The organism is Nocardia sp. NPDC058658 (assembly GCF_042716665.1).
GTDB lineage: Bacteria > Actinomycetota > Actinomycetes > Mycobacteriales > Mycobacteriaceae > Nocardia.
In genome coordinates this window covers 201,246-255,999 of the sequence record NZ_JBHXRR010000006.1, presented here as the reverse complement: position 1 = coordinate 255,999, position 54,754 = coordinate 201,246, and the positions used below count along the sequence as shown (strand labels likewise).

Sequence of the window (54,754 nt, the reverse complement as noted above, 5' to 3'; positions counted from 1 at the left end):
CAAGCAGAGGCATAGCGAACTGCACACGGAGAAGCCCTGAAGACGCGGCGGAGGACCCGGGTTCGATTCCCGGCAGCTCCACTCGAGGCCCCTCACCTGACACGCAGGTGAGGGGCTTTTTCATGCTCTGACGGCGGCGTGTACACCCAAGTGTGTACGCGGGCTACATGGACGAGATCAGCACCCGGGAACTGCGCGCCAACCTGGCGAAGTATCTCGACGCCGCCGAAGCCGGCGAGCAGGTGATCATCCTCCGCGACGGCACCCCGGCTGCCGCACTCGTCCCGCTTTCCGTCGTGGAAGCCGTCGACGAGGCAGAGGACGCAATGCTGGCACGGGAAGCCGCCGCTCGACTGTCCGACGGCAGCGCCACCGTCAGCATGGCCGAGGTGCTCGCCGACATCTTCGAGTCCCGTCGGTGAAATACGAGTTCCGCTTCCACGAATCGGCCCGACGTGAACTGCGAGACCTGGAACAGCGCGACGCCATGCGCATTCTCACCGCACTCATCACCCTCGGCGACGATCCGTACGCCGAGGGTCTGGCAGTCAGGAAACTGGTCGGCGTCGACGCCTACCGCCTGCGAGTCGGCCGGTCCCGGGTTGTCTACCAGGTATGCGACGACGTACTGGTAATCCTGGTCGTGAAAGTCGGATGGCGGCGGGACGTGTATCGCGATCGCTAGGCCGAAGTGCATTGTGGCGCTTCGGCTATCGTTCGGCAGATAGGTCTGCAAGCGGTCGAGGTTCTGGGGGAAACGTGCGGAAGTTGATCGCGGTCGGTGTGGTCGCCGTCTGCCTGGCGTTGACGGCGTGTAGTGCTGGATCGAGCGAGCCTGCCGGTCAGGCGACAACCACGCAGGCCACCTCGGCTCCTGTCGCTACCACCGAGGCGGCGAAAAGCGCTGCCGCATGGTCGGTTCCGGACTACAAGGGCGACTCGTCGAAGGTGGCGGTGGTCGGTGATGTCGTGCTGACGCCGCGATCGACGGCGATGGTGGCGCTGAATCGCAAGTCCGGCAAGGAATTGTGGCATCGCGAGCGCAGTGGCGGCGACTACAACATCTATTGGATCAGTGGTCCCCTTGTCGTGCTCGTCGACAAACCGGAGAACCATTCCGGGCCGTATTTGTTCGAGGTCATCGACGTCGCAACCGGATCGACCCTGTGGCAGGCCAGCGCCGACGAGGTATCGGTCTTCGACAATTCCGTCTACACCGCCGACTGCCAGAAGGAGAGCGGCCGCAGCGAGCACTGCGCGACCATGCGACGCGACCTTCGCGACGGAAAGTCGACCTGGGTGGCGCCGGCGACCGGGAAGGTCAGCGAGGCCGAGATCGGACTGGGCAGCCAGCAGGCCAACATCGAGCGACCCTATGTCGCATTCTCGGTGCCGTCCCCGCCGTCGGATATTCAGTGGACGTTGCTGGAGACGGCGACCGGCACAGTGCTCCCGGTTCGCGCCGAGAATCGCGCATGGTACGAAATCGCCGTCGACAATTCGCTCATCGTCACCGATAACAGCGATGTCCGTGGCGAGGGGTCGTGTCCGGTCCTGATCGAGGCCTTCGACGGTCTGAGTGGAACCGGGAAGTACTCGACGACGGTCAACAGTGGTCGCCGCAAGGATGGGGAGTGCGAGCACTCCCTCGGGCCGACGCCCACCGATGGTTTCACCGGCAGCGGGTCACGCGTCGCGGCGGTCAGCGACGACGGGTCGGTTCAGCTCCTCGACCTGGTCACCGGAAACGTGGTGTGGACTTCCGAGGTCAAGGGCACCGCGCTCGACGCTGACGACCGCTCACTGCTGATCTCCGAGCACGCCGACCAGGGTTCGCTCACCCTCGTCGACTTCGCCACCGGTCAGCGAAAATGGACGGTAGCCGATCCGGGCTTCACCGGATATCCGTCCGAGCGAACAACTTTCGTCGTCGGCGACCGCGTAGTCGTCGGCGGGCGAGTCCCTGTCGGCGAGTACAGCGCGCCACCGGTCACGCTCGTCTACGACCGCGAAACCGGCAGGGAACTGTCCAGATACGACGGAGTACTGGCAGGCGCAGGTGCCGACTGGATTGCCGTCGGTCGCCGCGACGGAGAAAAGTACGCTCTCGAGTTCCACGGCTAGCCCGGACTCCGACCCGACCGGCGAGACCCTGGTGCAGGCCCACGCGACAGGGCCACGTACAACTGAGCAAATGACGCGGTATGCATACGACTCGGGGGCGGGAACGCTGGTCGCCACCTGGGGGACCGGTCGGGGTGACGTCGCCGAGACGGTCGCCGAGGTGCCGGGGGCCGAGCACGGGGTGGAGTTGGCGGCGGCGTTGGCGAGTTTGGCGCGGTTTCAGTGGCGGACCTATACGCATCCGGCGACGGCGGCCGGGGATCCCGATGTGGAGAACGGGGAGGCGTGGCGGCGGGCGGAGGAGCGTAATCGGTTCGCGAAGGTCGAGGCCGCGCTGCGTACGCCCAATCTGCCCGATGACGAGGGGTGCATGCTGGTTTTCTACAGCCCCATCGAGGAGTCCGCGCATCACGTGGGCCGCGTGCTGCACGCGATCGGTGACGCGAATCTGGTGGACCGGGTGGTGAACGAGGTCCTCACCGAGCAGGCGGCGATCACGGCCGCCGAATTGGGTGATCTGGCGGGTCGCGCGAGGCAGGCGGTCGAACTCACCCGCCCGGAGATCTCCCCGGTGCAGGTGCACGCGGCAGACACGTTGCTGCGAGCCAATCCCTTGGGCACGATCGACCTGTTCACCGAACTGGACCCGGCCGCCGCCTCGGTCGCCGCGGCGCACTGGTTGCGGGCCGCGGCGACGGTGGCAGGCGAGATCACCGGCCTCGAACCGGTGGACGTGGTCGCCGAGGCGGACGACATCGAAGCGCTCCAGGTCGAGACGCCGACCGTGGTCCTGGAACGGCTCAGCGAGGGGGAGACGCCGACCCAGGTGGTGGTGGACCTGATCGCCGACGCCATCGCCGTCTCCGAAGGCAAGGTCCGCGACCTCGACGGAATCATCGAGGCCGCACAGGAAATCGAGGAACGCGACGACGATCCCGACGCCTGGACCGACGGCTACCGCATCTGCCGCCTCGACCCGACCCGCCCCGCGATCGACCTTCTCGAAGACTTGCTCGGCGCGATCAGAGGTTGCTGGCTGGTCTTCAGCGAAGCCGACAGCGACACCACGTTCGAGGCCGCCGTCCGCACCGAAGCCGACGCCGACACCTCCCGCTTGCAGTAGCGCGAACTATCCGCCCGCGCGACGACGGAACGTCCGCTTCCCACCCGCCTGCGCATGCGTCCCACGCACTTTGGCGGCATTCTGGGCGGCCCCACCCGCGGTGGAGTGGCCGTTCTTCCGCTCGAGGGCCTCACGGAACCTCCGCTTGGTCGCCTCTTCCGGGGTTTCGTTCACGGCACCGGACTGTTCGGCGGAGAGTTCCTGTTCATCGGGCATGCGTACAGCCTGCCACCCCAGCGCACCTTCGCACACCATCGGGAGCACCATTGTCCCGCTCGTGAGTGCCCTCGGTAGGATCCACCGATGCGGGGCAGGCCAGGAGGGACGTGGCTGTGATCGAAGTATGGGGTGCTCGAGTCGCGGTTCGTTATGCGAACGGTCGGCTGGTGACGACGCCGCTGCGCGCGGACAACGAGATCGCGCTGGATGTCGGCGTGGCCGAGCTGGCCAGGATCGCGCTCGCGACCACCGAGGACGGGCAGATGGCGCTGCTGCTGTTCTTCCGGTCGGCGCAGTTCGTGGTGAACGGTGCGCCGACGGAACGTCATCCGGTGCCGGTGTACCTCGAAACCGACTTACGCGAGCAGGCGCAGACGCTGATCAGGGCCGTTGAACGCGACCTGATCAGCTTACGCAGGGTGTTCCCACCTCGCCCGAATCTCACACCGCCGCAACCGGTTCAAGCACCGAACGGTCGACAACGCCCCGATGTCAACGCGGCCGCCTATCGAATGCGCCACGCGGGCAACTCCTTACGTGAGATCGACATCCTGCACGCGGGTGCTCGTCCCGACGAATACGTCCTCGAAATCGCACAGGCCGGCCACGAGGGCGCCCCCGGACTGGTCGCGATCACCACCCTGCGCCTGCTGTTCGTCTCCGCCTGGGCGGTCTACGAATTCCCGGTATCGGTCCTCACCGGAGCCGAAGTGCTCACCGGAAGGGTCGCGACACTGAGGATTTCGGGCGCGGGCACCGACCTCGACTTCGTCGACTGGGAGCCCGCCGACTTCACCCGCATCGCCGAGGCCGTCCGCCTCGCCTGCGAGATCGAACACGTCGACGGCTCCATCGCCCAGTCCATGCCCAGCTCGGCCGACCTCTTCGGTGAATGGCAACTGCTGGTGGAGCGCCGCAAACTCGGCATGGTCTCCGACGACCCGTTCCGCCGTCAGGCCGTCGGCATCATGCTGACGATGCCGGGCTGAACACCGGCGCACCCGCGTGCAGGGCCACCCGCCGCCACGGACTGGTAGGCCGCAGGTGTAACCCCGCGATCATCCGGCGACGTTCGGCCACTTGGCTTTTCGCGGCCGACAGGTCCTGCGTGGCCGCCCAGAAGATCGCGCCAGTGAGGAACCCGTCGCCGAACTGCCGCCAGTTGCGATAGTGCTGGCGCGCCCGATCCAGCCCGGTCAGCATGTGCTCCCACGCCTCGTCCTCGGTCAGATAACCGGCCGTGCACGCGGCGCGGGCGATGAACACCAGTCGCGCCAGATCCCATGCGGTGGCGTCGATTTGCAGTGGCGTCGGCAGGCTGTCGGTGATGCCGAGCTTGATGGCTTGCAGCCACGCGTCGTAGTCGCGATCGATCCCGGCGGGACCGCGATAGCCGCGGAAACCCGAAAGGGTGTGCAGGAATTCGCGATGTTCGTCGGCCAACCCGGACCGGTCGACCCGGCCGGTTTCGCTCGCCGCCATCACAGCCAGCGGATGGACGAGTTCGAACAGCGGCGCGTGCATCCCGACCAGCAGTCGGCGCACGGTGTCGTGCGCGTCCTCGGCGTTGTCGACACCCCACGACTCGTGCAGCCCCTCGATCGCGGTCTCCCGCCGCGTCGACGCGCTGTCGGGCTCCTCCGGCACGAACGCGACCCCATCGCACTGCGCACCCCAACTGCGCCCGTAATACGCACCGACAGCCAACGCCCGGATCCGGTCGTCATCAACTGTCGCCCCGGACCAGACGTCCGGCTCGATGTCGATGTCCGCCCCGGGGAACCCGGCCACCCGCGGCCGCCCACCCTGCATTGAAGCTGTCGGTTGCATGGCCACCCCTCTGCCGAGCCGAACGTAGTGCCGTCAGATCTTACGAGGGATGGACAACGTGTCGGTGGGTAGGGCTACCGTCGAAAGGGTGGCGGAATACCGGGAACGCGCATCGCGGCTGGACCGAGCAGTGGTCTGGTCGCGGACGGTGCCTGCCCACACGGGCCCGGTCACCGTGTTCCCCGATGGGTGCATGGATCTGATCTGGACCGAGGGCACCCTGATGGTGGCGGGCCCGGACAGTCGCGCCTTCCTCTCGCCGACCGCGCGGGCGAGCGAATTCGTCGGCATCAGATTCGCGCCGGGCACCGCACCTGCGTTGCTCGGCATTCCGGCGGTGGAACTGCTGAACCAGCGCGTCGACCTCGCCGAGTTTGCCCCGTCGCGCACCACCCGCGAACTCGTCGACCGCGTCGACAACGCGCCCGACCGCGTGGGGGCGTTGGAGGCGATCGCATTACGATTCGCCGCCGAAAAGGGCCCGACGGACCCGGCGCTCACCGCCATCGTCGACTCCCTGTCGGCGGGCGCGACGGTGGCCGAAACCGCCGCCGGGACGGGTCTGTCGGCCAGGATGCTGCACCGACGTTCGCTGCTCGCCTTCGGCTACGGACCCAAGATGTTGGCCCGTATTCTGCGCTTTCAACGTGCGCTGGCGGCGGTTCGCACCGGAATTCCGGCCGCGCGAATCGCCGCGACGACCGGCTTCGCCGACCAGGCCCACCTGTCGCGGGAGTTCCGTGACCTGGCCGGATGTTCAGTTCGTGCCTTACAACCGCGCTGATCGACACCTCGATGCCCGGAAAGTCTCATTCGGAATCATCGTGACGGAGGGTTACGCTCACAGGGCGCGACCTCCTCGCAAGTGCTTAGGCAAGCCCGAACACCGACGAGAGGATGTGACCTGATGATCGACGAAACCGTGTACTCCACGCTCCGTATCGAGGCTGAACGAGATGAAATCCGTCGGCTTGTCGTCGGAGCGGTCATCGTCCGTCATTCTCGAGTGCTCATCCTGCGCCGCCGACGATCGGGTTTCCTGAGCGGCCGATGGGAATTGCCCAGCGGGGTCGTCGAGCCGGGTGAGGCACTCGACGAAGCGCTGGCCCGCGAAGTGCTGGAGGAAACCGGGCTGGAGGTCACCGGAATCAGCGATTACCTCGGCGATTTCGACTATCTGACCGGTGAAGGTGCCCGCACCAGACAGTTCACGTTCGTCGCCGACGTGGCCGCCACCGGACCGGTGACGCTCACCGACCACGACGCGCACCTGTGGACAAGGCTCACCGGAGAACCCCCGGTCAGCGACGAGGTCCGCGAGATGCTCGCCCGCTATCAGCAGCGTCAGCGCGACCCGCACGGCTGGTCGGCCTATTCGGCGGGCAACGGCGCGTAGAGGTCGATCCCGTGCCCGTCGGGGTCGGCGAGCGAGGCGTACCGCTGACCCCAGAAGGCGTCCCATGGCGGCATTTCCCCGTGATGGCCCGCGTCGACGAGCTCGCTGTAGAGCTTGTCGACCTCGGCCGGATCGGCGCACCGGAACGCGAGGCTGCTGCGGCCTGGTCCGGTCGGCGGCTGCCAGTTGGGCACGAACGAGGCGATCGTGGCCTCGGTGTCCAGGGCCAGCCGCAGGCCGTTGCCGATTTCCGCCTCGGCATGGGGCTCGGTTTCGGCGCCGTCGGGGAACACCAGACCCAACCGACGGTAAAAGGCCACCGAGGCGGCCATGTCGGAGACGACTACGGAAACGACATCGAGTTGAGGAGTCATATCCGCAGCGTAGGCGCCCGCACCCGGCCCGGTCTTGAAGAAATCGGACGCCTAGCGGGCGGGTACCGGCACCAGTTCCGCGATCAGGTTGCCGACCAGAATCCGCAGGTGGTCGCGAATTCCGCGCACCACCTCGATCGGCTGCCCGGCCGGATCCGAGAGCACCCAGTCGCGATAGCTGATCCCGGGAAAGTACGGGCACACCTCGCCGCACCCCATCGTGACCACTACATCCGAGAGCCCGACGACGTCGTCGGTGAGCGGCTTCGGTCGTGCGCCGGAGATGTCGATCCCGACCTCGGCCATGGCCACCACCGCGGCGGGATTCAACGCGGGCGCCGGATCACTGCCCGCGGTGCGCACCTCGATCCGGTCACCGGCCATGGCGCGCAGGAACCCCGCCGCCATCTGTGATCGGCCCGCATTGTGGACGCAGACGAACAACACTGTGGGTGTGTGGGCCATGGTCGCCCTTTCGGCGCAGGGGCGAAGTGCTTGTGGCGCTTCGGATATCACCTGCCATCATTCCACCCGGTCGCGGTGTCGGGGGTGGGTGTAGGCGAACCGGCGACGCTGTTGTCCGTGCGGTGTCCGCTTCAGTCGAGGGTGCCGAGTACCCGGTTCACGTAGTCGTTGGCGAAGACTCCGGTGGGGTCGAAGCGACGCCGTACCTCGGTGAAGCGGTTCCATTCGGGGTAGCGCGAACGCAGGGTTTCGGCGGTCTGGAAGTGGCGCTTGCCCCAGTGCGGCCTGCCGTCGTAGGCGTCGAACACCGCCTCGCACGCGCGGAAGTACGGTTCCCACACCATGCCCTGATACTGATGCACCGCGATATAGCACGTCTCGCGCCCGCTCGCGGGGGACAGGAAGGCGTCGTCGGGTGCGACCCAGCGCACCTCGATCGGCATCGGCGTGCCGAATTGCCTTCCCAATTCCAGGATTTCGCGAATCGCGGCGGCCGCGTGCGCGCGCGGGATCGCGTATTCCATCTCGTTGAACTTCACCAGTCGCGGGGTGGAGAACACGCGGTAGGACCGGTCGACCTGGCGGTTGTTGCTGCCCGCGAGAGTGGCCGCGCGGTGAATCATGGGGATGGTGGCGGGAATCCGCCGTCCCAGCCTGCACATGCCGTCGTATACGTGGTTCGCGACGAGGATGTCGTTGATCCACTCGCTCACCTTGCCGCGCGGCTTCTCGGGCGCCGAGGTGCGGTTGATGGTCTTGGTCATCGCGGTCTGACTGTGCGGGAACGCAAAGAACTCGAAATGGGCGCTGCCGTCGGCGAATTCGTCGATGCTGTCGAGCAGTTCGGCCAGTGGCACCGGCTTCTCTACGCACTCCAGCACGAACGACGGCTCCAGCTGCACGGTCGCCGCGGTGACAACGCCGAGCGCGCCGACGCTGACCCGCGCCGCCTTCCAGCCGTCCGGATCGGTCTGCTCGTTGAGCTCGGTCCGGGTGCCGTCGGCGCCGAGCACCTCCACCGAGTGCAGCGCCGCGGAGATATTGCGCAGCCGCGAGCCGGTCCCGTGGGTGGCGGTGGCGGTGGCGCCCGCGAGGCTCTGGGTGTCGATGTCGCCGAGGTTGGGGAAGGCGAGGCCGTGCGCGTGCAGCAGTGGGCTCGCCGCGTGCAGCGAGATGCCGACTTCCATGCGCACCCGCCCGTTGGCGACGTCGACGTCGAGCACCTTGTTCAGGCCGCTGAGGTCGATCAGCGTGCCGTCGGTGAGCACCGCGTCGGTGAACGAATGCCCGGATCCGGCCACCCGCACGGTCCGCCCCGCGGCGGCCGCGTCGGTGACGATGGCGGCCAGTTCCTCGACATCACGCGGTGCGGCGACGACGGCGGGTGTGCAGCGCTGCTGGCCTGCCCAGTTCACCCAGGTGTTCTTGGTCATGTGTCCAAGATAGAGGATGCGGTGTGACGCGCGCTACTCGTCGGGTGTGCTCGACTCAGCGACGGCGGCCGAGGCAGCCCGCGGCCTTGGCCTGCTCGACCTGTTCGTCGGTCATCGCCGGGACCGCCAGTGGCCTACGTGGCACCGAATCGGTGCGGACGCCGTTGAGCGCGATGGCCATATACCGTTGCCACACTTCGGAATTCACCGGCGCCGCGAACTCGGCCAGTGAGTTGACCATGTGGATCAACGCGAAGAAGTCGGTGGTGACGATGTCGGCGTCGACCGCACCCGCATCGCGCGCCCGGTCGACGATCGCCGCGACCGACGGGTGGATCCGGTCGCGCAACTCGGCGAATCGAGCCGGATCCTCCTCGAGCTCGAGCATCACCTCGCCGAAACCACGATTGGTCGCCAGGTGTTTGCACGCGCTCTCGAAGAATTCGACGAGTCCGAGCCAGGCGTCCGGGTTGCGCAGGGCTTCCTCGGCGGCGTCGGCGAAGTCCTTGACGTGCTGGTCGAAGACCTCGGCGATGAGTTCCTTCTTGTTCGCGAAGCGCCGGTACACCGTGCCGACGCCGACGCCCGCGCGCTCGGCGACATCGTCGAGGGTGATTTCGAGGCCGTGATCGGCGAACAGTTCCCGGGCGGCCTCGACGATGCGTTGCTGATTGCGGGCGGCGTCGGCGCGCAGTCTGCGGGGTGGATTGGCAGTCGTCGTGGCGTGATTCACAAGTGCATCCTATCAATCCGAGGATTAAGTGGAGGTCGTTTCTCCGTTACTCTGGTAGCTTCGAATGAAGCGGAGGCGTTATCTCCGATTATGCCACCCAGCAGCCACCCACAGTCTTCCAAGGGGAGTTATGACCACCACACTCGACACGGGGCCCAAGAGCTCCGCGGACACCGGGCGTCGCGGCTCGCACGCCCTGCGTTGGTGGGTGCTCGCCGTCCTCGGCATCGCCCAGCTGATGGTCGTGCTCGACGCGACGATCGTGAACATCGCCCTGCCCGCCGCCCAGGTCGACCTCGGCTTCGGCGACGGCGACCGCCAGTGGGTCATCACCGGCTACGCGCTGGCCTTCGGCAGCCTGCTGCTGCTGGGCGGGCGGCTCAGCGACCTGTTCGGTCGCCGCAACACCTTCATCGTCGGCCTGATCGGCTTCGCGGTGGCCTCGGCCATCGGCGGCGCGGCCACCAGCTTCGAGATGCTCGTCGCGGCCCGCGTCGGCCAGGGCGTGTTCGGCGCGCTGCTCGCCCCCGCCGCGCTGTCGCTGCTCACGGTCACCTTCACCGAACCCGGTGAGCGGTCCAAGGCCTTCGGCATCTTCGGTGCCGTGGCCGGTGCCGGTGGCGCGATCGGCCTGCTGCTCGGTGGCGTGCTCACCGAATGGGCGTCGTGGCGCTGGGCGATGTATGTGAACCTGATCTTCGCCGCCGTCGCCCTGGTCGGCGCCGTGCTGCTGCTGGCCAAGCACACCTCCACCGCGCGGCCCAAGCTCGACTGGTACGGCACCGTCACCGTCACCGCCGCGCTGTTCGGCATCGTCTACGGCTTCTCCCACGCCGAGTCCAACGGCTGGAGCGACCCGACCACGCTGGCCTTCCTGATCGGTGGCACCGTGCTGCTCGCGGCCTTCGTGTGGATCGAGACCAAAGTCGCGAACCCGTTGCTGCCGCTGCGCATCGTCGCCGACCGCACCCGTGGCGCGTCGTATCTGACCGTGTTCATCATGGGCATCGGCATGTTCGCGATCTTCCTGTTCCTCACCTTCTACATGCAGCTCACCCTGGCGTACACGCCGATCGTGACCGGCCTGGCGTTCCTGCCGATGGTGGCGGGCATGGTGGTCTCCTCGACTACCGCGCCGTCGTTGCTGCTGCCGAGGGTCGGACCCAAGATCGTCATCAGTGGCGGATTCCTGGTCGCCGCCGCGGGCATGCTGTGGCTCACCCAGATCGGTCTGGACTCGGGTTATGTCACCCACATCCTGCCCGCGCTGGTGCTGCTCGGCCTCGGTCTCGGTGGCGCGATGTCGGTCGCGTTCCAGGGTTCGACCGCGGGTGTGCAGCACGAAGACGCCGGCGTCGCCTCGGCGATGGTCAACACCAGCCAGCAGGTCGGTGGTTCCATCGGCACCGCGCTGCTCAGTACCATCGCGGCCTCGGCGATGACCGACTACGTGTCCTCGCATCAGCCGGGCCCGCTCACCATGGCGCAGGGCGCGATCGAGAGCTACACCACCAGCTTCTGGTGGGCGACGGCCACTTTCGTGCTCGGTGCGATCGTGATCGGCGTGCTCATGCCGAACACCGTGCCCGCCCCGGCCGAGGGCGAGCCGGTGTTGGCGCACTGATCCGAGACTGCCGAGGATGGCCCGAACCGACAATCGGTTCGGGCCATCGTCGTTCGCGTGTCCGGTCTGCTGAAAGTTTGCCGCGATCGTGCCGCACGGCTTAGTGTCGGTGGGTCTCGATACCATCAGCAACGACCATCATCGGATCGACCAGCGGGGAGGCAGCGCATGACATCGCGGCCCCCGGCGCTGGATGCGGCCGTCCTCGCGGCGATCTCGGTGGGGGGCGGGCTCGGTGCCGTCGCCCGTTTCGGAATGGCCCGTTGGTGGCCCCCGGCGGGCGGATTCCCGTGGTCGACATTGACCGTGAATGTGCTGGGCTGCTTCGCGATCGGGGTGCTGATGGTCGCGGTCACCGAGCTGTGGGCGGCACCGAAACTGGTGCGCCCGTTCCTGGGAATCGGTGTGCTGGGCGGCTTCACCACCTTCTCCACCTATAGCCTCGAGATACGCGGACTCGTCGACAGCGGGGCGGCGGGCACGGCGATGGCCTACCTCGGTCTGTCGGTGGTCGCGGCGCTCGGCGCGGTGGCGATCGCGATGATCGCGACCCGGTGGGTCGCGCGGAGGGGGATATGAATTCGATGACGGGCGAGCCGATGGTCGAAATATGGGCTCTCACACCGGGAGGCACGCGATGACGGTGGCACTGGTGATGGCAGGCGGCATGCTCGGGGCACCCGTCCGGTACCTCGTCGACCGGCAGATGACGGCCCGGTTTCCGACTGGGCTGCCGTGGGGGACACTAACCGTTAACATTGTCGGTTCGGCGTTGCTCGGGGGTTTGATCGGCGCGAGTTCCGGCAGTGCGCTGCTGGCGTTCGCGGCAAGCGGCTTCTGTGGTGCGCTGACCACGTTCAGCACTTTCGGGTACGAGACGATCCGTCTGGTAACCGAGGGCGCCTACGTGTACGCCGTGGGCAACGTCGTGATCAGCGTCGCGGCGAGCCTGGCCGCGGTGTACGCCGCCGCGTCCCTGACCCAGTGGTTGTGCGCATGATTCTCATGACCAGCCGCGCGCAGCCGACACGGAAGGGAACACCCACCATGGCCCACGATCGCGCCGGACGGCCCGCCCGCCCGACCGACCTGGTGGACATCGCCCACCTGGTCACCGCGTATTACAGCCTCGTCCCCGACCCGGACGAGCCGAGCCAGCAGGTGGTGTTCGGCACCTCCGGGCACCGCGGGTCCAGCGAGGACAGCGCGTTCAACGAGGCCCACATCATGGCGATGACGCAGGCCATCGTCGAATACCGCGCCACCCGCGACATCACCGGCCCGGTCTACCTCGCGCGCGACACCCATGCCCTGTCCGAACCCGCCTGGACCACCGCCCTCGAGGTCCTGGCGGGCAACGACGTGACCGCGGTGATCGACGCCCGCGGCCGCTACACCCCCACGCCCGCGCTGAGTCATGCCGTCCTGAACCACAATCGGGGCGGCACCAAGCATCAGGCCGACGGCATCGTCGTCACCCCCTCGCACAACCCCCCGCGTGACGGCGGCTTCAAATACAACCCACCGCACGGTGGCCCCGCCGACACCAAGGCCACCGACGCCATCGCCGCCCGCGCCAACGAACTGCTGCGCGGCGGCCTCGCCGAGGTCAAGCGGGTCTCGCTCGATCAGGCGATGAACTCCCACGTCGAGCGCTACGACTACCTCGACAAGTACGTCTCCGATCTGCCGAACGCGTTGAACCTGGACGCGATTCGCGGCGCGGGCATCCGGATGGGCGCCGACCCGATGGGCGGCGCGAGCGTGGACTACTGGGAGGAGATCGGGCAGCGTTTCGATCTCGAGCTAGAGGTCGTCAACCCGTTCGTCGACCCCACCTGGCGTTTCATGACCCTCGACAGCGACGGTCAGATCCGCATGGACCCGTCCTCGCGCCACGCCATGGCCGCGCTGGTCGGCATCAAAGACGACTACGACATCTCCACCGGCAACGACGCCGACGCCGACCGCCACGGCATCGTCACCCCCGACGGTGGTCTGATGAATCCGAATCACTTCCTGGCCGTCGCGATCGAATACCTGGTCGCGAACCGGATGTGGTGGGACGCGCTGACCAAGATCGGCAAGACCGTGGTCACCTCGTCCATGGTCGATCGCGTGGTGGGCGTGCTCGGACGCGACGTGCACGAAGTGCCGGTCGGGTTCAAGTGGTTCGTGCCCGGATTGTTCAGTGGCAGTTTGGCTTTCGGCGGTGAAGAAAGCGCGGGCGCATCCTTCCTCCGCATGGACGGCACCGTGTGGACCACCGACAAGGACGGCATCCTCCTTGCGCTGCTCGCCGCCGAGATCGCCGCCGTCACCGGCCAAACCCCCTCGGCCCGCTACGGCGAACTCGAACGCCAATACGGCAGCCCCGCCTACGCCCGCATCGATGCCGCCGCCACCAGCGAGCAGAAGGCCAAGCTCGCGCGCCTGACTCCCGACGCCGTCACCGGCACCGAGATCGCAGGCGAGGAGATCACCGGCATCCTCACCACCGCGCGCGGCAACGGCGCCCCGCTGGGCGGGCTGAAGGTGACCACCGAGAACGCCTGGTTCGCCGCCCGCCCGTCGGGCACCGAGGACAAATACAAGATCTACGCCGAGTCGTTCCTCGGCCCCGACCATCTCACCCAGGTGCAGGCCGCGGCCGAGGAGATGGTCAACCAGGCGCTGGGCGAGTGAGCTCTTCGACCAAAGTTCGGCTACCGCCCGAGATCTGGGTACTGATCGCGGCGGCGTTCGTGATCGCGCTCGGCTTCGGCCTCGTCGCACCGGTTCTACCGCAGTACGCGCGCGAATTCGGGGTCGGCATCGCGGCCGCGTCGGCGATCGTGAGCGCGTTCGCGTTGATGCGCTTGTTGTTCGCGCCCGCCAGCGGTCGGCTCGTGCAGAAGCTGGGCGAGCGGCGGGTGTACCTGGCCGGCATCGTGATCGTCGCGGTGTCGACCGGTGCGTGCGCGTTGGCGCAGACGTATTGGCAACTGCTGGTGCTGCGTTCGCTGGGCGGCATCGGGTCCACGATGTTCACGGTGTCGTCGATGGCGCTGATCATCCGGGTGTCACCGCCCGCCGCGCGCGGTCGGGTATCCGGGGTGTATTCGACGAGTTTTCTGATCGGGTCGCTGTTCGGCCCGCTGGTCGGCAGTAGTTTGGCCGGGTTCGGGCTGCGCGCGCCGTTCGTCATCTACATGGTCGCGCTGCTCGTGGTGTGTGTGATCGTGTTCGCCGGCCTGCGGGAATCGCCCGTGCTGGCCCCCGAAAACGGTGTCGCGCCGGTCGAATTCACCTTCCGGCAAGGCTGGTCCGAACCCGCCTATCGCGCGGTGCTGCTGTCGAGTTTCGCCGGTGGCATCGCGGTGTTCGGCGTGCGGATGGCGTTCGTGCCGTTGCTGGTGGTGGAGACACTGCATCAGGAAGTCGGCATGGCCGGTGTCGCGCTGACGGTGTTCGCGGCGGGTAATGCGGCGGTGCTGTTCCTGTCGGGACGTCTCTCGGACCGGTTCGGTCGAAAACCGTTCCTGATCGCGGGGTCCGTCATCTGCGCGGTGGGCACCGGTGCGCTCGGCTTCGCGCCGAATCTGCTGTGGTTCCTGATCGCGTCGTTCATCGCCGGCCTCGGTTCGGGGATGTTCAGTCCAGTGCAGCAGGCGGCGTTGGCCGATGTGATCGGGTCGCGGGCGCGCGGCGGTCCGGTGCTGGCCGCGTTCCAGATGGCGGCCGACCTCGGCACGGTGCTCGGTCCGATCGTCATCGGCTGGCTGGCCGAACGCACGTCGTTCGGGGTCGGCATGGCGGTGACCGGTGCGGTGCTCGCGGTGTCGGCGGCGGTCTGGGTGGTGACGCCGGAGCCCTCGACAATCGTGCATCCCGAAGATCCTGAGCATCCCGATCACGCGGGCGACGGCATCGACCCGCAGTGCAGTTGTGACGGCAGTCCCGACGGCGTTCCGGTGGTGCGCGATGGCATGGTTCCCGTCGGCCTGCGCAAGGAATACGGCGAATCGCAGTAGCTGATCCGCTGGTCAGAGGAATTTCGGCATGCCCGGGCGGCGAGCAGGCACGGCCTCGAGGCAGAGTGGACGGGTGAGCACAGCCGGTTCTTCGCACAATCCACGCCCCGTTTCCAGCAACACCACCTACGCGCTGGCCGCGGTGGCGGTCGTCGTGATCGGCCTACTGATCTTCGCGGCGCTGAAGTGGAACAAGCAGGCACCCACCGAGGTCCGCAACGACGGCTACGGCGCCGTCCGCGACGTCGCCGTCCAGGTCACGACCACGCCCGAGGGCGTCATCCGCCTCGGTCGCCTCGACGCCACCAAGACCGTCGAGATCTTCGAAGACCCGATCTGCCCCGCGTGCGGCGTCATGGAAACGACCTTCGGTCAGGAACTGGCCCAGAAAATCGACGAGGGCAAGCTCGCGGTGAACTACCACCTCGTGGCGTTCCTCGACCCGCAGTCCAAGAGCAAGGACTACTCCACCCGCGCCGTTGCCGCGAATCTCTGTGTCGCCCAAGCAGGTTCGGCCACGACCTACAGCAAGTTCCACGAGGCACTGTTCACGAAGAAGCAGCCCGACGAAGGCGGCTCCGACCTGAGCAACCCGGCACTGGCCACCCTCGCCACCGAATCCGGCGCCCCCGAGTCGGTAGCCGCGTGCATCAACAACGGCACACAGAACGAAGCCGCGAAGACCGTCGCCGCGAAGAACCTCGCCGACCTCGACGCCCGCACCGGCGACAAGGCCGCCACCCCCGCCATCTACGAAGGAACCACCGAGATCGACTGGCTCGACGAGAACTGGGTAGTCACCGTAGCCCCCTGACCCCCACGTGAGGTTCGGCACATTCTACCCCTGACCAGCCGATCCGTCCCGCCCCCAACTCCCTGAATCCAGCACCGCACCCCCGAATTTTCCCCGTCTACCAGCCGATTTGTCGTCTCTCAGACGCATGGTGTAACTTCATTCAGGCAGCAGCGAGAGCCGCTGAAACAACTGAACACGGGGCTATGGCGCAGCTGGTAGCGCACCACACTGGCAGTGTGGGGGTCAGGGGTTCGAGTCCCCTTAGCTCCACCCAACAACAAAAGGTCCGGCTTTCGAGCCGGACCTTTTGTCATTTCCGGCCGAATTCGCATCGGCCACCGGACAGTTCGCGACACACCCGCCTGCAATGATGGGCGACATGAGCACGTCCAATCAGCACGGTGAGCTACGTCTGACCAGCGAATGCAGTTTGCTCCCGGTCAAAGACGAGATTCAGCGTCCGGTCGCCGACGTGTGGCGGCCCGTTTTTCGCTCGATCGTTCGAGCACTCGCGCGCGACGAATTACAGCTCATCGGCGAGATCGATTCCGTCGAGCCGATTTCGGACGACCTGGCGGCTCACATTCGAGGAAGCATCGACGCCTACGGAGCAACCCTGATCGAGCTGCCCGATCAAACATGGGAAAGCTCATGCACCATGTGGAGGGGCGGCGGCAGCTGGGAGGTCCTTGTCGATCTGTGGACCGCCGAGGAAGGCCGCAGTGACCTGTGCCTGCACGTTGACGTGCACGAGACGGACCCAGGCTTCAGATTCAAGGTACATCTGGTTTACACGCCTTAGCGGCACAGGTGTGCTCGCTGGTGATGTCGTCGGTACCGGACCGGACGCGTTCTCTTCTCGAGTCCGGTCCGGTCCGAAGCGTTACTCAGGGGCAGCGGACCGTGTAGTCCCACTTGGTGCCGCTCGGGCCGGTGACCCGGACCGTGACCGAAGTCGCCCCACCGGCGGGGACGGTGACGACCGCTGAACCGGTGCCCTGGTTGATCTGGTCGCCCACGTAGCCGGTGTCATGAATCTGGGCACCTTGATAGAACACCTGGATTCGATCAGGAACGTCGTAGGTCTCGTAAACCAGATTGAATGCGGTCGGTCCCGCGGTGCCGAGCTGATGAATCGTCGTAGTGACGCCCTCGCCGCCGGACTTGGTCGAGTTGTTGCACTGTTGCGTGGCCGCCGACCCGCTGCCGAACAGATCTCCCAAGATGCCGCTGCCGGTGTCGAGCACCCCACTGCCGGTGTCGATCACCGCGCTGCCGGTATCACCACTGCCGGTATCACCACTGCCGGTATCGGCTAGCGACACACCGGGTGCCGCGCCGATCGACAACACCAATGCCGCAAGGCCGGCGGTCGCCAAGATGGTCTTCGATTTCATGGTCGTGCGCACAGTCTGTTCCTCCGCTGGTTACGCATGCTCTTCATCAGGCAAGGTCGTGCAAACTCACGCGAAAAACCTACGACGTGCGGGTAATTGGAGGTATCGGTCGAATAGAGGACACCCATTGCGACCGCCAGGTCTGCTGGTCGTCGGCGCGGTTGAGCTGCCGCCTATCGGCGTTACCTACGGCGCAGCTGTTCGCCGATCCGCAGGTATGGCGCGCGCCGCCAACGGAACGAGCGATCCGACAACGGTGCCCGCCGACGGCGTGTCGGACGACGGCGAGGCGCCCAGCTCGGACAGTGTCGTTCCGCGCACCAGAATCGCCCAGTAGCCCACCAGGATTGCGCAGTACAACGACCGTGCCACGGCGGCGGTGACGCTGCTGTGAGGCGGCAACTCCACGGTGAACGCCACCGGGAAGATCGGCACCGCGAGCGCGATGGCGGTGAGCTCGCCGCGGCCCAGCGTGATCAGCGCGATCACGCCCGGCCACAGCAGTATCAGGTAGTTGTGCCACGCGATGGGCGAGAACAGCAGGGCCGCGGCGAGTACCGCCCACAGCGCGGTGCCGCCCGGGTCGACGCGGTCGCGGTGGCGTCCACACCACCACAGCGTGCCTGCCAGCACCACAAGCCCCAGTACCGTCCCGATCGCGGAGGGCAGTCCGAAGCGGACCGCGAGCCCCGGCAGCGATGCGTTGTCCACCCAGCCAGGCACCGACGCGGAGAAGGCGATGCGCAGCCATCCCATCGCGCTCGACGGCCCGGCGACGAACACCCCGATCAGCGAGGCGAGGGCCGCGCCCGCGATTCCTGCCTTGAACGGCACCCACTGTCGCTGCACGGCCGCGAGCAGCAATATCGGCGCCAGCGACGGCTTGAGCGCCACCACGATCCCGAACAGAACGGACGCGAGCACCGGCCGCCCCCGCCGCTGCGCGATCCATCCGGCAACGAGCCCGACCAACAGCAGCGGATAGATCTGGCCGAGCATCAGCGTCCCGAACAGTGGCCAGGACGCGAGCACACCCAGCGTGGCCAGCGCGGTGACAGCCGGTCGCAGCCGCAGTTCCGAGCACACCGCCAACACCGAGCCCACCACCATGAGCAGTGTCAGCACCACGAAGACGCGGTAGGCCGTGAACACATCCAGCGCGGCGAACGGCGTGAGCAGCACAGAGACCAGCGGCGGGTTGAGATTGACCAGCTTCGCCGGAGTCGCGTAGATATCGGTGCCGTGGGTGATGGCCACGGCCGATTTCCAGAAGGTGTCGAAGTCGACGTGCACGTTGTACATGTCGTTGGACAACAGCGGCGCCAACAGCAGGGGAGGGTTCAACCAGCGCCGCACCACCTCGGCGATCGAGGCGAGCACGAGCAGACCCGCCACTACCCGGATGGCGGTGGTGAGGCGGCTGGCCGACGCTACATTTTCTGGTGACACGGCTCGCGACGCTATCCGCAATTGTCCGGTTTTGCCGAATTGCCTATTCCGTCGCCGCGACTCGACCCGGGGTTACCGCCGACCTCGACCCCTGACCGGCGAGATTGCCCACGGACTGTCAGGAGTGATCCCAGGGGTTGATGACAGGTATGCCCATCGGCTCGAAGTCTTTGACATTGCGAGTCACCACCGTCATGCCGTGCTCGCTCGCCGTCGCCGCGATCATCGCATCGCGCTCGGGACGGGGGTCCGGCACGTGCAACCGTGCGGCGCGGCGGCCGACGGCTAGGTCGAGCGGCAGGATTCGGTTCGCGAATACGTCGAGCACATCGGCTTCGAGCCACGTGCGCAGTCGACTTCCTTGGGCGGAGTCTCGCCGTTCGATCCGGCCGATACCGACTTCGACCTCCATGATCGTGATGACGCTCAGGAACAGGTCCGACGGTCGCCGCTGTGTCACCCATGAGCGCACCGCCGGGTTCGCTGAGTGTGACGGCTTGCGCAGTTCGCTGATGACGTTGGTGTCGAGTAGGAAAGTCACAGGTCTGCGACCCTCAGTTCCACCTGAAGTGGCGCCGGCTCGAATTCGATATCGTCGTCCATGCTCAGCCGGGACACGAGATCCTGACTGTCCGCCTTCAGGCGTCGGTATTCATCGATGGACAAGAGGACAAATGCGTCCTCGCCTCGATCGGTGATCATCAGCGGCTCCTCAGCCGCGGCCCGTTTAGCAGCGCTGACATCCTGGTTGAACTCCCGAGCGCTCATCGAAGACATCGCAACTCCTCATCTTGTAGGTACGTACCTACGATACGTCGAATTGTTATCGCCGCCAAGTGTCCGAGAGCGACACGCTCGGCATCGTCGGAGTGTTCCCGCTCCGACGCCAGGGGTGGGGGTGAAACAGAGAAAGGTTGTTCCTGCGCCACAAGCGTCGGTGTGGGGCACGGTCAAATCCGTAGCGGTGCAAGGTGTTACGGGTAGCTGTGAGGTATTTGTGTCTCCGCCCCCTGTCACGTCAGTGGCAGACAGTATGAGATTCAAATAGACGCTCATGTGCCTGAGGCTGCGAATATCGCCTGAGCTGGTCGGAAAGGCTCTACTGGGCCCGCGACCGCAAATGTTGGCAGGCGTGTCACAGTGGTGGTTGTGCCGTATTTCCGCCCGTGGCTCACAGAGCGCCTGAATGACCGCCTGGTGTGGACCTTTCGCGTGCTCGCCAACGGACCCGAGTTCTGTGAGATCCCCGGCCCGGGAATCGACGCACCACGCGCGTGGGTGGATGCGGTGGTCGCGGTGGCCCATGACCTGCGCTACCTGCGTCACGGCCGCGAGATCGATCCCGACAGTCTGACGTGGGAGATCTCCATCGGCGCCGACTACGACGTCGGAATCGGTTTCAGTTGGAGGTCCACTTCGGGTATCGGTGGCTTCTCGGGCAACGGCATGTCGATGGATGCCGCCTTCTGCGACGCGGCAGTGTGGGTCGCGGACCTCACGCAGACCGAACTGGCGGGATACGAATTCGTCCAGTGGCCATCACACGGCCACAACCTCCTGAGGCCCCGCCGCGTCGACGGCCAACCCGTATGGGCGGACCCCCGCACCAACCACGCCGTCTGCGCGATCGGCGAGCTCCGACGTGAGGTGAATTGGTAGACGGGTTGTTAACGTCATGGGGTGGAACCTGACGAGGTCGACTCGACGACGCCTACGGTCTCGCGTCGTGCTGCGCGCTGGATTCTGACGGGGTGTGTGATCTCGCTGGTCGGATCGCTGTGCGCGATCGGGTATCTGGCGTATTCGCAGTACCGAATGGCCCATGACGATCGGATCGAAAGTGCCGAGGCGGGAATCAGTTTCGTTCCTCCCACGGGTTGGGAGCAGCGGTCGCAGGCGAAGGAGGACGGGGGTCGGCTGATCTATGGGCAGGTGGCACTGCAACGGCCCGGTTCGGAAAAAGGCTTCATCTTGATCGGCAAGCTCGACCAGTCGTTGTTCGCGTCCGGCGAGGCCGATAACGCGCAGGCAGCGTGCTCGCTGGGTTCGGGGATGGGCGAGTTCTTCTTCCCGGCCCCCGGGCAGCGGACGGACCGTGCGGTGGAGGAAGTGAAGGGCAGCGATGCCAGCGGCAATTCGTGCTTCTATCGGGTGAAGTTCGAGAACGGCAGTCCCTCGGCCGAGGTGTATGCGGCAGTGGTCGGCTCTGGCGAGCGTCGCTGGTGGGTCTGCTGGCTCGGTGACGCCACCGCACCGGTGGACCGGGCCGCCGCCGCCGAACTCGCGGCGTCCATCAGACCACTGTGATCGACCGCGAACTCAGTGGCCGACGGTGACAGCCCGGTAGTCGTCGATCCGGTGCCCGGTCCGCCAGGGACGTGCCGCACCCGATGCACACCAGCGCCACCACATCGACGGATGCTTCAGCACGATCGGGAGGACCGGTAGCGGATCGAAGTAGTTCATCCGCTGGACCGCTTTTCCGTCGCGCAGGATCATCCGGTCGACGTTCGGCCATTCGATCCGGTGGCGTCCCACGTGGGCGAGCAGCCGGAACTCGATGAAAACCACGTCGTCGTCGCCGCGCCACCGATCGACCTCCGCCCGCAGGTCGGGGAGGAACCGCCAAATCTGTTCGAACTCGCGTTGCGCTGCGGCGATACCGTGCATAGGCGGGGACAGCGGCTGGGTCAACACCACATCGGGATGCAGTATCTCGGGGATTCGAGCCACGGACGGCCGCTCCCAGAAGTCGATGAAATTCGCGACGAACTGTTCGGCGGACATGCGGGTTCCTCTCGTCCTCTCGACGGTAGCGACTCGCGTGCGCCGCCACGACCACCCAGAGTCGGATTCGTTGGGCCGCTGCGACCCGCCGATAGCGTTCGGTCGTCATCGATCTGCAACCCGTTCACCCGGCCGTGGCCTCCATGCGCCATGCTTGTGCCGTGGTTATCGCGTCTGATGTCGTCCCCGTGCGTGGCAGTGAGTTCTCGGTTCTTTTGCGCCGCGTTCGGGCGGCGGGCCTGCTCGACCGGCAGGTGGGCTATTACGGGTGGAAGAGTGCGCTCACCGCGGGGGCTTTCGTTGCTGGTTGGGCGGCCTTTTTCGCCATCGGTGACTCGTGGTGGACGCTGGCGGTCGGGGCGTTCCTGGCCGCGGTGTTCTCGCAGATCGCGTTCCTCGGGCACGACGCCGGGCACAAGCAGATCTTCGCCGGTCGCAAGGCCAACTATGTGTACGGCTTGATCGCCGGCAACCTCATGATCGGGCTGAGTATCGGCTGGTGGACCAGCAATCACAACCGCCACCACGCCCACCCCAACACCGAGGGCATGGACCCCGACGCGATGGGTGTGCTCGCGTTCTCCGGCGAGCGCGCGAAGGCCGGAAAGGGTTGGCGGCGTTTCATTTTCCGCTACCAGGCGTGGTTGTTCTTCCCGCTGCTGCTGTTGGAAGGCGGCAGCCTGCACTGGAAGAGCATCGTCGCGGTGTTCCGCTGGCCGATCCCGAACCGCGTCTGGGAGGGCACGCTGCTCGCCGCCAACTTCATCGGTATCGGCTCGGCGGCGTTCCTGGTGCTCTCGCCCGGTAAAGCGTTGCTGTTCATCGCCGTTCAGCAGGGCCTGTTCGGTCTGTACATGGGCTCCACCTTCGCCCCCAATCACAAGGGCATGGAAGTGCTGCCCGACGGCGACAACACCGATTTCCTGCGCCGCCAGGTCCTCACCTCCCGCAATGTGCGCGGCAGTTTCCTCGTCGACACCGCGATGGGCGGCCTGAACTACCAGATCGAACACCACCTGTTCCCGTCGATGCCGCGCGCCAACCTGCGCCACGCGCAGCCGATGGTCGCCGAGTTCTGCGCCGAGATCGGCGTAGCCTATTGTGAGACAGGCCTTTTCGATTCCTACCTGCAGGCGATGACCCACCTCAACGAAGTGGGCCGCCAGGCAGCTCGCTAGCTGCCGCGTTGTAGGCGGCGGTGAGTTCCGCTAGTACCCCTTCGCTGCTGGTCGGCGCGCCGTGCAGATGCTCGGCGCGCAGTTCGTCCATGAATCGATCCCACATCGGCGGCCCGCCCGCGGCCAGTAACTCGGCGCGCACGGTCAATTCCGGCGCCGTTTCCAACCATCGTGCACCCCATGCACCCAGCGCGGCCAACACCGGCACGAGCTGAATCGCGGCCTCGGTGAGGTGGTATTCGACCTTCTGGCGATGGCTCGGGTCGTCGTCACGGGTGAGCAGGCCCGCTGCGGTGAGTTTGGCGAGCCGTGCGGCGAGGATGTTCGAGGCGATGCCTTCGATGGACCCGGTGAGCAGTTCCCGGAAGTGCGTGTGTCCGCCGAACATGATGTCGCGCAGGATGATCAGGCTCCACCGGTCGCCGAGAAGTTCGACCGTCAGATTGATCGGACAGCCGGATTTGCCCGGCGGCACGGGTAACTTTTCTTCGGCAACTGGTTGCGACACAGGATCAGTCTAGGATACGTTCGTCACTGCTTGCAGATCGCAATCAGAAAGGGTGCCCGATGACGCAAATGGTCCGCGTTCAGAACTTCACCATTTCCAGCGACGGTTACGGCGCGGGGGAGGGGCAGAGTATGGAGCGCCCCTTCGGCCACGCCAACCCCGCCGACCTCATGTTCTGGGCGGGCGCCACCGCGCACTGGCCCAACCGCACCGACCCCGGCGGCACCTACGGCCTCGACGACTACATGACCCGCGACTTCACCTTCAACATCGGCGCGGAAATCATGGGCCGCAACAAGTTCGGCCCGCAGCGTGGACCATGGGAGAACTACGACTGGCAGGGTTGGTGGGGCGACACCCCGCCGTTCCACACCCCGGTCTTCGTCCTCACCCACCACGAGCGCCCGTCATTCACCCTGTCCGACACCACTTTCCACTTCCTCGACGCCACCCCCAAGGAAGCCCTCGCCCGTGCTTTCGACGCCGCCGACGGCAAGGACGTCCGCATCGGCGGCGGCGTCGCCACGGTCCGCGAGTTCCTCGCCGCCGACCTCATCGACGCGATGCACATCGTCGTAGCACCCGTGGAAATCGGTGCGGGCGAACGCCTCTGGGAATCCCCCGACGAATACGACGATCGCTTCCACCACGAACAGATCCCCAGCCCCAGCGGAGTGACCCACCACCTCTTCTGGCGTCGATAAGTATCGCGTGACCTGCGCGCCCACGATAATGGTGTGGTGCCAACAGATCCCGTGCTGCTCGACAACCCGACGCTTGAACAGTCCTCGGTAGTCGCGAACAACGCGATGAACCGTGGCCGAGGACTGTCCGGCGTGAACAGCTACACCCGAGAGCTCGGCTTCGATCCGTTCGAGGTGCTTGCGCAACGCCTACGCGCCGAGCCGAACGCTGAAGTCACCTGGATCGACGTCTGCTGCGGTTCGGGACGCGCGCTGCTCGAAGCGGAAGCGAGATTCGCAGAAGAATTCCCGAACGCCGACCTCACCATCATCGGCGTAGATCTCGTCGACTTCTTCCTGAGTAAACCCCGCACCCCTCGCCTGCATCTCCTCGCGACCTCAGCCGCAACTTGGACCCCACCGCGAACGGCTGACCTGGTCACCTGCGTCCACGGCCTGCACTACATCGGCGACAAACTGGCCCTCATCGATGCGATGACAAGCTGGCTCGCGCCGACGGGCCTGTTCGCCGCCGACTTCGATCCCGCCGAAATCCGCCACCGCGACGGCTCCCCAGCAGCCGAAACCGTCATCGAAACCCTCCGGACGTCCGGCCTCGCCTACGACCGCCGCCGACACCAGATCCACGGCCACGGCCGCCCCGATTTCGAGGCCACCTACCTCGGCGCCGACCCCGCATCAGGCCCCGGCTACACCGGCCAACCATCGGTGATGTCGTACTACGACTGTTAGTTCTGGCATACCGGGAAGGCGGCGGCGGGGTGGCAGTGGGCTGGGCAGGCGAGGAGGTAGACCTCGTTGCCCAGCATCAGGCCGTCGTCGAGACCTGGTCGATCGACGGATTCGTTGATGTATTCGTCGAATTCGAAGTCTTCTGGGACTTGGCAGAGGAAGACGAGATCCGTGCCGCATGCGCAGCGATAGCGTTCGGGGTCTTGGAGCCAGGTCGGGGCACCGCCCATGCCGAAGCTCGTGTCGTCGGCCGCGACTTCGGTCACGGTCAGGCGACGTGGTTTGAAGTAGGGGTCCGGGGCCTGTGTGGGTATGCCGTTGCGCTGCAGCAGGATCCGCCAGAATGCCAGATCGTTGTGGGGCGGGTTGTCCCAGAATTGCGCGGGGAGTTGCTCCTCGGATGCGTAGCTCGCGTCGGATTCGTCGGGGCATTGGAAGACCAGCAGTTGGTCGCCGCCGAAGTGGGGGATGTCGGCGGGCACCGCTAGCTGGAAGTAGAGGGCCATCTGCGTGCCGCATCCACACGTCGGCCACGGCTGCTTCGCGTCCAGTAGCGGCCATCCCCCGATGGTGTCCCGATCGCCGGCGACCGCGGGTTGCTGGCTGACCTCGATCGAATACGTCTTCTTGGAATCCGAACTCATCCGTCAAGAGTAGTGGTCGGCTGTGGTGGGTTGCACCGACGGCCAGTGAACGAAATCAGTGCTCCGCCAGGAAGATTCATCCGCTGGTGCCGGTCAGAGGCGGGGGTCGGTGGGGACGGATTCCATTGCCAGGATGGCGAACACGAGTTCGTGGATGCGCCACAGAGGTTCGCCGGTTGCGACGGCGTCCAGGGCTGCCAGGCCGAGGGTGTGTTCGCGCAGGGCGAGGGTGCGTTTGCGGCTGAGGGTGCGGTCGCGGAGGCGGGTGAGGTGTTCGGGGGTGGTGTAGTCGGGGCCGTAGATGATGCGGAGGTATTCGCGCCCTCGGCATTTGATGCCTGGTTGGGCGAGTTTGCCCTTGGTGCGGTGGGCGAGGCCGGCGTGGGGCTTGATGACCATGCCTTCGCCGCCTGCCGCGGTGAGGTCGAGCCACCAGGTGGTGGCTTCGGTTTCGGCGACCGGATCGGACAGGTCGACGATGCGCCGACCGGTGGGGCGGAAGGTGACGGAGTCGGCGGCTACGAGGCGGTCGCTGATCGCGAGGTGCCAGCTGTGGTCGCGGTCGGCGTAGGTGGCGCCCTCGGAGGCGAGCAGAGCGAAGGGGGCGATCTGGACTCCGTCGAGACCTGTTGTCGGCCAGCAGTATTGACGGTAGGCCTTGGTGAAGGCGGTCGCGTTCTCGGCGCGGGCTGCTGTGCTGTCACGCAGGGCGCCGAGGTCGAGTCCGCGGGCCAGGCCGGCTTCGAGCGCGGCGACCGCGGACGGCAGTGCCGAGCGGGCGGCGGCACCGGCGGCGGCGTACTGCGTGCGGATCAGCCCGGCGGCCTTGGCGGACCAGGGCAGCAGTTCGCAATCCAGGAGCAGCCAGTCGGTGCTCAGTTCGTCGAAAAGTGCTGCGGCAGCGGCCCGTACGCGAGCGAGCAGGGTTTCGGTCAGGGTGGAATCGTTGAAGAAGGACCGGCCGGTGCGGGTGTAGATCGCGCCGGTGCACCCGTCGCCGACTCCGAAACGAGCTTCCGCCTCATCGCGGCACACGAGCACCACGGCCCGCGAACCCATGTGCTTCTCCTCGCACACCACCTTGTCGACCCCGGCCGTGCGATAGTCGGCGAAAGCCTCGGTGGGGTATTCGAGATAGCCCTCGACGGTCGAGGTGGACGGCGGTGACATGGTCGGCGGCAACCACAGCAGCAGACGTGGGTCGATGGCGAACCGGCTCATCACTTCCAGTGCGGCAGCGGAGTTCTCGGCGTCGACGATCACCGTGCCGTGGTCGGTGCGGATGTGTCTGCGGCCGGTGACATCGGCGAGGTCGAGAGTTTCGTTGTCGCGCGTGGATTCGGCGACGAGCGGCTTGATCGGCTCGTAGTACACCTGTGCGGCCGGCACCGCGACGAAGGTCTTCTCGGGGTAGCGCATCGCCGTCAACTCGCCGCCGAACACCGCGCCGGTGTCGAGGCAGACGGTGTTGTTGATCCACTCCACCTTCGGCGTCGGAACGTGCCCGTACACCACGGTCGCCGCACCGCGATAGTCACGCGCCCACGGGTAGCGCACCGGCAAACCGTATTCGTCTGTCTCCCCGGTGGATTCGCCGTAGAGGCAGAAGTCGCGAACTCGTCCGGACGCGCGACCGTGGTATTCCTCTTTGAGCCCGGCGTGCGCGACGACGAGGCGCCCACCGTCCAGTCGCAGGTGACTCACCAGATCGTGAATCCACTGTGCGGCGGCCGCGACGAATTCTGGTGTCTGCCTGTCCAATTGCTCGAGCGTCTCCGCGAGACCGTGCGACACGGAGACGTTCTTGCCGCGCAATTTCCGCAGCAGCTTCTGCTCGTGATTGCCCGGCACACACAGCGCATTGCCACTCGCGGTCATCCCCATCACCAACCGCAGCACGCCGGGCGAATCCGGCCCACGGTCGACGAGATCGCCGACGAACACCGTCTGACGCCCCTCCGGGTGCGTGGCATCGACAGGTCGACCCTGCTCGTCGCGAACCAGCGTCCAGCCGAGTTCGCCCAGCAGCGTTTCCAATTCGGCGCGACAGCCGTGCACATCGCCGATGATGTCGAACGGTCCGGTGAGTTCGCGCCGGTCGTTCCACGCCTTCTCATAGGTGATCGCCACATCGGACGGATCGCTGACGACATGCACCTTGCGAAAGCCCTCGCGGCCCAGTTCGCGCAGTGACCGCCGCAGATCCTGACTCTGCCGCTTGAGCACATTGCGCCCGAACGTCCGGTCGGTGCGACCCTGAGTCCGTTCCCACGCGACAGCTTCGGGCGTATCGATGACGATCGCCACCGGCAGCACATCGAAAGACCGTGCCAGCGCGACCAATTCGGCACGCGCGTGCTTCTGCACATTGGTAGCGTCGATGACGACCCGACGACCGGCGCGCAATCGGATGCCGGCGATGTGACCGAGCGCGTCGAACGCATCCTTCGTCGCGGACTGGTCGTTCTCGTCATCGGCCACCAAGCCGCGGAAGAAGTCAGACGACAGCACCTCGGTGGGCTTGAAGTGCTCAGCGGCGAAGGTGGACTTGCCGGAACCGGAGATGCCGATCAGTGCGATGAGCGACAGTTCGGGGAGGTCGATGTTCATTTACGCGGCCTTCCGGAAAAGCGCGAGCTGGGTGGGGGAGCCGGTCGCGGGGTCGTGGTCGCCGACCGGGCGGATATCGACGGTGTAGCCGAAAGTGTCGGCGACGTGGGCACACCAGGCGGCGAATTCCGCACGGGTCCACTCGAATCGGTGATCGTCGTGGCGGTGGCCGTCGAGAGTTTCGTAGTTGACGTTGTATTCGACGTTCGGCGTCGTCACGATCACCGACCCTGGTGCGGCATAGCCGAATACGGCGCGTTCGAGGGCGGGCAACCGGGACTCGTCGACGTGCTCGATCACCTCCATGAGCACCGCCGCGTCGAACCCCTGCAGCCTGCTGTCGTGGTAGGTCAGCGCCGACTGGATGAGCTTGATCCTGGCCCGCTGCCGGTCCGACATCCGCTCGAACTTCAAGCGCCGCTCCGCCATCGAGAGCGCGGCGCTCGACACATCGGCGCCGACGATCTCGGTGAAGCGCGCGTCGGACTGCAACGCAAGCAGCAAAGCGCCTGGGCCACAACCCAGATCGAGTACACGCGCGGCACCGGTCTCGGCCAGAGCCGCCAGCACGGCCTCCTTACGTAGCTTCACCAGAGGCGTCTTGCGTTCGGCTGCTTCGACACGTTCGACTGCGTCACCGGGGATTTCGGCATCGTCGATCACTTCGTCCACCGAACGCAAACGTTCCAGCGCCGACAGCGTGAGCGTTCTTCGACCGGCCAGGTATCGGCGCGCGATCAGTTCGCGATCGGGATGCGCGCCGAGCCAGCCTTCACCCGCGCGCAGCAGCTTGTCGACCTCGTCGGCATCCACCCAGTAGTGCTTGGCGTCGTCGAGAACCGGCAGTAGGACATAGAGGTGGTTGAGGGCCTCGGCCAGCCGCAGCGTCCCGGTGAGGCGGAGGTGGGTGTAGGGGGAGGCACCCCACTCCGGGAACTCCGGGTCCAGTGGCTCCGAGGTGGTCGACACCGTCCAGCCCAGCGGCGCGAACAGCCGTTCGACGATCTCGGTCCCGCCCCGACACGGCACCGCGGGCACGTCGATCTCCAACGGAATCGCGGTGTCCGCCAGTTCGGCCCGGTCGCGACTCGTCCCGTTCAGCGCCGACCGGAACACCTTGCCCAAGGCCACCGCCAGCAGGCTCGACGCCACATACGGCCGATCGTTGACATAGCGCCCCAGCGCGGAACCGTTGTGCCCCTTCGACGGTCGCGCCAACTCCACCGGATCGACCTCCAGCAGCAGCGCGACCGTGCACCGGTCGACATCGGCCTGTGGATAGAAGACGTGGGCCGTGCCGCCGGTGGTCGTGAACGATTGCACGCGGTCGGGATGCTTGACCACGAGGTATCCGAGGTCCGTCGCCGGCGTGTGAGTCGTAGAGATCGTCAAGAGCACTTACCGATCCTGTCACGCCCGGCCAGCGATTTTCGCCAGGAAGTCAGACGAACCCGAACGACGGCGGGATGGCGACGATCACGAACGCGGCCCACAGGCCGTACACCGGCAGGTAGTTGGTTTGCCAACGTTCCAGATCGGCGAAGCCCTTCGTTCCACGCAGGAATCTGAAGCTCAGGTGCGCCGACCATGCCAGGTTCACCAGCAACACCGCGTTGAGCCCGAGGGCGACCACCTTGTTCGGGGTGGAGCCGAACTCGGCGATGCGGGTGAGCATGGCGGCCAGCATCAGCACGTCCACGACCAGCGCCGTCACCACCAGCACCAGTTGTAGGCGGTCGAAGAAGCCGGGCCGGGCGAGCGGGTCGCGGGCGGAGATCGTGTAGAGGAGCAGGCCGAGGACCAGCACGAGGATCAGGTCCATCTGGATGAGCAGCTCGCGGTCGATGTTCGCCAGGCTACGGGTGGACGCGAGGGCGATGAGCAGCGCGAACAGCATGACGATGGTGAGCGGGGTGAAGACCCGGGTGAGCACCGGCGCGATGTTCTCCACGACGTTCTGTTTGGCCTCGACCAGCCAGGCGGCGACGATCACCGCACCCGCCACCCCGAAGGGCAGCACCCAGTCCTCGATGATCGGTTCGATGGTGACGTCGAGGGTGTCGAACGCGGCGACCGTGAGCCCGATCAGCACACCACCGCCGAGCGCCAGCAAGGTGAGGTAGACGAACCACTCCCCGGTGAACCGAATGAAGTCCATCCGACGCCGTGCGGACCGCCAGTCTCCGCCCGCGTAGGCGAGCCCGACTGCGAACCACAGCAGGATCGGCGCGTGGATCCCGGCGATGATCTCGGTCGCGCCCGCGGGCTCGAACGGATACAGGTTCAGCACCAGCGCCGCGAGTGCGAACGGCACGACCAGCGCGGCGGCCACTCGGGCCGAAACCTGCCTCTTCCATGCGAAATATCCTGCGAGGAAAGGCAATACGAGCAGGCTGATGTTGAGTCCGAGGGCGGATCCCTCGAGCCAGGTGAACCCGGCCTTCAACGCGAGCGCCGCGCCGACCGCGAGTCCGAGCACCACCATCAGTTCCCGTTTGCCCTCGCCACTGTCGGACTCATCGGGCACGAGAACCAGTTGCTTCCACAGTCTTTCGGAATGCTCGCGCGCGAATTCCCGCGAGATGGCATCCATGCTGCCCATACGCTTCACCGCGACCAGGAAAGCCTCGTCATCGGAGAGCCCCGCGTCCTGTAGTGTCGAGATCCGTTCGCGCAGATGGTCTTCCATCTCGTCGACATCGGCGACCGAGATCGCGCGATGACGCTGGACGTAACCACGCCACTGGTCGATGAGTACCTGCAACTCCATCACGCCCATCCCTTCGCCGCGAACGGCTGTGTGCCGTCGCGCCAGACCTGCTCCAGCGCCGCACCGACCACGCGCCACTGCGCCTGTCGTTCGGCGAGCGCGGCCAGGCCCGAATCGGTGATCAGGTAGTTTTTGCGTCGGCGTCCACCCTCGGAAACTCGCCACGTCGAGGACACGTGTCCCTGTCGTTCCAGCCGGTGCAGCAGCGGGTACAGCATCCCGTCGGTCCACTGCATTCGTCCGTGTGACAGCTCGTTGACCTGCTCGAGGATGGCGTAACCGTAGGACTCGCCCTCGGCCAGAATCCCGAGCACAAGCGGCGTCGCCGAGGCGGCTACCAGGTCCTTGTCTATGCGCATCGCACTCCTATACCTAGAAGATCTAGGTAATAACCTAGCACCTCTAGGTATCAGGGTGATGATCTCGCACCCTAGGGTGAGGATTTCGTTTTATGGCCTAACGGCTGTGTCGAGGGCCCCGATGAAGTCAGCACAGACGCGCTACAGCGCGCAGGGGACACAGAATCGAGGAACCATGAAGAACGCAGTTCGGATGAGCGCACTGATCGCCGTCGCCGCGGCAATGGTCGCAGGATGCACTGACGAGAGTGGTTCGGGCACAAGCACATCGACCTCACGTTCGACGGCCGCGTCGTCGACGGTGCGCACCTCGGCGCCGGTGGTCGAGCCGCCCAGCGCGATCGAGCCCGCCCCGCAACCCGGCGCCACCACCGCACCGGAGGTCGAAACCCCGTCGGCCACTGTGGTTCCCGAGGTTATCCCGGTACCCGACGCCACTGCCGCTCCCGCTCCCGCTCCCGCGAACAACATCAGCGGCCCGGGACGCTGCATCGACACGGGTTCGACCGGTGTGCAGAACGCGCTCGCGAGCCTGCCCGGTAGCTGGGTCGCCGGTCAGGCCTCCGCCAATGAGCCGGGCATGTGTGGTGAGCTGCTGTGGGTGCGCGCCATCGGCGGCAATTCGGCCGGAGCTCCGATTCACGTGCTGTTCTTCCACGACGGGAAGTACTTGGGCACAGGAACTTCCGAGCCGTACGCCTTCACCACGGTGACGGGTTCGAACCTCACCTCCGCGACCGTGCAGTACCGCTGGTTGGCCGGTGACGAACCCTTTGCCGCGCCCCAGGGTGGTCCTGCCACGATCACCTACTCGTGGAACGGTTCGAATGTGGTGATGAGCGGTCCGCTGCCAACGGAAGTCACCCAGCCGCACCGCTGATCCACGCCTGAACGACTCGCCCATTCACGTTGCGTGAGTGGGCGACTCGTGTGTCAGCCAGTCGGAGTAGGCGTCGTCGGAAGCTGATGTCGGAGTCGGCGCGGTTCAGGGAAAAGATCAGCGCTCCGGGTGCAGCACGAGCACCGTGATCTCGCTCGGCGCGAACACCCGCAGTTGCGGACCCCAGAAGCCGGTGCCGCGGCTGGTGTAGAGCTGGGTGTTGTTCGCGTGTCGGCTCAGACCGGCGACCACCGGCTGATCGAGGCGGACGAGATAGTGGAACGGCCAGATCTGGCCGCCGTGGGTGTGGCCCGAGATCTGCAACGCAACGCCCGCCGCGGCACTGTCGAGGATCTGTTTGGGCTGGTGGGCCAGCAGGATCACCGGCACGTCGGGGGCGCCGGTCAGCGCGGCGGGTAGGTCGGGGCCGTGACCGGGCAGGCCGACGCCGGTCGGGTCGTCGATGCCCGCGATGACGAGGCGGTCGCCGTCGCGGGTGAGGACGCTGTGCTGGTTGTGCAGCGGCTGCCAGCCGAGCGAGGCCATGTAGTCGATCCAGCCCTGCGCGTCACCGAAATACTCGTGATTGCCGGTGATGTAGAACCGGCCCAGCGGGGCTTCGACCTTGCCGAGTGGATCGACTTGCGCCTGGCGCTTCGCGACCGAACCGTCGGCGAGATCACCTGCATGACAAGCGATATCGGGTCGCTGGGCGTTGACCACCTCGACCACACGCTCCGACCACCGCTGCCGGTTCAGCGCCGCGTAATGGGTGTCGGTGACGACCACGACACGCAACCCGTCCAGGCCCTCGGCCAACCCGCGAATCGCGACATCGACCGTCCGCACCCGCGGCACCCGCCGCGCCTCGTACACACCCCACCCGATCAGCACCGCCGACGTGACCAGCACCCCGACCGCCACGATCTGCGCGCCATCGACCCCGGCCACCGCCAGCGCGCCCCGCGCGAACACCCCGATCACCGACCAGGAGAACACCACCCACACGACCCCGAGCAGGGTGTCGCCGACGATCACCGCCGGGTCGGACTGCGCGGGCCCGTGCCCGAGAAACATCGCCAGCGGCAGGCACACCGCGCCCGCCACGCAGATCGCCGTCCCGATCCAGAACAGCGCCCCGCTGCCACCGGTCGGTGCCGAGACCAGCGTCCACCACGGCAACCCGAACATCAGCGCGGGGACCAGCAACAACATCATCAGGCGTACGGCGAACTTCACAGCGGTCCCGTTCTGGGCAGGGCGGCCGGGCGCGGCCACGAATCGACTTCCAGCGTAGCGCTCGGTCCGCAGCGACCATGTCCTAGAACCCGCGGACCTCGGCTGATGAGGCAGAGCTGTCGGTCGCTGGAACGAAGCGGTCTGTCTCACTACACAATTCGATACGCCGCAGAAGTCAGGGGCGCGCTATGCTGCCCGGCAGGCCCCGTTCGCAGGTTTCCGACCGCAGCGGGTGGAGTGGGGACGCGGCGTGGCCGCATTTAGCGAAAGGTCTGAACACCGATCATGCGTGGCGTAATTGTGGGAGGGGCGCACCAGCGCCGACACCGATCCGGGCTGTTGCGACGGGCCATGGCCGGTGCCGTGGTGGCGGTGCTGCCGTTCGGTGCGACGATGGCGCCCGCGGCCGCCGACGCCGACCCGTCCGCCATCGACTTCCGGGTCGAGACCTCGATGGGCGAGATCAACACCAGGATCATCCGCGCGGCCGACGGCAACACCGATCGGGTGGTCTACCTGCTCGACGGCGAACGCGCCGAGGACGACCTCAACGGCTGGGAAAAGCACACCGATATCCCCGCGAAGATGGCGAAATTCAACATCAACGTGGTGATGCCGGTCGGCGGGCAGTCCAGCTTCTACGCCGACTGGGAGCAGCCGAGCAGCTTCAACGGCGTCAACCCCGACGGGTCGATGCTGCCCAGCGCGGACTCCGGCTCGGCCATCGGCGGCTGGGAGGACACCCAGGGCAAGACCACCAAATACATGTGGGAAACCTTCATCACCGAGACCCTGCCCGAAGCCATGAAGTCCCGGCTCGGCTTCAGCTCGACCCGCAACGGCGTGGTCGGCCTGTCCAGCGGCGGCAGCGCGGCCATGCTGATGGCGGCCTACCACCCCGAACAGTTCACCTACGCGGGCTCGCTCTCGGGCTACCTGCACATGTCGATGCCCGGCATGCGTGAGGCGCTCGGCGGGGCGATGATCGCCAGCGGCGGCTACAACATCGAAGCGATGGCACCCGCGGGCAGCGAGAAGTGGAAGCGCATGGACCCCTACGGGTTCGTCGAAAAGCTGATCGCCAACAACACCCGCCTCTACGTCTCCGCAGGCAGCGCCAAGCCCGCCGACCAGGACCTGTCCTCGATCGACGCGATCACCCAGGGCATGCCCCTCGAAGCGATCGCCCTCGCCAACACACGCTCGTTCGAAAAGCGCGTCACCGCACTGGGTTACGAGAACGTCAGCTACGACTTCCCCGACATCGGCATCCACAACTGGGGCACCTGGGAACAGGTAGCCATCCGCCTGATGCCGGACATGGCCCGCAACATCGGCAAGCCGCTGCCCGCCGGCGCGGCACCCCCCGGCGGCGGCGCCCCGCCCGCCGACGGTCCCCCGGCCGGTGGACCGCCCGCCGGTGGCGAACCGCCGAAATAATCTGTGCCCCAACCGAACCACCGCCCTGCTGGTCGGCGGTTCAACGTCAGCGGAAGCCCGCGCAGTCACAGGGCTCGGTGAACAGGACGACTTTGACGAAGAAGGAGTCATCTTCGCCGAGCCCACCGATGGGGACCTCGTGGGTGTCGGTGATTCTTCGGTCGCCACATTTCCCGAGCGCGTGTGCGGGCAATGAGTGCCCGCACACGCACATGGAGGACGTGCTATTTCCGCGTTCGGAAGAAGGGTCTCGCCATCCGGTGCGGAGTTCGGTATCGCCGTAGGTCGCGGACTTCGTCGCCGTCTGGGGGATATGGAGATCGACGCGCACGGTGTGGCTCGTAGTTCGGATCTTCGCCTGCCGGTATCGGCCGGTGGCGACCAGTTCGGCCGCCTTACGGTCGAGCACGACCTTGTCGCGGACAAATGCGCCGTCGGCGGTGAGCGCGGTAAGCAGGTCGACCATGTCGTGTCCCAGGGTGGGCGCGATCGTGTCTATCGAGATGTGCGACCGAAAGTAGCCAGTGATCCGGTCGGCACTGATCGGAAGAGCTGTTGTGTACCTTGCTCGTCGGATCTCGGTCTTCGGGCGCCGACGCGCCTGCACCGTTACCTCGAACGTAGCCGACATCTCGTGTGGTTGGCCGCCCCTCAGGGCATTACGCTGCTTCACCGCTTACTCCCCCCTGGGTGCTTGAACTGAGAATACTTGCGCCGCAGAGGGTGTCCACCGTTGCGGGATGGGGCGAGCGCTGGATACATTGATTCCGTTGACCGATCTCATCGGCACTTTCGAAATCAGCGTCGGCATGGAGCCTGTGGGCGACGCCTACGGTGGCCTCGTCCCCCTGTTCGTCCGGTTCGAGTCAGCGATGGGACATTTTCACGGATACTCGCCCCTCACCGTGGGGCAGAAGACTCCCGTACTTGCCTGCAATTGCGGGGCTTTGGGCTGCTGGCCGCTGCTGATGCGCATAACCGTGACCGGCAACCTTGTCCTGTGGGATCACTTCGAACAGCCGCATCGCATCGCTCGTGACTGCGCCGCATTCGGTCCATTTCTGTTCGACCGCAATCCGTACGACAACGCTGTCCAGGGTCTCGACCTCCGTTGGCCGACAAGCGAACTGGCACTTCGGTAGGTTGGAGTCGTGACCAAGCTGCGAGACCTGCAACACCGGGTGGTGACGACCGGGCAACGGTACATCGGTAACCCGATCCTGGGTCGGCTACCGATTCAGACCTTGCTCGAAACAACGGGGCGTAAGAGTGGTCAGCCGCGGATCACGCCGATCGGCGGCCGTCGAAGCGGCAATTCGTTCTGGCTCGTTTCCGAGTTCGGCGAGAAGTCCCAATACATCCGAAACATTCAGGTGGACAACCGTGTTCGGCTGCGAATTCGTGGTCGGTGGTACTCCGGCAGCGCTCACTTGGTGCCCGACGACGATGCGCGAGCTCGGCTGCGCGAGCTGCCGCGGGCCAACAGTGCCGTTGTCCGAGCGTTCGGTACTGACCTGCTGACCGTCCGCATCGATTTGGACTGAGCTGGGCGCTCGTGCCACTGTGCTGCCGATGAGTGAGTGTCGATGCCGAACCGGATGGCGGACACTGCTTTTCAGCGGGCGCTGGGCCCGTCGGTGGCGTAGTCGGCAACGACGTGCTGAGGTTGCAAGGGCCGCCAGGTCACCGGTATCTGGCGCATCAGTAGCGCACAGTCGAGTTCCGCGCTGCCCGGCGGGAACCGGTCCGGGTCGTCGAAGCACTCTGGCTAAGTAGCGAACAAGGACCGCGTCGACAAGATCAGCTGTCATACCGCGGCCTGACGAGGGCGCGCTTCGTCAGGGGAATGCTCGAGCGGTGAATATCGCCGGTATCGGCCAAACCCTTGCCGCGCTGCATGGTCCGATTCCATGCAGGGGTGTGGCCGTAGCTGACGTAACAGGCTACCGAACGCATGTTCGAGACTGCACACTGTAGTCATGCATGATGAGCAGGGTGGCTGGGCCGGCCTCGGTCGGGCGGCATGGACCGAACCAGGGCAGATACGCGCACGTCTGGAAGCGGGTGCCGACCCCGATGTCCTACTGCATGGCCAGCGGAGACCGTTGGACATGGCCGCCGAGAGCGGGTCTGCGGAGGTGGTGGCGGAGGTGGCGTCGCGGGTGGGTGATGTCGACGCGATGGCGTGGGGCCGTACCGCGTTGTGGCGTGCGGTGTATGCCAACCGTCACGACAACGCCCGCGCGTTGCTGGCTGCTGGCGCTGATCCGGCGCGACCGATGATGGCGGGCTGGTCCCCGGCAAGGCTGAGCCTGGCTGGGCAGCATCCGCTGGTCACCGGCGCGTTGTCGGCCTCCGAACAGGCCGCGGTCGAGGAAAGACGCCAGCTGACCACGGCACTGGGCACGCCATGGATCGACGGGATGAGCCTGGTCTGTGTCGCGGGCATCGACGCGGCCGAGGCTGTCCGCCGGTTGGACGCCGAGGTCGTGCCTGCGGAATCGGTGACCCCGGACGACATGGCGAGCTGGCCCCTGTCCGCTGACACCGAGTTGACGATGTGGGCGACCGACGTGCCCGGCGGCTGCGCGATCGCCCAACCCTGGTCCTACATCGCCTCGATGCCAGGCATCTCCACCCGACTGTCTCCCGGCACGAAATGCTATGGGATGTACTTCAACCCGAAGAGCGGCTGCCAGGGCAGCACCAGCGTCGACGGCGCGCGCACCGGCTCGGATATAAGTCCCGCCCTCCCCCCGTCCGACGATGATTCCGCCGAGGACATCCTCACCTCGTACCTGTATCAGCGCGACGTCCTCGCCTACTGCTGCGCGTGGGCCGGATTGCGCCCGCGCGACGCGCGCGCCTTCGCCGGACCACCGGACATGTGGTTCCGTGTGCCCGACGGCGACCATCGGTACCGACCCTGACCGCTCGGATGAGCGAACCAGTGGCCGCAGGATGTTCCCAGCCGTGGGGCGCGCGGCCGCGAACATCCGCTTCTGCCGATGCCCGAGGATGCTCAGCCGCTCCATGCGCGGGGTGACGCAACGTGGGTTGGCTAAGAACGACTATCGATGCAGTCGAATCGGACGGGCCGGGAATGTGTGCCTCGGCCTTCGTCCTGTTCGCGCCGGTGTTTGTGGAACGCGGCACCCGATTCCGGATCGAGGACGACGAACTCGTGCTCGTCCGCCCTTCTGGCAGAAGTGAGCGATATACCGGCGAGCGGCAGATGCGTCGGTACTCCTACCGATTGCTGTGAACTTGTTCCAACGTGGTGGCCCGCCATGGAATGTTTGGACATGCTGGGTCGACGAGCCCCCGTATTCGGGGGCTCTCGAAATCGGCTGCCCGAATGTACGGTTTTGCCATGATCTTCCGGACCGTGCGCATCAGTATCGCTGCTATTGCCCTGACCACGGGCCTTGTCACCGCGGCCGGCGCAGCCTCCGCGGAAACGCCTGGCACGGGCAGTAGTTCGATCGGCACCGGTTCCGCCGATGTGGCGCAGAACCTCATCGAGTCGTTCGCCTGCGCCGTGGGCGCCATGTCTTGTCCCATCGTCATCCCTCAGTGACCGGGCGCACAACACCCCACCCTCCTCGGTAGGCATCAGCGTTCCGACCCAGCTCTGACGAGGTGCAGCCTCGCGTGGAACCCGGTGAATCCATCGTGGCTCCGTCGCATGGCCGAGTGATAGTATTCGAACGAATCGAAACTAATTGCGAAACGTTCGGCTGAGGAGGTGTCATGACCACGCAACCGCTGGAAGAGCGCACATTCCTGCCCGATGACGGTGCGCTGTTGGCGCCCGTGATGAGCTTTCTCGAAGCGCACGAGCGCCGTTGGGGTGCCGCCGCGAAACCGAGTTACGCGTTGGTCGGAACCGATGAGGGTGACCGAATCGAGCTACCGGCCGATGTTCATCAAGCCTTGAAGCAGGTGGTCGCGGCACTGCTCGCGGGCCGGGCGGTCACCATCGCACCCCACAGCATGACCCTGACGTCGCAGCAGGCCGCCGACCTGCTCGGGGTGAGCCGGCCGACGGTGAAGCGGCTCATCGAGAAGAACGAATTGCCCGCCGAGCGGATAGGCACCCGCCACCGCCTGAAGTTGGACGATGTTCTTGACTACCGCGAGGCCCGTCGGCGCCGTCAGTACGACGCACTGGCAGAAACCGCGGTGGATATCTCGATCGAGGAAGATCCCGCCGACGTAGACCGCCACCTGCGCGAGGCACGGCGATTGGCAGCAGAACGGTACCGGGGTAAGCGCAACAGCTGAGGGGGATCGGTGTTCGCGGTACTGCTCGACACGTGTGTTCTCTGGCCCAGTCTGCAACGCGACTTTCTGCTGTCGCTCGCGGTCGAAGGGTTGTACCGGCCGCTGTGGTCGGAGCGAATCCTGTTGGAGTTGGAGCTGAGTGAACAGGCCAAACTCGTCGGCCGCGGCGACGACGAACTGTCAGCAGCTTCGCGTGCCCGCAAGTTGATCGAGGTTCTCGAATCGAGGTTCGACGACGCACTGGTCATGAATTGGGAGCCCCTCGATGGATCGTTCGGGCTACCCGACTCGAATGACGAACATGTCGCGGCAGCAGCTGTCGTTGGTGGCGCCGGGGCGATCGTGACCGACAACCTGCGCGACTTTCCCAAAGATCTTCTGCCAGAAGGACTCTGTGTGCGGTCTGCGGCGCAGTTCGCCGCTGACACTGTTGCAGTATCACCGGAAACCGCCTTGCTGGCGCTGCGGACAATGTTGCGTCGATACCGAAATCCGGTTGTCACAACGGATGAAGCCCTGAAAATTCTCGCATCGCGGTATCGCATGAATGAAGCTGTTGAGCTCCTGAGCGCAATTCGCTGACCGCTGTTGTGCCGGAAGTGGGCTGTCGAGTGGCTGCAGTGCTGGTCGTCCGACCCTGGTTAAGGGCAATCGGGTCGGACGACCGCGGACGGGTGTCGAGTGAGGCGGCCGCATTAGTTGGTTTTGATCGGGCTTTCGTTCGTTGTGCCCCAGTGGGTTTCGGTGTGGGTGGTGATTTCTGCTGGGGGAGCGGCGACTGTGCGGGTCAGGCGTTGGAGTTCGCCCCAGTCTCGGGTCCAGTCGTTGGTCAGGTAGGTGGGGATGGTGCGGGATTGCATGAGCATGGTGGTCCAGCCGAGGGGGCCGCCGCCGGTTTCGCCCTGCCAGGTTTCGGAGACCTGGGAGTTGAGTTTGTCCGGCTGGATGCGCCAGATCGGCATTTCGGCTACGCCGTTTCGGTGGTTGAACGGGCGTTGGCAGGGGAAGGCCAGGCCTACATGCCAATCCGTGAGGATGGGGTCGGTGGTGCCGACGACAGTGTTCAGGGTCGACATTTTGGGTAGGCGGGGTGGGGTGATCGCGAGCCACTGCATGGGGTCGGGCTCGCTGGTGTCGGCGATGAGGCGAACTGCTTTGGTGCCGGTGGGGATTCGGTCGAGTCCGATCGGCAGATTGCGCCAGCCTGGTGCTCCACCGACTGTCGGCGGTGCCAATTCACCTAGGAGGGTGGAGGTTCCGTCCTCGGCATGGCGGGCGAACTCCACTCGCAATCGCTGGCCGGGCATGCGTGAACCGTCGGGCGCGGTGGACTCGATTCGTCCGGCCACTGTCAGAACCAGCACTCTGTGAGCTGGATTCTGGTGGGCAGCAGCGAGATCCAAGCGATACCACTGGGTTGTCAGTTGGGTGCGTTGCGGTTCGCCGGTTGAATAGCTTCCGAGCACAGGTGTCCGCTCCGGAGCGAGTCCGAACGGCAATGCCACTGTGCTGCCGTTCACGCCAGGGACAGCGGGACCGGGGGCTCCCGGCGGGCCGGTGTTGGGACCGCCCGACGGCGCTCCGGTGGAACCGCCCGGTGCCGACCCGTTCGCACTGCCTGGTGAGCTGCCGCCGGGTGCCGACCCGTTCGTACCGCCCGGTGCCGCACCGCCAGTAGCTGAGCCGCCGGGAGCTGAGCCGCCGGGACCACCTGGTGCAGGGCCTGGTCCACCGGGCGCGCCACCTCCACCCGGTGCAGGGCCCGAACCTGACGGCGGGGCCGATGATTGGCCGGGTCCGGGATCGGGAGCGAGACTTCCGACGCCATTCGGGGTGAAGCCGGTGTTCTCGGCGGCCAACCCCTCGGCGACGGTTCCGTTGATCGGGGCGAGCAACGAGTCCGCGGTGTTGGTCTCGACAAGAACCTCGTCAGCCATTGCGCACTGATCCCCGGCCAGCGCACGCAGATTCGACAGTCCGACGGAGTAGGCCGGATACTGCGAAATACCCGCCACTGCCAGCGATCCCACTTCGAACAGCACCATGGCTGCCGCAGCGATCGTCAGTGGCGCAACCGCCGGGATCCTGCGAGACGGTGCGCTGCGTCGGCGATCAACGCGATCAGCAGAGTGGACAGCGCCTCCGCTGCGGATTTCGCCGTCGATTCCATCGCTGCCGCCGACCGGCTCGGCACGGGTGTCCCCGGCGGTAGCGGTGTTCGCCACGGGCGCCGAGTAGTACTGGAAGAGGGCCGCGAGTAGGGCCATCGCTGTTGCAGCGAGGAAGACTGTCGATACCTCGATGCCGCCGATGGACGGAGCGCGGTCGGGCCAGGGGACTCCGTAGCCCGAGACGTACCACCAACCGTTGGAGCCGGTGAAGCTCACGGCGAGCAGGAACAGGACTGCGGCGGCGAACAGGGTTCGGAGGTAGTTGGTGCGGGTGAGGGCTACGGCGGTGATCGCGGCGAGGGCGGCGGCCAGGCCCGCGTAGACGCCGAAGTGGTGGGTCCACTTGGTGGGGGTGAACATCATCAGGAGCAGGGCCATGAAGACGACGGCGAGGATGCGGGTCACCGGGCCTCGGGCGGTGGTGGGGATGCGGCCGTGGCGCAGGGTCACGATGATGCCGACGATGAGGCACAGCAGCATGGCGAGGATGCCGAATCGGCGGGCGAGGGAGCCGTCGGGGTTGACCGAGAGCAGGGAATCCCAGCGGGTGCGTTCCTCGAACCAGGACATGTCGGGGCCGACGAGTTGGCGGACGCGGGTGGCTTCCATGACGGTCGAGAAGGTTTGGTCGGCGAAGACGACGACCAGCACGAGGGTGCCCGCGGCGACGATCGGGACCAGGAGCGCGGCGTACCGCAGGAGCCTGGACTTGCCGCCCGAATCGGGGGTGGCACGGGCGACAATTGTCCGCAGCACCGGACGTGAACCCGCCAATAGTGCTGCCACGCAGATCAATCCGGTGGGGCCGGCTGCGAGGGAGAATGCGGCGATCAGTACCGCAACGGCGGCGGGCAGCAGGCGGCGGGTGGCGATCGCCCGTTCCATCGAGCACCAGGTGAGCAGGGCGCCGACCGCGATGAGGGGTTCGGGGCGCAGGCCGTTGTTGTAGGGCAGCCAGATCGACAGGAACACCAGTGCCGCTGTCCAGCGGGCCACGCGGCTGGCTCGCACACCGGAACCCAAGCGCGGCAGCACTTCCCGGCTGAGCACCAGCCAGCACACGAACCCGGCGAGCAGCGCGGGCAGCCGCATCCACAGACCGGTCTCGCTGACCCGAGTCATCTGCGCGAGCACCTCGTACGGCCACCCGAACGGGGCTTCGGCGACCTGGAACCACCGGTAGTAGTTGGCGGTATAACCGGCCTCCTTCGAGGCTCGCGCCATCGTCAGGATGTAGCCGTCGTCAGAACTGTTGGCGCCGATCACATGCCAGACCGCCAATGTGCTCGCGACCGCCGCGTCGATGCCGGTGAATCGCCACCAGCGGGCAGGCAGTACGCGCCGCGCTCGTCGACCGTCGCGAGTATCGCTGCGGTGCAGGCAGATCAGCGCGAGGAGCGTGCACAGCACGGCCCCGATGATCGCCGCCAGCTTCCAGCCGCTCGGACTCGACGAGAACCGCGCGTCGATCTCGGCATGCAGGCGCGCATCGCCCATCCGCCCGCGATCCAGTTCGGTGTAGACCCCGACCACCTGCGGTCGCACATCAGCGTCCACCGTCGTCTTCATCGGCGAGCCGTCCGCCCGCTTCAAGCCGGTGAGCTCTGCAGTCGTGCTCGACGCCGTCGAAACGACCGTCAACGCACCGCATGCCGCCGGCTGCACGTTCCCGGGCGCAGCGCCGGGCCCGCCACTCGGACCGGCAGGCGGACTGGTGCCCGGTCCCGCCGAATTCGACGGTGGCGCGCCGTTGGGTCCGCTCGGCGGTGGGCTGCCCGATGGGGGAGCGCTGCCCGGAGGCGGCGACCCCGGAGGCTGACCGGCACCTGGAATCCCGGAGTTCGGTCCGGCGCTGGCAGAAGTGGGAGGCCCGGCGTTCGGCGGAGCGCTTCCCTCGGCGGGACCGCCGGGTGGGGGGACGCTGCCGGTCGCCGGTGGGACAGTTCCAGGGGGTGGGGTCTGCCCGTCAGTGGCGGGAGCCGGGGCGCCGCCCTGTGCCTGGCCCCCCGCGATCTCCGCGATCGACGCACGCAGCAACAACTTGTCCCGCAGCACAACCGACAGCGTCCGCCCAGCTCCCGGCCGGTCCTCGATCCGCGCGACCAGGCCCTTCGACCCCGCTCGCGGCGCCTGCGCGGGAACCGTGGCCAGCACGGTCCCGCCGCTCATGTCGCGCAGAGCAGTGCACGGAATGCTCACGTCGAGCGACAACGGCACGTACCCCACGAGCGGAGCGCTGACCTGCATCGACTGCGGTTGCGGCCAATCCAGACTCGCGCGTGTCTGCTGAACCGGCAGCAACGGAGTCGCCACCGCCAGCACTACACCCAGCGCCCCCGCCGCGATCCCGATTTTCCGCATTCGGCCGAAGCCGGAAGAATCTCCACCCACAAGCGATGATGCTAGCCATGGTGGTGCGCTTCAGCGCGGGCGGCGCAGTTCGGTCACAGCGATGCGGGCCGCTTCACCGATCGCGGCGTCGACCGCAGGCAGCATCGGGTCGGCGCGGGCCGCCCGGGTGAAAACCGCTACCGCTACCGGTGTTTCGCCGGGGAACTCGATCACGGCGACTTCGTTGCGGATCACGCCGATGGTGCCGGTCTTCCCCGCCACGAGGACTCCGCGATGCGGGAAGGCGGCGGCGATGCGGTGCTGCCAGACCTGTTTGCCCATCACGGTGCGCGCGAATTCCGAACCGGCCGTGGACAATATGTCGCCCGACCACAACTTCCACAGGAAGCGGGTCATCTCCTCGGGTGTCGTCGCGCTCGCGTAGGAGGGGTCGTACGCGGCGACTGTCCACGCCTCGTCATTGTCGGCCAATGCGGCGAAAGCCTCTGCGGTGGTGTGGGTATCGGTGTCACGCACCAGCCTGCGGTGCTGGTCGGCGGTGCCGCCGATGATGCGGGTGTCGGTGAGGCCGAGTTCGTCGACGAGTTCGCTCACCGCAGCGAGACCGACCTCGCCGAGGAGGACGTCGGCGGCGGCATTGTCGGACACGGTCATCATCGACGTCGCCAGGTCGCGGCGGCTCAGCGTGACCGGATCATGCAGTGCCGCAATGCCGGTCGGGCCGGGCGTGCAGTCGGCGGGATCGATGGTGAGGAGACCGGCGGGATCGATCTGTCCCCGGTCGACCTGACGCAAGAACGCCGCGAACAACACCAGTTTGTACACCGACGCGAACACCACTCGGTCGTGTCCACCGACGGAAACCTCGCCGGGTGACCCGTCACACCTGCGAGCATGCAACCAGCCGGCGCAACCCGCGTCCGCGAACACCGCTCGGATTCGCGAGGCCGCTGCTTCCGGAACGCTCGAACCCTCCGAGATCGTCGCGGTGGAGCCGCCCGGTCCGATGTCGGCCAGGTCCGGCCTACTGGGGCGCGCATCGCCCGAGCTCGAGCCGGGGACGGGTCGGCCGCCCGTTCTCGCCGCATCGAAGGTGCTCATCGCAGTCGCTCGCGATAGAGCACCCGATCCACCGCATCGGCATGTGCCGCGGCATCCGGACGGCGAATCACCCTGACCCGCACCGCAATCGACTGTGGAGCCAGCGTCAGCCAGGCCACTCCCGGTGTGGGGGTCGGCGGGGTGGCTGTCACGCCGAAGCTCGTTCCGGCAGCGACTGCCGCCAGCACCGCTCGATCGTCGGACGCCGCGAGTGGTGGTGCGTCCAGCCCGCGTTCGCGCAGCAGATCGACGATGCTGTCGAAGGCGGGCGGGTTCGCCGCGCGGGGTGGGTGCGCGAAATACAGCCCGGCGAGCATCGGGAACGTCGGGCGCTCGGTGGTGGTCGTGCGGTGATCGGCGGGCACCACCAACCAACGCGGCAACTTCAGCACCGGTCCGGCCTCGACACCGTCGACCAGCGCCGGATGTTCGATCACCGCCACATCGCACACGCCCGTCCGCACCTCGGTGACCAGGTCGACGGTCGTGCCGAGCGTTGTCGCCACACTGCCACCCGCGGCGCGCAGGCCGGTCACGCAGGCGGTGACCAGGCGGTCGGGGAGCGCGCTGGTCGCCGCGAAGCGCACGGTGCCGCTGAGCTGGGCGATCCGCTGGGATTCGGCGAGCAGGCGGTCGGCGTCGTCGACGAGCAACCGGGCGCGCGGCAGCAGGTGCTTGCCCGCGGTGGTGAGCAGCGCACCCTGGCTGGTGCGGCGGATCAGTTCGACGTCGAGGTGCTGTTCGAGGCGGCGCAAACCCTGCGACAGGGGTGGTTGGGTCATGTCAAGCGCCGCTGCCGCCCGCCCGAAGTGGCCCTCGTCCGCGACGGAGACGAAGAACCGGAGGTGGCGGATCAGATCCATATCGGCCATTGAACCAGCGCGTTTGCCGCGACTTGGACAATCGGCCATTACGAGGCCGCGTCGATAGGCTTTCGGATGAGATTTACCGGTACCTACCTGTGGTTATATCGAGTTCGACTCGTTCAGGGTGCTGTCCGATATTGGCCCCGAACCGGCCGATGATGATGTTGTGCAGCGGTGACCCCCACCGCACCGAAGCCCCTCCTGCGAACCCGGATCGCCGCCCTCGTGCTCGCGGCCTCGGCCGTGACTTTCACCGCCTGCGCGAGCGGCGACGTCGAACCGGCACCGAGTACATCGACAACCGCTTCCGTCACACCACTATTCGCCGATCTGGAGGCGAAATATGGTGCTCGACTTGGTCTCGCGGTCGTCGACACCGGCAATGGGACGACCGTCGACTACCGCGAAGGCGAGCGCTTCGCGATGGGATCGACCTTCAAGGGCTTGGCGTGTGGCGCACTCCTGCAGGCACATCCACTGTCCACGGGCTATTTCGACCAGGTCATCCACTACACGTCCGCCGACATCGTGGTGAATTCCCCCGAGACGGAGAAACACGTCGACACCGGCATGACCGTCTCCACGATCTGCCACGCCGCGATCACCGTCTCGGACAACACCGCGGGCAACCTCGTCCTCCGGCAACTCGGCGGCCCCGAGGGCCTCACAACTTTCCTGCGTACGCTCGGCGACTCCGTCACCCGCCTCGACCGCTGGGAACCCGAACTCAACACCGCCGTCCCCGGCGACGAACGCGACACCACCACCGCCGCCGCACTGGCCGCCGACTACCGCGCCCTCGTCCTCGGCACCGCCCTCGCCGCCCCCGAACGCGCCCAACTCACCGACTGGCTCCTCGCCGGCGCCACCGGCGCCAAACGCATCAAAGCGGGCCTGCCCGCCGACTGGAAAGTCGGCGACAAAACCGGCACCCCCTCCTACGGCTCCGCCCTCGACGTAGCCATCGCCTGGCCCCCGGGCCGCCAACCCCTGGTCCTCGCGGTCCTGACCACCAAACCCGACCAGAACGCGGAACCCTCCAACGACCTCGTAGCCGAGGCAACGAGGGCCGCAGTCGGCGCACTCCGGTAACCGACCCCGGCAGGTACCTACTCTGTGTCCGGGCCGTCTTCGTCCGACGAACCCGTCTCGTCCAGGATCTCGACCCACGCACGAAGCTGCTGTTCCTCTTCAGGGGAGTTCGCGATCGCCTCCCATACGTCGGCAGTTCGCTGAATTCTCATGGGTATCGCTCCTCGCTGATGCGCCAGCCCGTGGTGACCGACTGCGTGCAGCGTTGTGGTTCATCACCGGCCCCGATGAACAGTGCTGTCAGCATGGGGATTCCGTAGTTCAGTGCTGCGGGTGGCAGGGGGCCGGTGGCGACGAGGCCGGCCAGACCGTGGCCGATGGTCCAGCTCTGGGTTGCCAGGTCCAGTGGATCGACATCGGCGCGGAACCGGTCATCGGACTTGGCCGATTGCACGGCGGTGACCAGGCGATCCAGGGTCGCATCGGCGGCTGCGGCGTCTTCGAGGTCGACGCCGGCGTCGAACATCACCCGGTAGAGGTCGGGGTTGGTCAGGGCGTTGGACAGGTAGGCGCTGCCGAGGGCGGCCAGGTCATGGACGGGGTCGTCGGTGGTCGGCACCTCGGTCAGGCGGGTGGCGAGCCGGGTGAAACCTTCCTGGCGGACCGCGCGCCACAGGCCGTCGATGCCGTCGAAGTAGGTGTAGACGGCCATGGTCGACACCTCGGTGCCCGCCACCAGGCCACGCAGCGTGACCGGTTGGCGCTCGCGCAGCAGTTGCGCCGCTCGGTCGATCAGCATCGAACGTACCGCGAGATTCTTCGTCCTGGCCATAGCGCAAGATTACATAACAGCGTTATGCTATTCGACATGACTGTAGAACTGATGAATCCGGACGGGCTCCCGAAGCCGGACGTATACCGGCAGCTCTCGATCGCGACGGGCTCTCGGCTGGTCTTCCTGGCCGGGCAGGTCGCCCGCGACGCCGACGGAAACCGGGTCGGCACAGACGATTTCGCCGCCCAGGTGGAGCAGGCATACCTCAATGTCGCCACCGCGCTCGCGGCCGTCGGCGGTTCGTTCGACGATGTCGCGAAGCTGACGATCTACGTCGTGGACTGGGGTCCGGAGAAGTTCCCGCTGCTCGGCGAGGGGGTGGCGCGGGCGGCGGCGAAATTGGGGGTCGATCCGGTCAAGCCGATCACGCTGATCGGGGTCGCCGCGCTCGGGGAGCCGGATCTGCTCGTCGAGGTCGAGGCGACGGCCGTGCTCGACTGAGACATCCAGTGTCGGCCGCTGTCGAGGGAATATCCTGATGGTGGGGTGCTCGGGCGGTGGCGCCTAGAATGTTCTCACCTTGATCGAACGGAAAACCCTTGCGCCTACGCTGGATTGCCGCGCCCGTCGCCGCCGTAGCCGCGCTGGCGGTAGTGGCGTTCGGTGTGCGCGACACCGAGCCTGCTTGGTCGAGTGCCTGGGCCACCGCTGTCCAGTACCCCATCTACCAGAACTGGTCCGCGATGGGATTCTCCGATCAGACTGTGCGGCAGGTGGTTCGGCTGTCGCAAGACGGGCCGCAGGTCAGAATTCGGCTGTCGAATCGCTACGGTGAGTACCCGTTGCCGGTCGCGGCGGCGACGGTGGCACGGAGTGCGGGTGGCGCGGCCGTTGTCCCGGAATCGGTGCGGGCGTTGACCGTTGGTGGGGAGACCGCTTTCGTGGCGGCGCCAGGTGCCGAAATAGTCACCGACGCAGTGGAATCCGTAGGGCCACTGATGGCGATAACGCTCTACTTCACCTATCCCACCGGCCCCGCGAGTCAGCACGGACAGGCGCAGGCGACCTCGTACCGGGCGACCGGAGATCATGTCGCGGACCCTTCGGCAACGGACTTCACCGAAGAATCGCAGTCCTGGTACTACCTGGCGGGCGTCGAGACGCTCCGGGCCGGCGAAGGTGACGTCACTGTGGCTTTCGGGGATTCGATCACCGAGGGTTTCCGCTCCACTCCCGACTCCGACCAGCGCTATCCCGACCTACTCGCGGCAGCCGGTTTTCACGGCCCGGTGGTCAACGCCGGAGCAGGCGGCAACAGACTGATCGCCGACTCGACCGTCCTCGGTGACAATGCCATCGCTCGTTTCCGCCGTGACGTGCTCGACCAACCGGGTGTCGGCACCGCCGTCGTCCTGATCGGCATCAACGACATCGGGCTCGCGGGCAACCCGGGCCCGGACGGCATCGTCTTCCCGCCGGTGTCGAAAGAACAACTCATCGACGGGTACCGCGACTTGATCGCCCAGGCGCGCGCGGCGCGGGTGCGCATCATCGGCGCGACGATCCTGCCCTTCGCCGGGTCGTCGTTCTTCTCGCCGGAGAAGGAGCGGCTTCGTACCGAGGTGAACACTTGGATACGCGAGGCGGGCGCCTTCGACAAGGTGGTCGATCTCGAACTGGCGCTCGCCGCACCGAACGATCGCACCCGCCTCGCCGACGCCTTCGACAGCGGTGATCACCTGCACCCCAACGATTCCGGCTACCGTGCGATCGCGACGGCCATCGCACCCGCGCTGGCCGCGTGATCACCGTCTCGCCGCGGCCGTCACGACCAGGCTCGTTACTGACCCGTACCCCAACGGCCGGTGAACCCTGATCGGTCGAGTGGCAGGTAGGGCGGGGGCTCGATATGCTCGACTTCATCTTCGGAACAGGCTGCCTTGCTGCGTGTTTGAGAGTCCACTGATGGCTGGGGGCGTGTGAGTACTGCGGAAGTGCAGACGGTAGCCGAACCGGCGGAGTCCGGTGACAACGCTGGATCCGTGGTGCTCGGCGCCGGGGTGGCGGTGGTGGCGATCGCCGCTGTGACCGCGGTGTTCGCGCCGCAGTCGATCGGAATCCCGGTGCTGGCCGCCGCCCTCGCCGCGGCGCTGATCGGTTGTCCCGCAGTCTGGTACGCGCTGCGTCAACGCACGCGGGCGCGCGCGAGTCAGGCCGCCGCGCAGCGAGCCGAACAGCAATTGGCTACCACCGTCGCCGAGGCGACCGCACGCCTGGCCGAGGCCGACGAACACACCGCCGCGTATGCGTGGGAAGCCCAGGAGAATTCGCGCCGTGGTGCGGCCGCACTGGCCGCGTTCGCCGGTGCTGCGGGCCGCATCCAGGCGATGACCACCTCGATGCTGGCCGAGCTGCGGGAGATGGAACACCGCCACGCCGACCCGAGGGTGCTCACCGACCTGCTTCACATCGACCACCGCACCGCCCAGGCGGGCCGCCTCGCCGACAGCATCGCGGTCCTGTCCGGCGCGCGCACCGGCCGTCGCTGGGCGAAACCGATTGCGATGGAATCGATTCTGCGCGGCGCGATGGGTCGGGTGGCCGGGTATCAGCGCGTGCGGCTGCGCGCGATCGCCGAGATCGGTGTCGCCGGACATGCCGCCGAGGGCGTGATGCACACACTGGCCGAACTGCTCGACAACGCGTGCAACTTCTCCCCGCCCACCACCGAGGTGCACGTCTACGCCGCGGAAGTGCCTGCGGGCGTGGTGATCACGATCGAGGACAGCGGTCTGATCATGAGCGACTCCGCGCTGCGTCGCGCCGAGGCCGCCGTCTCCGGACGCGATCACCAGGGCAAGGGCGCCGACCTGGCCACGCTGTCGGGCACCCGCCTCGGGCTCGCCGTTGTCGGGCATCTGGCGCGCAAACACGAACTCACCGTGTCGTATCGGCCGTCGGCGATCGGCGGCACCGCGGTGGTCGTTGTCATCCCTCGGGAGCTCACCGCTCGGGCCGAACGTCGCAGTCGTCCGGCGATCACGGCGCCCCGCGTCGCCGAATCCACGACGCTGAGCCAGTTCGACAGTCCGATTCCCCGCAGAACAGCTACCGGCACCATGGATTCCGGTGCGGATACGGGCGCCTTGGATGCCGTCGAGCCCCTCGGCCAACACTCACGACCGGAATCGAACGGCGCCACGCCCTCGCTGCCGAAACGTCGCCGGGGCGACACCCTCGCCCAGGTTCACCCGGAAGGCCTCAGCAGCGCCCCCGCCACCACCGCACGACCGGCCGAACCCACTGCGCTTGGCGCCTTTCAGCGCTCCGCGCCGGGCCGCAACCTCACCAGCTACGAAACCGGCAGCACCAGCTATGAAACCGGCAGCGCCGCCGCACCCGCCGACCAACTGGAGGACCGATGACCACAACCGCCCCCACCAACCTCGGCTGGCTGCTCGAGAAGCTGCTCGCCCGCACCCCGCGCGCCAGGCACGCCCTGCTGCTCTCGGGTGACGGGCTGAAGATCTGCCACACACCGGAACTCGACATCGACCGCGCCGATCAGCTGGCCGCGATCGCCGCCGGGTTCCAGAGTCTTTCGCACGGGGCCTCCGTCGAGTTCGGTGACGGGCGTGGCGGAGTTCGCCAGTCGATGACCGAGTTCTACGGCGGCATCCTGTTCGTGGTCGAGGCGGGACGCGGCGCGCACTTAGCGGTGGTGGCCGCCGAGGACGCCGACGCGGGCCTGGTCGGGCACACGATGCACGAGCTGGTCGAACAGCTCGGCGAGCACCTGGCGGCCCAGCCACGCCGCGGAGCGATCGAGTGATCAGGGCAGGTCGCGACGACGATCCCGACCGCTTTTACACCCTGACGGGCGGCCGCGCGCCCATGACCGAGGACTTCGACCTGGTCACCCTGGTGGTGAGCGAGTCGGCGCCGAGTGCGGGCATGTCGTCGGAACAGGTCGCGGTGCTCGACATGTGCCGGGCGCCGACCGCGGTCGTGGAGATCGCGGCCGAGCTGCGCCTGCCCGTCGGTGTCGCGACGGTTGTGCTGTCGGATCTGCTCGCAGCGGGCAAGATCACCGTGCGCCCACCGCTGTCGGCGGCGATGTCGCTGGACGCTTCCACCCTCGAGAAGGTGCTCGTTGGACTTCGCAAGCTCTGAGAACGTGCCGGAGCGGGCCAGCGCCCCGCTGCACAGCACGGCACAGCACGGGCTGAAAATCGTGATCATCGGCGGATTCGGCGTCGGTAAAACGACATTGGTGCGTTCGGTGAGCGAGATCAGGCCACTCGACACCGAGGCCATCATGACCGACGTGAGCGCGGACGTCGACGACACCAGTGAGGTGCCGGGCAAGTCGACCACCACCGTCGCCTTCGACTTCGGGCGTATCACCCTCGATGCCGAACATGTGCTGTATCTGTTCGGTGCCCCTGGGCAGCAACGGTTCTGGTTCCTGTGGGACCGGCTGTTCGCGGGCGCGCTCGGTGCGATCGTGCTGGTGGACCAGCGCCGGATCAGTGACTCCTGGTACGCGATCGACCGGCTCGAACATCAGGGCACACCGTTCGTGGTGGCCTGCAACGACTTCGGTGGCTCCCACGCGCCCGACGAAGTGCGTGGTGCACTCGATCTGGATCCGGCCGTGCCGCTGGTGATGTGTGACGCGCGCTCGCGCGAATCGAGCAAGCAGGTGCTGATCACTCTGGTCGAGCACCTGTATTCCGCTGTCTCGCAGGGAGAAACCGTCTCATGAGCACACCCACCGGCGCCTGCCCGATCACCGGCGCGGTGCCGTTGAGCGGCCCGGAATTCCACATCGAACCGCACGAGGTCTATCGGCGGATGCGCCGCGATCACGGGCCCGTGGTGCACGTGGAGCTGCCCGGCGGGTTCCCGGCCTGGCTGATCATCGGCTACCGCGAACTGCACCAGGTGACCAGCGATCCGCTGCTGTTCCCGCGCGATGTGTCGCTGTGGAACCAGTGGGGGCGGGTGCCGGAGGACTGGCCGCTGCTGCCGATGGTCGGGCGACCCATGCCCTCGATCTACTTCACCGCGGGCGCCGAACATCGCCGACACCTGGCGATGGTGGAACCGGCTCTCGACGCGGTCGACCACTTCGAATTGCGCAGGGCCTGTGAGGAAATCGCGGACCGCCTCATCGACGGGTTCTGCGGTCGCGGGACTGCCGACCTGATGGCGGAATTCGCGGTGAAGCTGCCGGTGCTGGCGCTGTCGCGCATCCTCGGCATGCCCGACGCCGACGCCGACGACCTCGCTCTGGTGATCAAGATGCTCGCCGACGGCGGCGCCGACGCTCAGGCCGGGCACGCTCGTTTCGCCGAGCACATGGCGCGCCTGCTGGCGACCAAGAAGGCCCGTCCCGGTGGGGATCTGGTGTCGCTGATGCTGGCCGATCCCGAGCCGTTCACCGACGAGGAATACATGATGGACCTGATGGCGATCACCGCCGCGGGCCATCTGCCCACCGCCGACTGGCTGGGCACGTCGATGCGGTTGATGCTCACCGACGACCGTTTCGCCAACGCCCTCGGCGGTGGTCGACGCAGCGTCGGCGAGGCCATGAGCGAAGTCCTCTGGGAAGAGGGCCCGACCTCGATCCTGGCCGGTCGGTGGGCCGCGCGCGATACTCGCCTGGGCGACAAGACGATTCGTGCCGGTGACATGCTGCTGCTCGGACTCGCCGCGGCCAATCTCGATCCGCATGTGCGCCAATCGTTTTCCGAGGGCGGCTCGGTGCCCACCGGCAACAACGCCCACTTCGCGTTCAGTTACGGCGAATACCGCTGCCCGTTCGCGGCGCAGCAGATCGCCGAGATCATCGCCAGGACCGGTATCGAGGTGCTGCTCGACCGGCTCCCGGATATGGACCTGGCAGTACCCGCCGACCAACTCACCCGGCGACCTTCGGCTTTCCTTCGGGGCATGAGCGCACTGCCCGTTCGTTTCACACCAGTTCGACCCGTCGGAGGTTTTTCGTGAGTTCCCAATGCCCCTTTGCCATCGACCCCATGGTCGGTGACCTCAACGGGGAGACCGCCCGACTTCGTGAGCTCGGCCCGATCACCCGGATCGACCTGCTCGGCGTGCCCGCCTGGACCGTCACCGATCACGCGATCGCGCGCCAGTTAACCACCGATCCCCGGCTGGTCAAGGACATCAACGCGTGGTCGCTGTACGCCGACGGCGTGGTGACCACCCAGTGGCCGCTGATCGGGATGGTCCTGGTCGACCGTTCGATGTTCAGCGTCGACGGTGCCGAGCACCGCCGGTTGCGGCTCAAGACCGCCCAGGCGCTGGCCCCGCGCCGGCTGGAGGAGCTGCGGCCGGTGATCGAGCAGCTCACCGCCGACCTGCTCGACGATCTCGAGGCCGCGGGTGTCGACGGCGCGCCGGTCGACCTCAAGGAGGTCTTCGCCTATCCGCTGCCGATGCGGGTGGTCGGGGACCTGATGGGCGTGCGGCGCGAGGATCACCCGATGCTGCTCGACTGGTACAAGAAGTTCTTCTCGGTGATGACCCCGCAGGACGAGCGGCTCGAGGTGATCGGCGGCCTCGATGTGTACTTCACCGACCTGGTCCGGCAGAAGATCGCGAACCCCGCCGATGACCTGACATCGGCGTTCATCACCGCCGACGAGGGCGGCGAGCCGCTCACCGAGGAAGAGGCGATCGGCAATATCAAGGCCCTCGTCGCCGCCGGGCACGAGACCACCGTGAGCCTGATCATCAACACCGTGCGCGCGCTGCTCGCCGAACCCGAGCAGCTGGCGAAAGTCCTTGCGGGCGACGTGGAATGGAAGCAGGTGATCGAGGAGTCGCTGCGCTGGGACGGCCCGGTCTCGCACCTGCTGATGCGTTTCGCCACCGAGGACATCACCGTCGGCGACACCGTGATCGCCAAGGGGGAGGGCGTGGTGATGTCCTACCGTGCCATCGGCCGCGACACCACGGTGCACGGCGAGACCGCCGACGACTTCGACGTGACCCGCTCGACGGCCAACCGCCACTTGGCATTCGGCTACGGCCCGCACATCTGCCCCGGTGCCGCCCTGTCGCGTCTGGAAGCCGCGATCGCGCTGCCCGCGCTGTTCGCCCGCTTCCCGGCGCTGCGACTTGCGGTGCCCGACAGTGAGATCGGCAATCTGCCGGTGCTCACGCAGAACGATCTGGCCGCGTTGCCGATCATCCTGAACTGACTGGCGCGGGGCGGGGGGCCGGCCGCCCAGAGCCCCCCCCCCCCCCCCCAGGCGGCGAAGGAGCCCCCACCCCCCCCCCCGCGCACGCAAAGGAAGGGGTGGGGCCCC

General features: G+C 66.7%; 61 protein-coding genes, 1 tRNA gene, 1 other RNA gene and 1 pseudogene (1 of these 64 running past the window's edge). 39 read left to right on the top strand and 25 right to left on the bottom strand.

Going from position 1 to position 54,754, the window contains the following annotated elements; translation table 11 throughout:
* From ssrA to ACFWUP_RS12975, 5 genes are all read left to right on the top strand, one after another.
* Positions 1–84: a transfer-messenger RNA gene (ssrA, locus tag ACFWUP_RS12995) on the top strand (it extends 289 nt beyond the left edge of the window).
* Positions 85–167: 83 nt separating this feature from the next.
* Positions 168–422 (top strand): type II toxin-antitoxin system Phd/YefM family antitoxin, encoded by a 255-nt coding sequence (locus ACFWUP_RS12990; RefSeq protein ID WP_379233757.1) that lies wholly within the window; start codon positions 168–170, stop codon positions 420–422.
* Complete coding sequence (locus tag ACFWUP_RS12985) at positions 419–685, top strand: type II toxin-antitoxin system RelE/ParE family toxin (RefSeq protein WP_379233755.1); 267 nt, start codon at positions 419–421, stop codon at positions 683–685. Before ACFWUP_RS12990 ends, ACFWUP_RS12985 begins: the two co-directional genes overlap by 4 nt.
* Before the next feature lie 74 nt (positions 686–759).
* On the top strand, positions 760–2,124 hold the full coding sequence (locus ACFWUP_RS12980; RefSeq protein ID WP_379233753.1) for a PQQ-binding-like beta-propeller repeat protein: 1,365 nt from the start codon (positions 760–762) through the stop codon (positions 2,122–2,124).
* Between the two features lie 70 nt (positions 2,125–2,194).
* On the top strand, positions 2,195–3,247 hold the full coding sequence (locus ACFWUP_RS12975) for a hypothetical protein (protein WP_379233751.1): 1,053 nt from the start codon (positions 2,195–2,197) through the stop codon (positions 3,245–3,247).
* Positions 3,248–3,253: 6 nt separating this feature from the next.
* Here ACFWUP_RS12975 and ACFWUP_RS12970 read toward each other — a convergent pair whose 3' ends face one another.
* Complete coding sequence (locus ACFWUP_RS12970) at positions 3,254–3,463, bottom strand: DUF5302 domain-containing protein (protein ID WP_379233750.1); 210 nt, start codon at positions 3,461–3,463, stop codon at positions 3,254–3,256.
* 170 nt (positions 3,464–3,633) lie between these two features.
* Here ACFWUP_RS12970 and ACFWUP_RS12965 point away from each other — a divergent pair, with 170 nt between their 5' ends.
* Positions 3,634–4,455: a hypothetical protein gene (locus ACFWUP_RS12965; RefSeq protein ID WP_379233748.1), complete on the top strand. Its 822-nt coding sequence runs from the start codon at positions 3,634–3,636 to the stop codon at positions 4,453–4,455.
* Here ACFWUP_RS12965 and ACFWUP_RS12960 read toward each other — a convergent pair.
* Positions 4,433–5,296, bottom strand: a complete 864-nt coding sequence (locus tag ACFWUP_RS12960) for a DUF1266 domain-containing protein (protein WP_379233746.1) — start codon at positions 5,294–5,296, stop codon at positions 4,433–4,435. The genes ACFWUP_RS12965 and ACFWUP_RS12960 overlap by 23 nt on opposite strands.
* A gap of 88 nt (positions 5,297–5,384) precedes the next feature.
* On the opposite strand from ACFWUP_RS12960, the gene ACFWUP_RS12955 reads away from it, so the two are divergent.
* Together ACFWUP_RS12955 and ACFWUP_RS12950 are read left to right on the top strand one after the other, a co-directional pair.
* Positions 5,385–6,080 (top strand): DUF6597 domain-containing transcriptional factor, encoded by a 696-nt coding sequence (locus ACFWUP_RS12955; RefSeq protein ID WP_379233744.1) that lies wholly within the window; start codon positions 5,385–5,387, stop codon positions 6,078–6,080.
* A gap of 123 nt (positions 6,081–6,203) precedes the next feature.
* Positions 6,204–6,692 carry an NUDIX hydrolase gene (locus tag ACFWUP_RS12950; protein ID WP_379233742.1) on the top strand — a complete coding sequence of 163 codons (489 nt, stop codon included), beginning with the start codon at positions 6,204–6,206 and terminating at the stop codon, positions 6,690–6,692.
* Here the strand turns inward: ACFWUP_RS12950 and ACFWUP_RS12945 are convergent.
* The 4 genes from ACFWUP_RS12945 to ACFWUP_RS12930 form a co-directional block, all read right to left on the bottom strand.
* Positions 6,668–7,066: a VOC family protein gene (locus ACFWUP_RS12945; RefSeq protein WP_379233740.1), complete on the bottom strand. Its 399-nt coding sequence runs from the start codon at positions 7,064–7,066 to the stop codon at positions 6,668–6,670. The two genes, ACFWUP_RS12950 and ACFWUP_RS12945, sit on opposite strands and share 25 nt — an antisense overlap.
* 51 nt (positions 7,067–7,117) lie before the next feature.
* Complete coding sequence (locus ACFWUP_RS12940; protein ID WP_379233738.1) at positions 7,118–7,531, bottom strand: arsenate reductase ArsC; 414 nt, start codon at positions 7,529–7,531, stop codon at positions 7,118–7,120.
* 131 nt (positions 7,532–7,662) lie between these two features.
* Complete coding sequence (locus tag ACFWUP_RS12935; protein ID WP_379233736.1) at positions 7,663–8,964, bottom strand: D-arabinono-1,4-lactone oxidase; 1,302 nt, start codon at positions 8,962–8,964, stop codon at positions 7,663–7,665.
* Between the two features lie 55 nt (positions 8,965–9,019).
* On the bottom strand, positions 9,020–9,697 hold the full coding sequence (locus ACFWUP_RS12930) for a TetR/AcrR family transcriptional regulator (RefSeq protein WP_379233734.1): 678 nt from the start codon (positions 9,695–9,697) through the stop codon (positions 9,020–9,022).
* 130 nt (positions 9,698–9,827) lie between these two features.
* Here ACFWUP_RS12930 and ACFWUP_RS12925 point away from each other — a divergent pair, with 130 nt between their 5' ends.
* The 8 genes from ACFWUP_RS12925 (at position 9,828) to ACFWUP_RS12890 (ending at position 16,932) form a co-directional block, all read left to right on the top strand.
* Complete coding sequence (locus ACFWUP_RS12925; RefSeq protein WP_379233732.1) at positions 9,828–11,321, top strand: MFS transporter; 1,494 nt, start codon at positions 9,828–9,830, stop codon at positions 11,319–11,321.
* Positions 11,322–11,489: 168 nt separating this feature from the next.
* Positions 11,490–11,900: a fluoride efflux transporter FluC gene (locus tag ACFWUP_RS12920; RefSeq protein ID WP_379233731.1), complete on the top strand. Its 411-nt coding sequence runs from the start codon at positions 11,490–11,492 to the stop codon at positions 11,898–11,900.
* A 58-nt stretch (positions 11,901–11,958) separates the two neighbouring features.
* Positions 11,959–12,321 (top strand): fluoride efflux transporter CrcB, encoded by a 363-nt coding sequence (gene crcB, locus ACFWUP_RS12915; RefSeq protein WP_379233729.1) that lies wholly within the window; start codon positions 11,959–11,961, stop codon positions 12,319–12,321.
* Positions 12,322–12,368: 47 nt separating this feature from the next.
* The gene (gene pgm / locus ACFWUP_RS12910) at positions 12,369–14,006 is read left to right on the top strand and encodes a phosphoglucomutase (alpha-D-glucose-1,6-bisphosphate-dependent) (protein ID WP_379233727.1); all 1,638 of its coding nucleotides are present in this window, start codon (positions 12,369–12,371) and stop codon (positions 14,004–14,006) included.
* Positions 14,003–15,334, top strand: a complete 1,332-nt coding sequence (locus tag ACFWUP_RS12905) for an MFS transporter (protein ID WP_379233725.1) — start codon at positions 14,003–14,005, stop codon at positions 15,332–15,334. The genes pgm and ACFWUP_RS12905 overlap by 4 nt, the downstream gene beginning before the upstream one ends.
* 73 nt (positions 15,335–15,407) lie before the next feature.
* A complete protein-coding gene (locus tag ACFWUP_RS12900; RefSeq protein WP_379233723.1) occupies positions 15,408–16,148 on the top strand; it encodes a DsbA family protein in 741 nt (246 codons plus the stop codon).
* Between the two features lie 179 nt (positions 16,149–16,327).
* A tRNA-Ala gene (locus ACFWUP_RS12895) sits at positions 16,328–16,400 on the top strand.
* A gap of 109 nt (positions 16,401–16,509) precedes the next feature.
* Positions 16,510–16,932 carry a hypothetical protein gene (locus tag ACFWUP_RS12890; RefSeq protein WP_379233721.1) on the top strand — a complete coding sequence of 141 codons (423 nt, stop codon included), beginning with the start codon at positions 16,510–16,512 and terminating at the stop codon, positions 16,930–16,932.
* Positions 16,933–17,017: 85 nt separating this feature from the next.
* Here the strand turns inward: ACFWUP_RS12890 and ACFWUP_RS12885 are convergent, their stop codons facing one another.
* From ACFWUP_RS12885 to ACFWUP_RS12870, 4 genes are all read right to left on the bottom strand, one after another.
* Positions 17,018–17,527: a hypothetical protein gene (locus tag ACFWUP_RS12885; protein WP_379233812.1), complete on the bottom strand. Its 510-nt coding sequence runs from the start codon at positions 17,525–17,527 to the stop codon at positions 17,018–17,020.
* Between the two features lie 186 nt (positions 17,528–17,713).
* Positions 17,714–18,976 carry a glycosyltransferase family 87 protein gene (locus ACFWUP_RS12880; protein ID WP_379233719.1) on the bottom strand — a complete coding sequence of 421 codons (1,263 nt, stop codon included), beginning with the start codon at positions 18,974–18,976 and terminating at the stop codon, positions 17,714–17,716.
* 118 nt (positions 18,977–19,094) lie between these two features.
* On the bottom strand, positions 19,095–19,517 hold the full coding sequence (locus tag ACFWUP_RS12875; RefSeq protein ID WP_379233717.1) for a type II toxin-antitoxin system VapC family toxin: 423 nt from the start codon (positions 19,515–19,517) through the stop codon (positions 19,095–19,097).
* The gene (locus tag ACFWUP_RS12870; protein ID WP_379233715.1) at positions 19,514–19,753 is read right to left on the bottom strand and encodes a type II toxin-antitoxin system prevent-host-death family antitoxin; all 240 of its coding nucleotides are present in this window, start codon (positions 19,751–19,753) and stop codon (positions 19,514–19,516) included. The genes ACFWUP_RS12875 and ACFWUP_RS12870 overlap by 4 nt, the downstream gene beginning before the upstream one ends.
* 372 nt (positions 19,754–20,125) lie before the next feature.
* On the opposite strand from ACFWUP_RS12870, the gene ACFWUP_RS12865 reads away from it, so the two are divergent.
* Together ACFWUP_RS12865 and ACFWUP_RS12860 are read left to right on the top strand one after the other, a co-directional pair.
* On the top strand, positions 20,126–20,635 hold the full coding sequence (locus ACFWUP_RS12865) for a hypothetical protein (RefSeq protein ID WP_379233714.1): 510 nt from the start codon (positions 20,126–20,128) through the stop codon (positions 20,633–20,635).
* Positions 20,636–20,656: 21 nt separating this feature from the next.
* Positions 20,657–21,283: an APA family fibronectin-binding glycoprotein gene (locus ACFWUP_RS12860; protein ID WP_379233712.1), complete on the top strand. Its 627-nt coding sequence runs from the start codon at positions 20,657–20,659 to the stop codon at positions 21,281–21,283.
* Between the two features lie 12 nt (positions 21,284–21,295).
* On the opposite strand, the gene ACFWUP_RS12855 is transcribed toward ACFWUP_RS12860, so the two are convergent.
* Positions 21,296–21,763 carry a nuclear transport factor 2 family protein gene (locus ACFWUP_RS12855; protein ID WP_379233710.1) on the bottom strand — a complete coding sequence of 156 codons (468 nt, stop codon included), beginning with the start codon at positions 21,761–21,763 and terminating at the stop codon, positions 21,296–21,298.
* 161 nt (positions 21,764–21,924) lie between these two features.
* Between ACFWUP_RS12855 and ACFWUP_RS12850 the strand changes: the two genes are divergently transcribed.
* Positions 21,925–22,941 carry a fatty acid desaturase family protein gene (locus ACFWUP_RS12850; RefSeq protein WP_379233708.1) on the top strand — a complete coding sequence of 339 codons (1,017 nt, stop codon included), beginning with the start codon at positions 21,925–21,927 and terminating at the stop codon, positions 22,939–22,941.
* Here ACFWUP_RS12850 and ACFWUP_RS12845 read toward each other — a convergent pair.
* Positions 22,910–23,449 carry a winged helix-turn-helix transcriptional regulator gene (locus ACFWUP_RS12845; RefSeq protein WP_379233706.1) on the bottom strand — a complete coding sequence of 180 codons (540 nt, stop codon included), beginning with the start codon at positions 23,447–23,449 and terminating at the stop codon, positions 22,910–22,912. The genes ACFWUP_RS12850 and ACFWUP_RS12845 overlap by 32 nt on opposite strands.
* Positions 23,450–23,508: 59 nt before the next feature.
* Between ACFWUP_RS12845 and ACFWUP_RS12840 the strand changes: the two genes are divergently transcribed.
* Positions 23,509–24,153: a dihydrofolate reductase family protein gene (locus tag ACFWUP_RS12840; protein ID WP_379233704.1), complete on the top strand. Its 645-nt coding sequence runs from the start codon at positions 23,509–23,511 to the stop codon at positions 24,151–24,153.
* 36 nt (positions 24,154–24,189) lie between these two features.
* Positions 24,190–24,885, top strand: coding sequence for a class I SAM-dependent methyltransferase (locus tag ACFWUP_RS12835; protein ID WP_379233702.1), 696 nt, complete (start codon positions 24,190–24,192; stop codon positions 24,883–24,885).
* Here the strand turns inward: ACFWUP_RS12835 and ACFWUP_RS12830 are convergent.
* The 5 genes from ACFWUP_RS12830 to ACFWUP_RS12810 all read right to left on the bottom strand — a co-directional run bounded on the left by ACFWUP_RS12830 (position 24,882) and on the right by ACFWUP_RS12810 (position 31,268).
* Positions 24,882–25,529 (bottom strand): hypothetical protein, encoded by a 648-nt coding sequence (locus tag ACFWUP_RS12830; protein ID WP_379233700.1) that lies wholly within the window; start codon positions 25,527–25,529, stop codon positions 24,882–24,884. The genes ACFWUP_RS12835 and ACFWUP_RS12830 overlap by 4 nt on opposite strands.
* Positions 25,530–25,622: 93 nt before the next feature.
* A complete protein-coding gene (locus tag ACFWUP_RS12825; RefSeq protein WP_379233698.1) occupies positions 25,623–28,139 on the bottom strand; it encodes a polynucleotide kinase-phosphatase in 2,517 nt (838 codons plus the stop codon).
* Positions 28,140–29,537, bottom strand: a complete 1,398-nt coding sequence (locus ACFWUP_RS12820) for a 3' terminal RNA ribose 2'-O-methyltransferase Hen1 (protein WP_379233696.1) — start codon at positions 29,535–29,537, stop codon at positions 28,140–28,142.
* 43 nt (positions 29,538–29,580) lie between these two features.
* Entirely contained in the window at positions 29,581–30,918 is a 1,338-nt protein-coding gene (locus ACFWUP_RS12815) for a permease prefix domain 1-containing protein (RefSeq protein ID WP_379233694.1), read from the bottom strand.
* Positions 30,909–31,268, bottom strand: coding sequence for a PadR family transcriptional regulator (locus ACFWUP_RS12810; RefSeq protein ID WP_379233692.1), 360 nt, complete (start codon positions 31,266–31,268; stop codon positions 30,909–30,911). The genes ACFWUP_RS12815 and ACFWUP_RS12810 overlap by 10 nt, the downstream gene beginning before the upstream one ends.
* A gap of 175 nt (positions 31,269–31,443) precedes the next feature.
* Between ACFWUP_RS12810 and ACFWUP_RS12805 the strand changes: the two genes are divergently transcribed.
* Positions 31,444–32,148, top strand: coding sequence for an LppP/LprE family lipoprotein (locus ACFWUP_RS12805; RefSeq protein WP_379233690.1), 705 nt, complete (start codon positions 31,444–31,446; stop codon positions 32,146–32,148).
* A gap of 117 nt (positions 32,149–32,265) precedes the next feature.
* On the opposite strand, the gene ACFWUP_RS12800 is transcribed toward ACFWUP_RS12805, so the two are convergent.
* On the bottom strand, positions 32,266–33,366 hold the full coding sequence (locus ACFWUP_RS12800) for a metallophosphoesterase (protein ID WP_379233810.1): 1,101 nt from the start codon (positions 33,364–33,366) through the stop codon (positions 32,266–32,268).
* A gap of 372 nt (positions 33,367–33,738) precedes the next feature.
* On the opposite strand from ACFWUP_RS12800, the gene ACFWUP_RS12795 reads away from it, so the two are divergent.
* Complete coding sequence (locus tag ACFWUP_RS12795) at positions 33,739–34,827, top strand: alpha/beta hydrolase (RefSeq protein WP_379233688.1); 1,089 nt, start codon at positions 33,739–33,741, stop codon at positions 34,825–34,827.
* Between the two features lie 46 nt (positions 34,828–34,873).
* Here the strand turns inward: ACFWUP_RS12795 and ACFWUP_RS12790 are convergent, their stop codons facing one another.
* Complete coding sequence (locus ACFWUP_RS12790) at positions 34,874–35,293, bottom strand: hypothetical protein (RefSeq protein WP_379233686.1); 420 nt, start codon at positions 35,291–35,293, stop codon at positions 34,874–34,876.
* Between the two features lie 304 nt (positions 35,294–35,597).
* Between ACFWUP_RS12790 and ACFWUP_RS12785 the strand changes: the two genes are divergently transcribed.
* The 6 genes from ACFWUP_RS12785 to ACFWUP_RS12760 all read left to right on the top strand — a co-directional run bounded on the left by ACFWUP_RS12785 (position 35,598) and on the right by ACFWUP_RS12760 (position 39,696).
* Positions 35,598–35,969, top strand: coding sequence for a hypothetical protein (locus ACFWUP_RS12785; RefSeq protein ID WP_379233684.1), 372 nt, complete (start codon positions 35,598–35,600; stop codon positions 35,967–35,969).
* A 9-nt stretch (positions 35,970–35,978) separates the two neighbouring features.
* Complete coding sequence (locus ACFWUP_RS12780) at positions 35,979–36,371, top strand: nitroreductase/quinone reductase family protein (RefSeq protein WP_379233682.1); 393 nt, start codon at positions 35,979–35,981, stop codon at positions 36,369–36,371.
* 435 nt (positions 36,372–36,806) lie between these two features.
* Positions 36,807–37,757, top strand: a complete 951-nt coding sequence (locus ACFWUP_RS12775; RefSeq protein WP_379233680.1) for an ankyrin repeat domain-containing protein — start codon at positions 36,807–36,809, stop codon at positions 37,755–37,757.
* A 443-nt stretch (positions 37,758–38,200) separates the two neighbouring features.
* Positions 38,201–38,407 carry a hypothetical protein gene (locus ACFWUP_RS12770; protein ID WP_379233678.1) on the top strand — a complete coding sequence of 69 codons (207 nt, stop codon included), beginning with the start codon at positions 38,201–38,203 and terminating at the stop codon, positions 38,405–38,407.
* A gap of 173 nt (positions 38,408–38,580) precedes the next feature.
* Positions 38,581–39,114 (top strand): helix-turn-helix domain-containing protein, encoded by a 534-nt coding sequence (locus ACFWUP_RS12765; protein ID WP_379233676.1) that lies wholly within the window; start codon positions 38,581–38,583, stop codon positions 39,112–39,114.
* A 9-nt stretch (positions 39,115–39,123) separates the two neighbouring features.
* Complete coding sequence (locus ACFWUP_RS12760) at positions 39,124–39,696, top strand: PIN domain-containing protein (protein ID WP_379233674.1); 573 nt, start codon at positions 39,124–39,126, stop codon at positions 39,694–39,696.
* 113 nt (positions 39,697–39,809) lie between these two features.
* Here the strand turns inward: ACFWUP_RS12760 and ACFWUP_RS12755 are convergent, their stop codons facing one another.
* Positions 39,810–42,950, bottom strand: a complete 3,141-nt coding sequence (locus tag ACFWUP_RS12755) for an arabinosyltransferase domain-containing protein (protein WP_379233808.1) — start codon at positions 42,948–42,950, stop codon at positions 39,810–39,812.
* Between ACFWUP_RS12755 and ACFWUP_RS12750 the strand changes: the two genes are divergently transcribed.
* On the top strand, positions 42,883–43,104 hold the full coding sequence (locus tag ACFWUP_RS12750; protein WP_379233816.1) for a hypothetical protein: 222 nt from the start codon (positions 42,883–42,885) through the stop codon (positions 43,102–43,104). The two genes, ACFWUP_RS12755 and ACFWUP_RS12750, sit on opposite strands and share 68 nt — an antisense overlap.
* A 194-nt stretch (positions 43,105–43,298) precedes the next feature.
* Here the strand turns inward: ACFWUP_RS12750 and ACFWUP_RS12745 are convergent.
* From ACFWUP_RS12745 to ACFWUP_RS12735, 3 genes and pseudogenes are all read right to left on the bottom strand, one after another.
* Positions 43,299–43,646 (bottom strand): annotated as a pseudogene (locus ACFWUP_RS12745) (arabinosyltransferase); the annotation flags it as partial.
* A 60-nt stretch (positions 43,647–43,706) separates the two neighbouring features.
* Positions 43,707–44,738, bottom strand: coding sequence for a serine hydrolase (locus ACFWUP_RS12740; protein WP_379233673.1), 1,032 nt, complete (start codon positions 44,736–44,738; stop codon positions 43,707–43,709).
* The gene (locus tag ACFWUP_RS12735; RefSeq protein WP_379233671.1) at positions 44,735–45,610 is read right to left on the bottom strand and encodes a LysR family transcriptional regulator; all 876 of its coding nucleotides are present in this window, start codon (positions 45,608–45,610) and stop codon (positions 44,735–44,737) included. Before ACFWUP_RS12735 ends, ACFWUP_RS12740 begins: the two co-directional genes overlap by 4 nt.
* Positions 45,611–45,805: 195 nt before the next feature.
* Here ACFWUP_RS12735 and bla point away from each other — a divergent pair, with 195 nt between their 5' ends.
* Complete coding sequence (bla, locus tag ACFWUP_RS12730; RefSeq protein ID WP_379233806.1) at positions 45,806–46,696, top strand: class A beta-lactamase; 891 nt, start codon at positions 45,806–45,808, stop codon at positions 46,694–46,696.
* Positions 46,697–46,713: 17 nt separating this feature from the next.
* On the opposite strand, the gene ACFWUP_RS12725 is transcribed toward bla, so the two are convergent.
* The gene (locus ACFWUP_RS12725; RefSeq protein WP_379233669.1) at positions 46,714–46,848 is read right to left on the bottom strand and encodes a hypothetical protein; all 135 of its coding nucleotides are present in this window, start codon (positions 46,846–46,848) and stop codon (positions 46,714–46,716) included.
* Entirely contained in the window at positions 46,845–47,468 is a 624-nt protein-coding gene (locus tag ACFWUP_RS12720; RefSeq protein WP_379233667.1) for a TetR/AcrR family transcriptional regulator, read from the bottom strand. The genes ACFWUP_RS12725 and ACFWUP_RS12720 overlap by 4 nt, the downstream gene beginning before the upstream one ends.
* 36 nt (positions 47,469–47,504) lie before the next feature.
* Between ACFWUP_RS12720 and ACFWUP_RS12715 the strand changes: the two genes are divergently transcribed.
* The 8 genes from ACFWUP_RS12715 to ACFWUP_RS12680 all read left to right on the top strand — a co-directional run bounded on the left by ACFWUP_RS12715 (position 47,505) and on the right by ACFWUP_RS12680 (position 54,646).
* Entirely contained in the window at positions 47,505–47,912 is a 408-nt protein-coding gene (locus ACFWUP_RS12715; protein WP_379233665.1) for a RidA family protein, read from the top strand.
* A 98-nt stretch (positions 47,913–48,010) separates the two neighbouring features.
* On the top strand, positions 48,011–49,216 hold the full coding sequence (locus ACFWUP_RS12710; protein WP_379233663.1) for an SGNH/GDSL hydrolase family protein: 1,206 nt from the start codon (positions 48,011–48,013) through the stop codon (positions 49,214–49,216).
* Between the two features lie 174 nt (positions 49,217–49,390).
* Positions 49,391–50,836, top strand: coding sequence for a sensor histidine kinase (locus ACFWUP_RS12705; RefSeq protein ID WP_379233661.1), 1,446 nt, complete (start codon positions 49,391–49,393; stop codon positions 50,834–50,836).
* Positions 50,833–51,243 (top strand): roadblock/LC7 domain-containing protein, encoded by a 411-nt coding sequence (locus tag ACFWUP_RS12700; RefSeq protein WP_379233659.1) that lies wholly within the window; start codon positions 50,833–50,835, stop codon positions 51,241–51,243. Before ACFWUP_RS12705 ends, ACFWUP_RS12700 begins: the two co-directional genes overlap by 4 nt.
* Positions 51,240–51,584, top strand: a complete 345-nt coding sequence (locus tag ACFWUP_RS12695; protein ID WP_379233657.1) for a DUF742 domain-containing protein — start codon at positions 51,240–51,242, stop codon at positions 51,582–51,584. The genes ACFWUP_RS12700 and ACFWUP_RS12695 overlap by 4 nt, the downstream gene beginning before the upstream one ends.
* The gene (locus tag ACFWUP_RS12690; RefSeq protein WP_379233656.1) at positions 51,565–52,179 is read left to right on the top strand and encodes an ATP/GTP-binding protein; all 615 of its coding nucleotides are present in this window, start codon (positions 51,565–51,567) and stop codon (positions 52,177–52,179) included. Before ACFWUP_RS12695 ends, ACFWUP_RS12690 begins: the two co-directional genes overlap by 20 nt.
* Positions 52,176–53,429 carry a cytochrome P450 gene (locus ACFWUP_RS12685; protein WP_379233654.1) on the top strand — a complete coding sequence of 418 codons (1,254 nt, stop codon included), beginning with the start codon at positions 52,176–52,178 and terminating at the stop codon, positions 53,427–53,429. Before ACFWUP_RS12690 ends, ACFWUP_RS12685 begins: the two co-directional genes overlap by 4 nt.
* Positions 53,426–54,646 (top strand): cytochrome P450, encoded by a 1,221-nt coding sequence (locus ACFWUP_RS12680; RefSeq protein WP_379233652.1) that lies wholly within the window; start codon positions 53,426–53,428, stop codon positions 54,644–54,646. The genes ACFWUP_RS12685 and ACFWUP_RS12680 overlap by 4 nt, the downstream gene beginning before the upstream one ends.
* Positions 54,647–54,754: the final 108 nt, after the last annotated feature.

What these genes read in the sequence shown, in the direction of transcription:
- ACFWUP_RS12840 (WP_379233704.1), top strand. Translation starts at nt 23,509, where the DNA reads ATGACGCAAATGGTCCGCGTTCAGAACTTCACCATTTCCAGCGACGGT.
- ACFWUP_RS12975 (WP_379233751.1), top strand. Translation starts at nt 2,195, where the DNA reads ATGACGCGGTATGCATACGACTCGGGGGCGGGAACGCTGGTCGCCACC.
- ACFWUP_RS12765 (WP_379233676.1), top strand. Translation starts at nt 38,581, where the DNA reads ATGACCACGCAACCGCTGGAAGAGCGCACATTCCTGCCCGATGACGGT.
- ACFWUP_RS12990 (WP_379233757.1), top strand. Translation starts at nt 168, where the DNA reads ATGGACGAGATCAGCACCCGGGAACTGCGCGCCAACCTGGCGAAGTAT.
- ACFWUP_RS12830 (WP_379233700.1), bottom strand. Translation starts at nt 25,529, where the DNA reads ATGAGTTCGGATTCCAAGAAGACGTATTCGATCGAGGTCAGCCAGCAA.
- ACFWUP_RS12775 (WP_379233680.1), top strand. Translation starts at nt 36,807, where the DNA reads ATGCATGATGAGCAGGGTGGCTGGGCCGGCCTCGGTCGGGCGGCATGG.
- ACFWUP_RS12815 (WP_379233694.1), bottom strand. Translation starts at nt 30,918, where the DNA reads ATGGGCGTGATGGAGTTGCAGGTACTCATCGACCAGTGGCGTGGTTAC.
- ACFWUP_RS12950 (WP_379233742.1), top strand. Translation starts at nt 6,204, where the DNA reads ATGATCGACGAAACCGTGTACTCCACGCTCCGTATCGAGGCTGAACGA.
- ACFWUP_RS12925 (WP_379233732.1), top strand. Translation starts at nt 9,828, where the DNA reads ATGACCACCACACTCGACACGGGGCCCAAGAGCTCCGCGGACACCGGG.
- ACFWUP_RS12790 (WP_379233686.1), bottom strand. Translation starts at nt 35,293, where the DNA reads ATGGTCGACCTGCTTACCGCGCTCACCGCCGACGGCGCATTTGTCCGC.
- ACFWUP_RS12805 (WP_379233690.1), top strand. Translation starts at nt 31,444, where the DNA reads ATGAAGAACGCAGTTCGGATGAGCGCACTGATCGCCGTCGCCGCGGCA.
- ACFWUP_RS12920 (WP_379233731.1), top strand. Translation starts at nt 11,490, where the DNA reads ATGACATCGCGGCCCCCGGCGCTGGATGCGGCCGTCCTCGCGGCGATC.
- ACFWUP_RS12855 (WP_379233710.1), bottom strand. Translation starts at nt 21,763, where the DNA reads ATGTCCGCCGAACAGTTCGTCGCGAATTTCATCGACTTCTGGGAGCGG.
- ACFWUP_RS12940 (WP_379233738.1), bottom strand. Translation starts at nt 7,531, where the DNA reads ATGGCCCACACACCCACAGTGTTGTTCGTCTGCGTCCACAATGCGGGC.
- ACFWUP_RS12825 (WP_379233698.1), bottom strand. Translation starts at nt 28,139, where the DNA reads ATGAACATCGACCTCCCCGAACTGTCGCTCATCGCACTGATCGGCATC.
- ACFWUP_RS12890 (WP_379233721.1), top strand. Translation starts at nt 16,510, where the DNA reads ATGAGCACGTCCAATCAGCACGGTGAGCTACGTCTGACCAGCGAATGC.
- ACFWUP_RS12810 (WP_379233692.1), bottom strand. Translation starts at nt 31,268, where the DNA reads ATGCGCATAGACAAGGACCTGGTAGCCGCCTCGGCGACGCCGCTTGTG.
- ACFWUP_RS12720 (WP_379233667.1), bottom strand. Translation starts at nt 47,468, where the DNA reads ATGGCCAGGACGAAGAATCTCGCGGTACGTTCGATGCTGATCGACCGA.
- ACFWUP_RS12725 (WP_379233669.1), bottom strand. Translation starts at nt 46,848, where the DNA reads ATGAGAATTCAGCGAACTGCCGACGTATGGGAGGCGATCGCGAACTCC.
- ACFWUP_RS12935 (WP_379233736.1), bottom strand. Translation starts at nt 8,964, where the DNA reads ATGACCAAGAACACCTGGGTGAACTGGGCAGGCCAGCAGCGCTGCACA.
- ACFWUP_RS12735 (WP_379233671.1), bottom strand. Translation starts at nt 45,610, where the DNA reads ATGGCCGATATGGATCTGATCCGCCACCTCCGGTTCTTCGTCTCCGTC.
- ACFWUP_RS12945 (WP_379233740.1), bottom strand. Translation starts at nt 7,066, where the DNA reads ATGACTCCTCAACTCGATGTCGTTTCCGTAGTCGTCTCCGACATGGCC.
- ACFWUP_RS12685 (WP_379233654.1), top strand. Translation starts at nt 52,176, where the DNA reads ATGAGCACACCCACCGGCGCCTGCCCGATCACCGGCGCGGTGCCGTTG.
- ACFWUP_RS12700 (WP_379233659.1), top strand. Translation starts at nt 50,833, where the DNA reads ATGACCACAACCGCCCCCACCAACCTCGGCTGGCTGCTCGAGAAGCTG.
- ACFWUP_RS12740 (WP_379233673.1), bottom strand. Translation starts at nt 44,738, where the DNA reads ATGAGCACCTTCGATGCGGCGAGAACGGGCGGCCGACCCGTCCCCGGC.
- ACFWUP_RS12885 (WP_379233812.1), bottom strand. Translation starts at nt 17,527, where the DNA reads ATGAAATCGAAGACCATCTTGGCGACCGCCGGCCTTGCGGCATTGGTG.
- ACFWUP_RS12800 (WP_379233810.1), bottom strand. Translation starts at nt 33,366, where the DNA reads ATGATGTTGTTGCTGGTCCCCGCGCTGATGTTCGGGTTGCCGTGGTGG.
- ACFWUP_RS12870 (WP_379233715.1), bottom strand. Translation starts at nt 19,753, where the DNA reads ATGTCTTCGATGAGCGCTCGGGAGTTCAACCAGGATGTCAGCGCTGCT.
- crcB (WP_379233729.1), top strand. Translation starts at nt 11,959, where the DNA reads ATGACGGTGGCACTGGTGATGGCAGGCGGCATGCTCGGGGCACCCGTC.
- ACFWUP_RS12960 (WP_379233746.1), bottom strand. Translation starts at nt 5,296, where the DNA reads ATGCAACCGACAGCTTCAATGCAGGGTGGGCGGCCGCGGGTGGCCGGG.
- ACFWUP_RS12715 (WP_379233665.1), top strand. Translation starts at nt 47,505, where the DNA reads ATGACTGTAGAACTGATGAATCCGGACGGGCTCCCGAAGCCGGACGTA.
- ACFWUP_RS12770 (WP_379233678.1), top strand. Translation starts at nt 38,201, where the DNA reads ATGATCTTCCGGACCGTGCGCATCAGTATCGCTGCTATTGCCCTGACC.
- ACFWUP_RS12970 (WP_379233750.1), bottom strand. Translation starts at nt 3,463, where the DNA reads ATGCCCGATGAACAGGAACTCTCCGCCGAACAGTCCGGTGCCGTGAAC.
- pgm (WP_379233727.1), top strand. Translation starts at nt 12,369, where the DNA reads ATGGCCCACGATCGCGCCGGACGGCCCGCCCGCCCGACCGACCTGGTG.
- ACFWUP_RS12795 (WP_379233688.1), top strand. Translation starts at nt 33,739, where the DNA reads ATGGCCGGTGCCGTGGTGGCGGTGCTGCCGTTCGGTGCGACGATGGCG.